Source organism: Glaciihabitans sp. INWT7 (genome assembly GCF_014217685.1).
Taxonomy (GTDB): Bacteria; Actinomycetota; Actinomycetes; order Actinomycetales; family Microbacteriaceae; genus Lacisediminihabitans.
Window position 1 is genome coordinate 2,494,800 of record NZ_CP043653.1, and the last position, 55,527, is coordinate 2,550,326.

At 66.4% G+C, this 55,527-nt stretch carries 57 protein-coding genes and 1 riboswitch (1 of these 58 cut by a window edge); of the genes, 21 read left to right on the forward strand and 36 right to left on the reverse strand.

Going from position 1 to position 55,527, the window contains the following annotated elements; translation table 11 throughout:
* Positions 1-388 precede the first annotated feature (388 nt).
* The 6 genes from gcvP to F1C58_RS12060 form a co-directional block, all read right to left on the reverse strand.
* Positions 389-3,187: an aminomethyl-transferring glycine dehydrogenase gene (gcvP, locus tag F1C58_RS12035; protein ID WP_370543714.1), complete on the reverse strand. Its 2,799-nt coding sequence runs from the start codon at positions 3,185-3,187 to the stop codon at positions 389-391.
* A 92-nt stretch (positions 3,188-3,279) separates the two neighbouring features.
* On the reverse strand, positions 3,280-3,651 hold the full coding sequence (gene gcvH / locus F1C58_RS12040) for a glycine cleavage system protein GcvH (protein WP_185201334.1): 372 nt from the start codon (positions 3,649-3,651) through the stop codon (positions 3,280-3,282).
* 2 nt (positions 3,652-3,653) lie between these two features.
* Positions 3,654-4,790: a glycine cleavage system aminomethyltransferase GcvT gene (gene gcvT / locus F1C58_RS12045; RefSeq protein WP_185201335.1), complete on the reverse strand. Its 1,137-nt coding sequence runs from the start codon at positions 4,788-4,790 to the stop codon at positions 3,654-3,656.
* Between the two features lie 135 nt (positions 4,791-4,925).
* A riboswitch (glycine riboswitch) is annotated at positions 4,926-5,016 on the reverse strand.
* 113 nt (positions 5,017-5,129) lie between these two features.
* The gene (locus tag F1C58_RS12050) at positions 5,130-5,717 is read right to left on the reverse strand and encodes a hypothetical protein (protein WP_185201336.1); all 588 of its coding nucleotides are present in this window, start codon (positions 5,715-5,717) and stop codon (positions 5,130-5,132) included.
* A 165-nt stretch (positions 5,718-5,882) separates the two neighbouring features.
* On the reverse strand, positions 5,883-6,893 hold the full coding sequence (locus tag F1C58_RS12055) for an aldo/keto reductase family protein (RefSeq protein WP_185201337.1): 1,011 nt from the start codon (positions 6,891-6,893) through the stop codon (positions 5,883-5,885).
* Between the two features lie 32 nt (positions 6,894-6,925).
* Positions 6,926-7,546, reverse strand: coding sequence for an LON peptidase substrate-binding domain-containing protein (locus F1C58_RS12060; protein ID WP_185201338.1), 621 nt, complete (start codon positions 7,544-7,546; stop codon positions 6,926-6,928).
* 153 nt (positions 7,547-7,699) lie between these two features.
* Here F1C58_RS12060 and F1C58_RS12065 point away from each other — a divergent pair, with 153 nt between their 5' ends.
* Entirely contained in the window at positions 7,700-8,422 is a 723-nt protein-coding gene (locus F1C58_RS12065) for a J domain-containing protein (RefSeq protein WP_185201339.1), read from the forward strand.
* 147 nt (positions 8,423-8,569) lie between these two features.
* Positions 8,570-10,201, forward strand: a complete 1,632-nt coding sequence (locus F1C58_RS12070) for a SulP family inorganic anion transporter (RefSeq protein ID WP_185201340.1) — start codon at positions 8,570-8,572, stop codon at positions 10,199-10,201.
* Here the strand turns inward: F1C58_RS12070 and F1C58_RS12075 are convergent.
* Positions 10,191-12,077, reverse strand: coding sequence for an adenylyl cyclase (locus F1C58_RS12075; protein ID WP_255461091.1), 1,887 nt, complete (start codon positions 12,075-12,077; stop codon positions 10,191-10,193). The genes F1C58_RS12070 and F1C58_RS12075 overlap by 11 nt on opposite strands.
* A 131-nt stretch (positions 12,078-12,208) precedes the next feature.
* Here F1C58_RS12075 and F1C58_RS12080 point away from each other — a divergent pair, with 131 nt between their 5' ends.
* From F1C58_RS12080 to F1C58_RS12090, 3 genes are all read left to right on the forward strand, one after another.
* Positions 12,209-12,646: a hypothetical protein gene (locus tag F1C58_RS12080; RefSeq protein ID WP_185201341.1), complete on the forward strand. Its 438-nt coding sequence runs from the start codon at positions 12,209-12,211 to the stop codon at positions 12,644-12,646.
* A 253-nt stretch (positions 12,647-12,899) separates the two neighbouring features.
* On the forward strand, positions 12,900-13,529 hold the full coding sequence (locus F1C58_RS12085; protein WP_185201342.1) for a TMEM175 family protein: 630 nt from the start codon (positions 12,900-12,902) through the stop codon (positions 13,527-13,529).
* 220 nt (positions 13,530-13,749) lie between these two features.
* On the forward strand, positions 13,750-14,649 hold the full coding sequence (locus F1C58_RS12090; RefSeq protein WP_185201343.1) for a hypothetical protein: 900 nt from the start codon (positions 13,750-13,752) through the stop codon (positions 14,647-14,649).
* A gap of 4 nt (positions 14,650-14,653) precedes the next feature.
* Here F1C58_RS12090 and F1C58_RS12095 read toward each other — a convergent pair whose 3' ends face one another.
* Positions 14,654-16,243: an ABC-F family ATP-binding cassette domain-containing protein gene (locus F1C58_RS12095; RefSeq protein ID WP_185201344.1), complete on the reverse strand. Its 1,590-nt coding sequence runs from the start codon at positions 16,241-16,243 to the stop codon at positions 14,654-14,656.
* Between the two features lie 157 nt (positions 16,244-16,400).
* Between F1C58_RS12095 and F1C58_RS12100 the strand changes: the two genes are divergently transcribed.
* The 4 genes from F1C58_RS12100 to F1C58_RS12115 all read left to right on the forward strand — a co-directional run bounded on the left by F1C58_RS12100 (position 16,401) and on the right by F1C58_RS12115 (position 20,572).
* Positions 16,401-16,922 (forward strand): DinB family protein, encoded by a 522-nt coding sequence (locus F1C58_RS12100; RefSeq protein ID WP_185201345.1) that lies wholly within the window; start codon positions 16,401-16,403, stop codon positions 16,920-16,922.
* 133 nt (positions 16,923-17,055) lie between these two features.
* Positions 17,056-18,600, forward strand: a complete 1,545-nt coding sequence (locus F1C58_RS12105) for an aldehyde dehydrogenase family protein (protein ID WP_185201346.1) — start codon at positions 17,056-17,058, stop codon at positions 18,598-18,600.
* Between the two features lie 75 nt (positions 18,601-18,675).
* Positions 18,676-19,998 carry a recombinase family protein gene (locus F1C58_RS12110; RefSeq protein ID WP_185201347.1) on the forward strand — a complete coding sequence of 441 codons (1,323 nt, stop codon included), beginning with the start codon at positions 18,676-18,678 and terminating at the stop codon, positions 19,996-19,998.
* 58 nt (positions 19,999-20,056) lie between these two features.
* Entirely contained in the window at positions 20,057-20,572 is a 516-nt protein-coding gene (locus F1C58_RS12115; RefSeq protein ID WP_219731969.1) for an SHOCT domain-containing protein, read from the forward strand.
* A gap of 2 nt (positions 20,573-20,574) precedes the next feature.
* Here F1C58_RS12115 and F1C58_RS12120 read toward each other — a convergent pair whose 3' ends face one another.
* From F1C58_RS12120 to F1C58_RS12170, 11 genes are all read right to left on the reverse strand, one after another.
* Positions 20,575-21,219, reverse strand: a complete 645-nt coding sequence (locus F1C58_RS12120) for a recombinase family protein (protein WP_185201348.1) — start codon at positions 21,217-21,219, stop codon at positions 20,575-20,577.
* The gene (locus F1C58_RS12125; protein WP_185201349.1) at positions 21,216-21,473 is read right to left on the reverse strand and encodes a hypothetical protein; all 258 of its coding nucleotides are present in this window, start codon (positions 21,471-21,473) and stop codon (positions 21,216-21,218) included. Before F1C58_RS12125 ends, F1C58_RS12120 begins: the two co-directional genes overlap by 4 nt.
* A 280-nt stretch (positions 21,474-21,753) precedes the next feature.
* Complete coding sequence (locus F1C58_RS12130; protein WP_185201350.1) at positions 21,754-22,326, reverse strand: hypothetical protein; 573 nt, start codon at positions 22,324-22,326, stop codon at positions 21,754-21,756.
* On the reverse strand, positions 22,323-22,631 hold the full coding sequence (locus tag F1C58_RS17105; RefSeq protein WP_185201351.1) for a WhiB family transcriptional regulator: 309 nt from the start codon (positions 22,629-22,631) through the stop codon (positions 22,323-22,325). The genes F1C58_RS12130 and F1C58_RS17105 overlap by 4 nt, the downstream gene beginning before the upstream one ends.
* A gap of 207 nt (positions 22,632-22,838) precedes the next feature.
* Entirely contained in the window at positions 22,839-24,734 is a 1,896-nt protein-coding gene (locus F1C58_RS12140) for an AAA family ATPase (protein ID WP_185201352.1), read from the reverse strand.
* Positions 24,731-25,075: a hypothetical protein gene (locus tag F1C58_RS12145; protein ID WP_185201353.1), complete on the reverse strand. Its 345-nt coding sequence runs from the start codon at positions 25,073-25,075 to the stop codon at positions 24,731-24,733. The genes F1C58_RS12140 and F1C58_RS12145 overlap by 4 nt, the downstream gene beginning before the upstream one ends.
* Positions 25,072-25,353: a hypothetical protein gene (locus F1C58_RS12150; protein ID WP_219731970.1), complete on the reverse strand. Its 282-nt coding sequence runs from the start codon at positions 25,351-25,353 to the stop codon at positions 25,072-25,074. The genes F1C58_RS12145 and F1C58_RS12150 overlap by 4 nt, the downstream gene beginning before the upstream one ends.
* A gap of 341 nt (positions 25,354-25,694) precedes the next feature.
* Positions 25,695-26,012, reverse strand: coding sequence for a hypothetical protein (locus tag F1C58_RS12155; protein ID WP_185201355.1), 318 nt, complete (start codon positions 26,010-26,012; stop codon positions 25,695-25,697).
* A 290-nt stretch (positions 26,013-26,302) separates the two neighbouring features.
* Entirely contained in the window at positions 26,303-27,373 is a 1,071-nt protein-coding gene (gene ychF / locus F1C58_RS12160) for a redox-regulated ATPase YchF (protein ID WP_185201356.1), read from the reverse strand.
* Positions 27,374-27,395: 22 nt separating this feature from the next.
* Positions 27,396-28,136 (reverse strand): class I SAM-dependent methyltransferase, encoded by a 741-nt coding sequence (locus tag F1C58_RS12165; RefSeq protein ID WP_185201357.1) that lies wholly within the window; start codon positions 28,134-28,136, stop codon positions 27,396-27,398.
* A gap of 9 nt (positions 28,137-28,145) precedes the next feature.
* Entirely contained in the window at positions 28,146-28,538 is a 393-nt protein-coding gene (locus F1C58_RS12170; protein WP_185201358.1) for an SseB family protein, read from the reverse strand.
* A 118-nt stretch (positions 28,539-28,656) separates the two neighbouring features.
* On the opposite strand from F1C58_RS12170, the gene F1C58_RS12175 reads away from it, so the two are divergent.
* The gene (locus F1C58_RS12175) at positions 28,657-29,259 is read left to right on the forward strand and encodes a 3'-5' exonuclease (RefSeq protein ID WP_185201359.1); all 603 of its coding nucleotides are present in this window, start codon (positions 28,657-28,659) and stop codon (positions 29,257-29,259) included.
* Between the two features lie 47 nt (positions 29,260-29,306).
* Positions 29,307-30,638, forward strand: coding sequence for a DNA recombination protein RmuC (locus F1C58_RS12180; RefSeq protein WP_185201360.1), 1,332 nt, complete (start codon positions 29,307-29,309; stop codon positions 30,636-30,638).
* 7 nt (positions 30,639-30,645) lie between these two features.
* Here the strand turns inward: F1C58_RS12180 and glpX are convergent, their stop codons facing one another.
* Positions 30,646-31,578, reverse strand: a complete 933-nt coding sequence (gene glpX / locus F1C58_RS12185; RefSeq protein ID WP_185204133.1) for a class II fructose-bisphosphatase — start codon at positions 31,576-31,578, stop codon at positions 30,646-30,648.
* Positions 31,579-31,756: 178 nt separating this feature from the next.
* Here glpX and fbaA point away from each other — a divergent pair, with 178 nt between their 5' ends.
* Positions 31,757-32,782, forward strand: a complete 1,026-nt coding sequence (fbaA, locus tag F1C58_RS12190; protein ID WP_185201361.1) for a class II fructose-bisphosphate aldolase — start codon at positions 31,757-31,759, stop codon at positions 32,780-32,782.
* Between the two features lie 15 nt (positions 32,783-32,797).
* On the opposite strand, the gene F1C58_RS12195 is transcribed toward fbaA, so the two are convergent.
* The gene (locus F1C58_RS12195) at positions 32,798-33,400 is read right to left on the reverse strand and encodes a DUF6264 family protein (RefSeq protein WP_185201362.1); all 603 of its coding nucleotides are present in this window, start codon (positions 33,398-33,400) and stop codon (positions 32,798-32,800) included.
* Positions 33,397-34,449, reverse strand: coding sequence for a 4-hydroxy-3-methylbut-2-enyl diphosphate reductase (locus F1C58_RS12200; protein WP_185204134.1), 1,053 nt, complete (start codon positions 34,447-34,449; stop codon positions 33,397-33,399). The genes F1C58_RS12195 and F1C58_RS12200 overlap by 4 nt, the downstream gene beginning before the upstream one ends.
* An 89-nt stretch (positions 34,450-34,538) precedes the next feature.
* On the opposite strand from F1C58_RS12200, the gene xseA reads away from it, so the two are divergent.
* The 5 genes from xseA to F1C58_RS12225 all read left to right on the forward strand — a co-directional run bounded on the left by xseA (position 34,539) and on the right by F1C58_RS12225 (position 38,786).
* On the forward strand, positions 34,539-35,777 hold the full coding sequence (gene xseA, locus F1C58_RS12205) for an exodeoxyribonuclease VII large subunit (protein WP_185201363.1): 1,239 nt from the start codon (positions 34,539-34,541) through the stop codon (positions 35,775-35,777).
* Positions 35,778-35,786: 9 nt separating this feature from the next.
* Positions 35,787-36,047 carry an exodeoxyribonuclease VII small subunit gene (locus F1C58_RS12210; RefSeq protein ID WP_185201364.1) on the forward strand — a complete coding sequence of 87 codons (261 nt, stop codon included), beginning with the start codon at positions 35,787-35,789 and terminating at the stop codon, positions 36,045-36,047.
* A 4-nt stretch (positions 36,048-36,051) separates the two neighbouring features.
* Positions 36,052-36,699, forward strand: coding sequence for a DUF4245 domain-containing protein (locus tag F1C58_RS12215; protein ID WP_185201365.1), 648 nt, complete (start codon positions 36,052-36,054; stop codon positions 36,697-36,699).
* Positions 36,696-37,337 (forward strand): carbonic anhydrase, encoded by a 642-nt coding sequence (locus F1C58_RS12220; RefSeq protein ID WP_219731971.1) that lies wholly within the window; start codon positions 36,696-36,698, stop codon positions 37,335-37,337. Before F1C58_RS12215 ends, F1C58_RS12220 begins: the two co-directional genes overlap by 4 nt.
* An 81-nt stretch (positions 37,338-37,418) precedes the next feature.
* Positions 37,419-38,786: a class II fumarate hydratase gene (locus F1C58_RS12225; RefSeq protein ID WP_370543715.1), complete on the forward strand. Its 1,368-nt coding sequence runs from the start codon at positions 37,419-37,421 to the stop codon at positions 38,784-38,786.
* Between the two features lie 29 nt (positions 38,787-38,815).
* Here F1C58_RS12225 and F1C58_RS12230 read toward each other — a convergent pair whose 3' ends face one another.
* The 4 genes from F1C58_RS12230 to F1C58_RS12245 form a co-directional block, all read right to left on the reverse strand.
* Complete coding sequence (locus F1C58_RS12230) at positions 38,816-39,592, reverse strand: hypothetical protein (protein ID WP_185201367.1); 777 nt, start codon at positions 39,590-39,592, stop codon at positions 38,816-38,818.
* Between the two features lie 63 nt (positions 39,593-39,655).
* Positions 39,656-41,020 carry a PhoH family protein gene (locus F1C58_RS12235; protein ID WP_185201368.1) on the reverse strand — a complete coding sequence of 455 codons (1,365 nt, stop codon included), beginning with the start codon at positions 41,018-41,020 and terminating at the stop codon, positions 39,656-39,658.
* 208 nt (positions 41,021-41,228) lie between these two features.
* Positions 41,229-42,350, reverse strand: a complete 1,122-nt coding sequence (locus F1C58_RS12240) for an aminotransferase class V-fold PLP-dependent enzyme (RefSeq protein WP_185201369.1) — start codon at positions 42,348-42,350, stop codon at positions 41,229-41,231.
* Between the two features lie 9 nt (positions 42,351-42,359).
* Complete coding sequence (locus tag F1C58_RS12245) at positions 42,360-43,145, reverse strand: isoprenyl transferase (protein WP_185201370.1); 786 nt, start codon at positions 43,143-43,145, stop codon at positions 42,360-42,362.
* A 73-nt stretch (positions 43,146-43,218) separates the two neighbouring features.
* Here F1C58_RS12245 and F1C58_RS12250 point away from each other — a divergent pair, with 73 nt between their 5' ends.
* Positions 43,219-43,977, forward strand: coding sequence for a hemolysin III family protein (locus tag F1C58_RS12250; RefSeq protein WP_185201371.1), 759 nt, complete (start codon positions 43,219-43,221; stop codon positions 43,975-43,977).
* A 49-nt stretch (positions 43,978-44,026) separates the two neighbouring features.
* Here F1C58_RS12250 and F1C58_RS12255 read toward each other — a convergent pair whose 3' ends face one another.
* On the reverse strand, positions 44,027-44,278 hold the full coding sequence (locus F1C58_RS12255) for a hypothetical protein (RefSeq protein ID WP_185201372.1): 252 nt from the start codon (positions 44,276-44,278) through the stop codon (positions 44,027-44,029).
* Positions 44,275-45,150 carry a mycothiol conjugate amidase Mca gene (gene mca, locus F1C58_RS12260; protein WP_185201373.1) on the reverse strand — a complete coding sequence of 292 codons (876 nt, stop codon included), beginning with the start codon at positions 45,148-45,150 and terminating at the stop codon, positions 44,275-44,277. Before mca ends, F1C58_RS12255 begins: the two co-directional genes overlap by 4 nt.
* A 96-nt stretch (positions 45,151-45,246) precedes the next feature.
* On the opposite strand from mca, the gene F1C58_RS12265 reads away from it, so the two are divergent.
* The gene (locus tag F1C58_RS12265) at positions 45,247-45,693 is read left to right on the forward strand and encodes a DUF4307 domain-containing protein (RefSeq protein ID WP_185201374.1); all 447 of its coding nucleotides are present in this window, start codon (positions 45,247-45,249) and stop codon (positions 45,691-45,693) included.
* Positions 45,694-45,760: 67 nt separating this feature from the next.
* Positions 45,761-46,252: a transcription elongation factor GreA gene (greA, locus tag F1C58_RS12270; RefSeq protein ID WP_185201375.1), complete on the forward strand. Its 492-nt coding sequence runs from the start codon at positions 45,761-45,763 to the stop codon at positions 46,250-46,252.
* A 54-nt stretch (positions 46,253-46,306) separates the two neighbouring features.
* Here the strand turns inward: greA and ilvA are convergent, their stop codons facing one another.
* Genes ilvA through F1C58_RS12300 form a run of 6 tightly spaced genes read right to left on the reverse strand, consistent with a single transcriptional unit; the run spans position 46,307 to position 52,707 of the window.
* A complete protein-coding gene (gene ilvA / locus F1C58_RS12275) occupies positions 46,307-47,545 on the reverse strand; it encodes a threonine ammonia-lyase (RefSeq protein WP_185201376.1) in 1,239 nt (412 codons plus the stop codon).
* Positions 47,538-48,713, reverse strand: a complete 1,176-nt coding sequence (locus F1C58_RS12280; RefSeq protein ID WP_185201377.1) for an AI-2E family transporter — start codon at positions 48,711-48,713, stop codon at positions 47,538-47,540. The genes ilvA and F1C58_RS12280 overlap by 8 nt, the downstream gene beginning before the upstream one ends.
* A 44-nt stretch (positions 48,714-48,757) precedes the next feature.
* A complete protein-coding gene (locus F1C58_RS12285) occupies positions 48,758-49,831 on the reverse strand; it encodes an ABC transporter ATP-binding protein (protein ID WP_185201378.1) in 1,074 nt (357 codons plus the stop codon).
* The gene (locus tag F1C58_RS12290) at positions 49,828-50,658 is read right to left on the reverse strand and encodes an ABC transporter permease (protein WP_255461092.1); all 831 of its coding nucleotides are present in this window, start codon (positions 50,656-50,658) and stop codon (positions 49,828-49,830) included. The genes F1C58_RS12285 and F1C58_RS12290 overlap by 4 nt, the downstream gene beginning before the upstream one ends.
* On the reverse strand, positions 50,646-51,533 hold the full coding sequence (locus F1C58_RS12295) for an ABC transporter permease subunit (protein WP_255461093.1): 888 nt from the start codon (positions 51,531-51,533) through the stop codon (positions 50,646-50,648). Before F1C58_RS12295 ends, F1C58_RS12290 begins: the two co-directional genes overlap by 13 nt.
* Positions 51,534-51,579: 46 nt before the next feature.
* Positions 51,580-52,707: an ABC transporter substrate-binding protein gene (locus tag F1C58_RS12300; RefSeq protein ID WP_185201379.1), complete on the reverse strand. Its 1,128-nt coding sequence runs from the start codon at positions 52,705-52,707 to the stop codon at positions 51,580-51,582.
* Between the two features lie 207 nt (positions 52,708-52,914).
* Between F1C58_RS12300 and F1C58_RS12305 the strand changes: the two genes are divergently transcribed.
* Entirely contained in the window at positions 52,915-54,129 is a 1,215-nt protein-coding gene (locus tag F1C58_RS12305; RefSeq protein ID WP_185201380.1) for a winged helix-turn-helix domain-containing protein, read from the forward strand.
* Positions 54,130-54,166: 37 nt separating this feature from the next.
* Here the strand turns inward: F1C58_RS12305 and F1C58_RS12310 are convergent, their stop codons facing one another.
* On the reverse strand, positions 54,167-55,063 hold the full coding sequence (locus F1C58_RS12310) for a M48 family metallopeptidase (protein ID WP_185201381.1): 897 nt from the start codon (positions 55,061-55,063) through the stop codon (positions 54,167-54,169).
* A gap of 10 nt (positions 55,064-55,073) precedes the next feature.
* Positions 55,074-55,527, reverse strand: partial view of a LemA family protein gene (locus F1C58_RS12315; protein WP_185201382.1) — the 3' portion only. It continues 113 nt past the right edge of the window; 454 of the gene's 567 nt are visible here — the last part of the coding sequence; its start codon lies off the right edge, out of view; the stop codon is at positions 55,074-55,076.

Sequence of the window (55,527 nt, forward strand, 5' to 3'; positions counted from 1 at the left end):
CCCGTCCCGACGCGAATCCCGGCGGAGGTTCTCGACGAGGTCGCGCGCGAAAAGCGCGACACCCTCGAGCACCTTCAGTCCCCCATCGAGCGGGGGCGTGCTGAGGACGAAGCTCGCGATCGGTCCGGCGCATGGATGACGTGACACTTCTCATCCAAAATCGGTTCAGAACGGCAAGAAGTGGTGGGGTCGATACCCTGACGGGCTACGACGGCCCCGCGAGTTCTTGGTCTGGCCGACCGAGCGCCCGACGAACCGCGACCTGGCGGGTGTAGTCCGTTCGCGCGAAAGTTTCACGTCGAGAAGTTTGCCAGCGCTCGGGCACTCCGGGGAGAGGCCCCGGGTCTCGATGCGCTTGCCGGCTCCCGCTGCTAGGCCTGCAGGCGCCCTACTCGAAAGCCTCCGGTGGCGGGCAGGCGCAGACCAGGTTGCGGTCGCCGTAGGCGTTGTCGATACGACGCACCGGCGGCCAGTACTTGGAGCGGATGAGACTGCGCACCGGATACACGGCCTGTTCGCGACTGTACGGGTGCGTCCACTCCCCCTCGATCACGGACTGCGCCGTGTGCGGGGCGTTGTGGAGGGGGTTGTCGGCGAGCGGCCAGGTGCCGGAGGCCACGGCATCCGCCTCGGCCCGGATGGCGATCATCGCATCGATGAAGCGATCGATCTCGTCGAGGTCCTCACTCTCCGTCGGCTCGACCATGAGGGTTCCCGCGACTGGGAAAGACATCGTGGGGGCGTGGAATCCGAAGTCGATGAGGCGCTTGGCCACATCGTCGACCGTGACGCCGGTCGCCTCGGTGAGGGGACGGAGGTCGAGGATGCACTCGTGCGCCACCAGTCCGTTGTCACCCGCGTAGAGCACCGGGAAGTGATCGCGCAGGCGCACGGCCACGTAGTTGGCGGCGAGGACGGCCGCTCCGGTCGCCTCCCGGAGTCCGTCGGCGCCCATCATGCGCACGTAGGCCCAGCTAATGGGAAGGATGCTCGGTGAGCCGTAGGGGGCCGCGGATACGGGAGCACCCGCGTGCAGCTCGCGCTGCGCCATCGGATGACCGGGGAGGAACGGCGCGAGATGCGCCTTCGCCGCGACCGGGCCAACGCCCGGACCGCCGCCGCCGTGAGGGATGCAGAAGGTCTTGTGAAGGTTGAGGTGGGAGACGTCCCCGCCGAAGTCGCCGTAGCGGGCGAACCCGAGCACGGCGTTGAGGTTCGCACCATCGACGTAGACCTGGCCGCCGGCGTCGTGCACGGCCTTGCAGATCGTGCCGACCTCGTGCTCGTACACACCGTGCGTCGAGGGGTAGGTGATCATGAGGGCTGCGAGTGAGTCGGAGTGCTCGGCGATCTTGGCGCGGAGGTCGTCGACATCCACGTTGCCGAGCTCGTCACAGGCCACCACGACCACGCGCATGCCGGCGAGCACCGCGGAAGCCGCGTTCGTGCCGTGGGCGCTCTGCGGGATGAGGCAGACCGTGCGCTGGCTGTCGCCGCGGGAGCGGTGGTAGCCACGGATGGCGAGGAGCCCGGCGAGCTCGCCCTGGCTTCCCGCGTTCGGCTGAAGCGAGACGGAGTCGTAGCCCGTGACATCCGCAAGCCAGCCCTGCAACTGGTCGATCAGCTGAAGGTAGCCCTCCACATCCGCTTCGGGGGCGAAGGGATGGAGCCCAGCGAATTCTGGCCAGGTGACCGCCTCCATCTCGGTGGCCGCATTGAGCTTCATGGTGCACGATCCGAGGGGGATCATGCCGCGATCGAGCGCGTAGTCGTAGTCGGCGAGGTGCTTGAGGTAGCGCATCATCGAGGTCTCGGACCGGTGGGTGTTGAACACCGGGTGCTCGAGGTAGGCACTTCTGCGTTCGAGGTCGACGGGGATCCACTCGAGATCGTCGGGCACGGTCTCGTCGGCGAGATCCTCGCCGAGGATGCGTGCGATGGCGCGCACGTCGTCGAGAGTGGTCGTCTCGTCTGCGGAGAGTTGAACGTGATCCTCATCGACGAGATGGATGAGGTAACCGGCGGAGTGCGCCCGCTCGACGAGCCGGGAGGCCTTCGTCTTGGTGTGGAGCGTGATCGTGTCGAAGAAGTTCGCCGAGACGACAGTGTGACCGGCCTCCGAGGCGGCCCGGGCGAGCACCCGCGTGAGGCGGGTCACCCGGGTGGCGATCTGCCGCAGGCCCTGCGGGCCGTGATAGACCGCGTACATCGAGGCCATGACAGCGAGGAGCACCTGGGCGGTGCAGATATTGGACGTGGCCTTATCACGCCGGATGTGCTGCTCGCGCACCTGGAGTGAGAGACGGTAGGCCGGATGCCCGGTGGCATCCTGCGAGACTCCGACGAGTCGACCGGGGAGCTGGCGTTCGAGCCCAGCCCGCACTGCCATGTAGCCCGCGTGCGGCCCACCGAAGCCCATCGGAACGCCGAAGCGCTGGCTGGTGCCGACCGCGACATCCGCGCCCAGATCTCCGGGTGAGGCGATGAGGGCGAGGGCGAGCAGGTCGGCGGCGACCACCGCGAGGGCACCCTTCGCCTTCGCTGCGGCGATGACCGAACTCGGGTTCCAGACCCGGCCGGAACGGGCCGGGTACTGCACGAAGATGCCGAAGGCCTCAGGAAGGTCGATCGCGTCACGCGGAAGCTCTGCCAGGTCGAGCACGACCAGATCGATACCGACGGCGCTCGCACGGTTCTCGAGCAGCGCGAGGGTCTGGGGAAGAGAATCCGAATCGACGATGAAGGTGTTGCTCTCGAGCTTCGAGGCGCGACGGGCGAGCATCATGCCCTCCACGACTGCGGTGCCCTCATCGAGCATCGATGCGTTTGCGGTGGTGAGGCCGGTGAGGTCTGTGACCATCGTCTGGAAGTTGATGAGCGCCTCGAGACGCCCCTGGGAGATCTCCGGCTGGTAGGGCGTGTAGGCCGTGTACCAGCTGGGGTTCTCCAGCACATTGCGCTTGATCACGGCCGGGGTGATGGTGTCGTAGTAGCCGAGACCGATCATCGAGCGATTGACCGTGTTCTTGCGGGCGAGCACCCGGAGTTCGGCGAGCGCCTCGCGCTCGGTCGCCGCGGGCGGCAGCACAGAGTCGGCGGCGGCGCGGAACCCGTCGACGTGGATGGATGCCGGCACGGCGGCGAGCACGAGCTCATCCACAGTCTTGTAACCGAGCGCGCCCAGCATCGTGGACTGTGCAGCGGCGTCCGTTCCGATGTGGCGCTCGGCGAAACCGCCGGTGGCCAAGAGGTTCTGCGTGAGCAGGTCGACGCCGGCCACTACTCGCCCACCAGCGCGGTGTACTCGTCGAAGCTCAGGAGAGACGGAAGTTCGGTGAAGCTCACCTTGATGAGCCAGCCTTCACCGAATGGGTCGCTGTTCACGAGTTCGGGATTGGCCACGACGGCGTCGTTCACCTCGGTGACCGTGCCGTCGACCGGGGCGAAGAGCTCGCCGACCGACTTGGTCGACTCGATCTCGCCCACGATCTTGCCGCTCGCGACGGTGGCCCCCACCGTGGGCAGATCGACGAAGACGACATCGCCGAGCTTCTCCGCCGCATAGGCGGTGATGCCAACGATCGCGATGTCGCCCTGCACCTCGAGCCACTCGTGCTCGGCCGTGTAACGAAGGGTGTTCTGTTCAGCCATGACTATTTGGCCTCTCTCTGATAAAAGGGAAGTGCGGTGACGGATGCCGGTACGCGGGTTCCGCGCACATCCAAGAACAGTTCAGTGCCGAGTTCACGCACGGCGGGATCGACGTAGGCCATCGCGATCGGGTATCCGAGAGTGGGGCTGAGCGCACCACTGGTGACCACCCCCACCTCTGCGCCATCGGCATCGAGCACGAGGTAGTCCGCGCGACCGGCACGCTTGCCCTCGGCCCGCAGGCCGACGAGGACGCGAGCCCCCTCGGCCGGTCCGGTCTCGACCGCGGAGCGACCGACGAAGTCGCCCTCCTTCTTGAGGTTGACGACCCGACCGAGGCCGGCCTGCACGGGGAAAATGGTGAGACCGAGTTCGTGGCCGTAGAGCGGCATCCCCGCTTCAAGGCGCAGGGTGTCGCGGCTGGCGAGACCCGCCGGCACCAGTCCGCTGCCGGCGCCGGTCTCCGCGATCGCGCGCCACAGTGCTGTTGCGGCATCCGGGGCGATATAGAGTTCGAAGCCGTCTTCGCCGGTGTATCCCGTGCGGGCGACGAGGATCTCGTGCCCCTCGAACTGGCCGGGGGTCGACCAGTAGTACTTGAGGTCGGCGAGACCGGCGACCACGATGCCCGGTACCTGGCTCAGGATCTCGAACGATTTAGGTCCCTGGATCGCGATGAGCGCGATGTCGTCGCTCTCATCGAACACCTCGCAGTCGAATGGCGCGGTGCGCTCGAGCAGTTCGGCAGCGACCGCTTCGCGATTGGATGCGTTGGCCACGACGATGAACCGGTCCTCGCCGGTGCGGTAGACGACAAGATCGTCGATGATCCCGCCCTCCCGGCCGAGCAGAAGACTGTATTTCGCCTGGCCGATGGCGACGGCCGAGATCTTGCCGGCGAAGGCGTAGTCCAGGGCATCGGCGCTCTCCGGCCCGAGCACCACGATCTCGCCCATGTGGGACAGATCGAAGAGGCCGGCCGCCGTGCGCACCGCGTGGTGTTCGGCGAGATCACTCGAGTAGCGCACCGGCATCTGCCAGCCCGCGAAGTCGGTGAAGCTCGCGCCAGCCTCCACGTGGACACCATTGAGCGGTGAGTATCGTTCTTCGGTCTTCTCGGTCACGTTCTTGTCTGGCACGGAGTTCTCCTGGCGCGCGCGGGCTGCGGATGAAACTCCCCCTCTGTCATGGGCCTGAGAGTTTCACGCCGGAGCGCTTTCACCTTCGGCGGGATGGCGGACTCGAGAGTCCGGTCATCCACTTTCCAGAGTGGCCAGTTCGATGCGGTACGTAGACCTGAGAGATTGGCGGGGAGGCTTGCTCCTTCGGTGCCCGACCGGGGTCGGACTCTCCCGCATCGCGTGTGCGGCCCAGTTTTCGATTGTGGGGCCAGCCTAGCAAGGGAACAGTGCAGCGTCGCCTCGGGGTCGACCGCCCGCCGTGGTCAATCGCTCGGTATCGTCAGTCGCTCGTTATCGTCAATCGCTCAGGCCGAGCCCGTAGATGAGGGAGGCCGCAATGGTGGGGATCGCGACCAGCGCACCGAGCACCAGCGCGACGATCGCGAGCAGGGTGTTGGGCCGACCGCCTCCGCGCCGAAACGTGAATGCACCGAAGGCGATACCGAGCACCCAGGGAATGCCGAAGAAGAAGACTCCCTCAGTCTCGTACATGTAGCGCAGCCGGGCACCCTGCAGGAAGAGCCCCAGCTGTTCAGCCCCGCCGAGGAGCAGGGCGGCCGCTGCCGTCCCAGCGCCGAACACGACGGCGAGGATCGCGGGGGCATCGACCCCCTCGCCGCGCGGAGAAGGAGCGGCAGGTCTCCGGGCGATCACGAACGAGCGAAGAAACAGCACCAGTGCGGTCACCATGAGGGAGAGCGCGATGCCGATCGCGTACACCTGCTCGACCGGGGCGTTCGGCGGGAATCCCGAGAACCCCACGATGTCGACGACCCCGGCTACGAGCAGGCCGAGCGCGACAAGGCGAATGAGGGTGACGCTCTGGCCGGTCGCCTCCCGAACTGTGGGCGCCGGGGCGATCGGCGAGGTGCCCTCGTTCGTCATGCCCTCAGGCTATTGCCCGGCTGCGCTGCCCCGGTGCTCAGGGCGGAGATCCGGGCGACACGCCGCGCAGGGACGCGCACAGGCGGCGTGTCATCCAACGGATCCGCGGTCGGCTACTGCCGTGTCCCTCGCGGGGTACGCCTCGCGGGGCTACGCCTCGCGGGGCTACGCCTCGCGCGACTTCGGGGAGCTCTCGAGCGTCTTGGCCGGGTCGCGTTCGACGATGTCCCCGAGCGCGTCGTCGATGCGGGCGAGGAGTTCCGCCGGGATGGTGACGCCGGCGGCCTTGACGTTCTCGTGTACCTGCTCCGGGCGGGATGCGCCGATGATCGCCGAGGCGACATTCTCGTTCTGGAGCACCCAGGCCACAGCGAGCTGAGCGAGCGAGAGGTCGAGCTCTGCGGCGATCGGGGAGAGTGACTGCACCCGCGTGAGCACATCGTCGTTGAGGAAGCGCTTGATCATGTTTGCTCCGCCCTTCTCGTCGGTCGCCCGACTGCCCTCGGGAAGCGCGGCCCCCGGCGCGTACTTGCCGGTGAGCACGCCCTGCGCGATCGGCGACCAGACGATCTGCGAGATGCCGAGCTCCTTCGAGGTCGGCACGACCTCTGCCTCGATCACCCTCCAGAGTTCTGAGTACTGCGGCTGGTTGGAGATGAGCTGAACACCGAACTGCTTAGCGAGGGCGGCGCCCTCACGCAGCTGATCTGCAGTCCATTCGCTGACGCCGATGTACAGCGCCTTGCCCTGGCGCACGACATCCGCGAACGCCTGGAAGGTCTCTTCCAGCGGCGTCTCGTAGTCGAAGCGGTGGGCCTGGTAGAGGTCGATATAGTCGGTCTGCAGTCGCTGAAGCGATCCGTCGATCGACTCGAGGATGTGCTTGCGGGACAGCCCCACGTCGTTGTGGCCCTTGGGTCCGGTGGGCCCGAACACCTTGGTGAAGATCTCGAGCGACTGGCGGCGCTGGCCCTTGAGCGCCTCGCCGAGCACAGTCTCGGCCATGGTGTTGGCGTAGACGTCTGCGGTATCGAAGGTGGTGATGCCGGCATCGAGCGCCGCGGTCACACAGGCCTTCGCGGTGTCGTTCTCCACCTGCGAGCCGTGGGTGAGCCAATTGCCGTAGGTGATCTCCGAGATCTTGAGGCCTGAGTTTCCGAGGTATCTGAATTCCATGATTTCAACCCTACGCTCGCCTGTTGGGGGGTCTAGCCCTCCTCCGGCCAGGGGGGGATGAACGATTCCCCGGCCGACTCCATCAGTTCGATCAGCGCCTCGAGAAGGCCCTTCATAGTGGTCGAACGCAGCAGAGCGATCTGGTCCAGCTCGCCGACCGGCGCGATCGCGGCCAGTTGCCACGCTGCTGCGGCCGGTTCGTCGGAGATCTCGACATCCGGTGACCAGAGCTGGTCTCCCGACTCGCTCGCCAGCCTCAGCGTTCGACGTACCGCTTCCTCCGCCCGCACGCGGAGGGGCATCAGATCGTCGCTCCACACGAGCTCGGGGATGGCACGCACCCGGGCCGCCGGATGCGGATCCTCCTCGAGCCACTCGAGGATCTCGATGCGGCGCTCCCCCTGCGCGACGAGCACGACGAAATCCTCGGTGGCATCAAGCTGCTGGATCTGCGCGACGGTGCCCACCGTGAAACGCTGCTCCCCTCCCCCGACCTCCTGGCCGCGTTCGATGAGCACGACCCCGAACTCCGAGGGCTCATCGGACAGGATGCGCGACAGCATCACGAGGTAACGCTCTTCGAACACGCGCAACGGCAACGGCATGTGTGGAAAGAGCACGGACCCGAGGGGAAACATCGGAAGGTCGGTCATCTCTACAGGCAACCACGAAGGGTGCCGATCGACTAGGGAGGGCAGCCTGTGAATCCGCCCGGGGGTCGGATTTGTACCCGGTCGACCTCATTCGGGGCACAGCTGGGGCTGTCCCGCGTTCGGGGGGTTTTCTATCCCCTAGGATCAGACTCAATGGACACCCCGACCCATTACGAATTGCTGTGTGTGACCCCCGAAGCCACAGCCGATGAGATTCGTAACGCCTACCGCCGACTCATCCGGCTCTACCATCCCGACGTCTCCGGAGCCGCCGGCGAAGCGATGACGCTGCGCCTCAACGAGGCCAAGCGAGATCTGCTCGATCCGGCCCTGCGGGCGCAGTACGACCGTGCTCATCTGTATGCCGGCGCCGGCGCACGCGCGGGTGCCACCCGCTCCGCCGCGGGCCCGACCGCCTCGAAATCGCGCATCAACGACGACTGGCGCCCCCCGCCGCGCGCCGCCGGTCCGACAGTGCCGGCCTCGACGAACCGGGCACGCTATCGGGCGTGGATGACGGTGTCAGTCGCGTCGATCGCGGCAATCGTCACCATCACGGCCGTCGTCTTCGCCTGGAGCTATTCCGGTCCCCTCGGTCTGACGACCCCCCGCGTGATCCCGCCACTGGTGATCGCGGTGGGCTGGATCGTCGGCGGCTTCAGCCGACCTTCGAGGTTCTTCGTCGCGATGCTGGCCTTCGGCAGCGCGCTCTGGCCGCTCGTCGCACTGGGCGTCACGCCGTTCTCGATGCTGTCCGATTCGATTCCGCCGGTGATCCTCGCCGCACTGACGATGCTCGGGATCGCGGTGCTCGCCCTCCGGATCTCCGCGCCCCTGGTGACACGGCTGTCGCGGTATCGGGCCGCCTCGGCCTGAGAGAGCCGACCGCGCACAACACCTCGTCTCGGTCGGCGGATCGGATGCCCGGGTCGGGACCAAAGACCCCGGTCGCGCCACTGCGGCGGCGTAGCGTCGATAACCGATGCCGGCCCTCGAGACTTCGGTACTCGAGGAGGCACCCGTATGACCGTCGGAAGCTCGATCCGTTCTCTCCTGCCCAGCTGGCGTGACTATCGCGCGGTCAAACGCACCTGGCGCGGTGACATCGTGGCGGGCATCACCGTAGGAATCGTCGCGCTGCCGCTCGCGCTCGCCTTCGGGGTGAGCTCCGGCGCCGGGGCGGAGAGCGGCCTCATCACGGCGATCATCGCCGGCGTCGTGGCCGCGGTGTTCGGCGGCTCGAACATCCAGGTCTCCGGGCCGACCGGTGCAATGGTGGTGGTGCTCGGACCCGTGGTGGTCGCCCATGGCGCGGGAGTGGTCGCCCTGGTGAGCCTCGCGGCCGGAGTCGTGGTGGTCGTGGCCGGCGCGTTGCGACTCGGGAGAGTCGTCTCCTACATCCCCTGGCCGGTGATCGAGGGTTTCACCCTCGGCATCGCCGTCATCATCTTCTTGCAGCAGGTGCCCTCGGCGATCGGCGCCACGGCGGGCAAGAGCAGCAACGCCTTCGTCGCGGCTGTCGAATCCTTCGCCTCCGTGAAGGCGGATACCGTCGCCTGGGCGATCGGTGCCGTCGCCGTCGTGGCAGTGGTCATGATCCTCGCCCCGCGCCTCCATCCGAAGCTGCCAGGGTCGCTCATTGCGATCGTGCTCGTCTCGGTGACCGCCTCGCTTGCCCACCTGCCCCTCGCCCGGATCGGTGCTCTGCCGAGCTCACTGCCGGCGCCGACACTTCCGGCTATCGATCTCGCCACCCTGGGCTCTCTCGTCGGGCCGATCTTCACGGTGGCCGCGCTCGCGGCGATCGAGTCGCTGCTTTCCGCCAGGGTCGGCGCGGCCCTCGCGGACACCGGAACCTACGACCCGGATCGGGAGTTGGTCGGCCAGGGGCTGGCATCCGTGGCATCCGGATTCTTCGGGGGGATGCCCGCAACCGGCGCCATCGCCCGCACCGCGGTCAACGTGCGCTCCGGCGGACGCACTCGACTCGCGGCGATCATCCATTCGTTCGTGCTGCTCAGCATCGTCGCCCTGGCCTCTGGAGTCGTGTCGGGGATTCCCCTCGCCGCACTGGCCGGGGTACTCATGGTCACGGCAACCCGCATGGTGTCGGTGTCGACAGTGCGCAGTGTCGTCGGTTCCACCCGCTCCGACACCGTCGTCTTCGTGCTCACCGCTCTGATCACCGTGTCATTCGACCTGATCGTCGCCGTGGGCATCGGCATTGCCGTCGCCGCATTCTTCGCGCTGCGCACGCTCTCAAAGTCCGGCGGTGTGCACCGCGAGCCGCTGCCGAGCCCGGGGCTGCCCGGTGACGAGCACATCGCTCTGTTCCGCTTCGAGGGTGCGCTCTTCTTCGGTGCGGCCGAGCGCATGCTCGACCAAGTGACGCAGATTACCGGAGTCGACGTCGTGATTCTGCGGCTCTCGCAATTGCAGGTGATGGATGCCACCGGCGCGCGCGTCATCACCGAGATGATCCACGGGCTCGAACGACGTGGCATCACCGTGCTGGTCAAGGGCATCCAGGAGCGACACCTGCAGCTGGCGACCCGAGTAGGGGTGATCAGCTCCCTCCGTCACCAGAAGCATCTGTTCGACGACCTCGACGCGGCGATCGACCACGCCCGCAGTCACGTGCGAGTCAGAAGCTGACCACGAAACTCGGGATGCCGACGGCAGCGGATGTCACGGGGGCGCCGGTGTCGTTGACGACGTGATCAAGGGTGCCCGCCCCGAGTTGCACAGTGAGCAGGTCGTGCAACTGCACGCCCGGGGTCACCGGCACCTCGAATCCCCGCGTTGCATGGATGCTGGGGTCGACGTTGGTGAAGATGTAACTGCCGCCGCCCCAGAGGGTGTGGGTCTTCACCGAGTCGGCGACCTTATAGCCGGCCCAGCCGAGTACTCCGTCATGCTGCCACGCCGCCTGGTTCGGGGCGTCATAGGGCAGTTCGTTCTGGAAGAACACCGTGCTGCCGCGCTCGCCGTTCCAGATGACGTTGTACTTCTGGAAGTGCTCAGAGAAGAGGCCTGTCGCGGTGACATTGCGGCCATTGATGACGACCCCGGTGTCGGAGGTATTGGCCGTCCAGCCGACCCCCTGGCCGTGGTCCGCACGCCAGGCCCAGATGTTGTCGAGGAGCACGTTGTCGCTGTTGACCTGCAGGGCGACGGTGGCCTTCCCCACGTGCGGCCCGCCGATGCGGAAATACACGTCCTGCACAGCGGTCTGGTTGCGCACCCCACCCCAGCGTTGATTGTCCGATTCCGTGTCGTGGTCGTGCCAGTGTCCGTCCCGCTTCGTTCCGATCTGCAGCAGCACCGGCGAATTCACCGCGCCCGCGTCGATCATGATGCCGGCGACATCCACCCCGCCGACGTCCGCCACGGCGAGCGGCACCGCGCCGTTCATGGCGGTGAGCGTGGCGACGCCGAGTCCGAGCACCACGGTGTTCGCGCGCTTCACCGAGATGGTGCGGTCGATGTCGTAGACGCCGGGGGTGAACAGCAGGTTCTTGCCGCGGGCGAGCTGGTCGTTGATCGTGCGCACCGGCACGCCGGGTGAGGCGACGAAGAAATCCGTCAGCGGGATGGCACGGCCCGCCGTCGGCGCGCTCTCCCAGCTGGTTCCGACCGAGTCGGTGCGGCCGTCCGGAACGAACACGCTATAGCGGTTCTTCGCGGTATCGAAGAAGAGATACGGCTTCTCCCGGCTCACGGCCGTGGTCGTGAGGGTGGTGTAGGTGGGGTCGGGGAACGACTGGGCCGGGGCGCCGGTCACTCCGGAGAACACCTGGTTCCAGACGCCGTTCGACCACGACCCGATGGAACTGTTGCGCACCAGGAATTGCTGCTGCGAGCCGTTGACGATCGATCCGGCCCTCGAGTCGGCCATGAACCCTCCGCTGGCGAACTGGGGCCCGGCGGTGCAGTAGTCCATGAACGTGAGGGTGCCGCCGGTCACGTCGACCCGACGCATCGGCGCCGCCTGCGACACTGCCCAGAACTCGCCAGATGACCGACAGTCCGCGCCCCCCGCGACGTTGATCGTGAGGTTGGAGACGGAGCGCCAGAAGTTGTCGGGCGCGCTGCAGTTGTCGGCGGTGAAGCAGCGGTTGTAGACATCCACGTGCCCGTTGATCGTGACATCACCCGGCGAGACCCCGAGGCCGGCAACCTCGGTGTAGTAGCCGACCTGGAAGACCAGCGGATCGGCCACTGTGCCATAGACACCCGGCTTGAACAACAACGCGAAGCGCGCCGTGCCCATCTCGTTGTCGACCTGCTGGGCCGCGATGGCATTGACAGTCGCCTGGATCTGGCTCTGCGGCATGCTCGGGTCGAAGATCTTCACGTTCGGTCCGAAATCGACGACCGCGGATCCGCCCGACGGACGCCCCTGATCGGCGAAGGCCGCGGGCGCGAACGCCGCACCGGAGAGTGCGATGGCCAGAGACACGAAGATCGTCACGACCGTCCGCGCCGTGCGATGGACTGAGCGGTGGAGGGGGGAAGGGACGATGGCCATGGCGGATCTCCTGCTCTCTTCGTTGAGGCGGGCGTTCGGGGGCGCACGATGATGGGAATCGTACGTTTGAAGCTGGCGACGGTCAATACCAGCAGGCTCACAGATCCATGCCGGCCGCCTAGGCTCGGAATGTGCCCTCCTCGTCTTCCGACCGTCATTCCATTCCCCGCACCATCGGGCGCCTGCTGCTCGCGGCTTTCCTTCTCCTCGCCGGTGTCAGCCACCTGACATTCAGCCGAATCGCTTTCCGCGCTCAAGTGCCGGAGTGGTTGCCCGTGGACCCGGACTTCGTGGTGATCGCCTCCGGAGTCGTCGAGATCACCCTCGGGCTCTGCCTCGTGCTGCTCACCCGCCGCCGCGTGATCGTCGGAATCGTCGTGGCAGTGTTCTTCCTCCTCGTGTTCCCCGGGAACATCTCCCAACTGGTCACACACACCGACTCCTTCGGCCTCGACACCGACCTCGCCCGCGGCATCCGCCTGTTGTTCCAACCGTTGCTCGTCGCCTGGGCCCTTTGGAGTACGGGTGCCTGGAAGTGGATTCGACGTCGCCACCAAGCGAGGTCATAGGGAATTAGGCTCCCGACCCGGTTGGTCAGATCGGGCTCGTTCCCTCCTCGCCCTCGACACACGACGTCCGAGAATGGCTCGCGATCTCCGGCCCGTCGACCGCACTTCCAGAACGTCGGGGTGCGTGTTCGACTGAAGAATTTCGCGAAATCGCACTCTGATTGGTGTAGGCAAGGGAGGCGCACCCCTGATCTGCGTCACCCGACGTCCGCGCATCTCTCCTGGTCCTCTGTCCAGCCAGAAAGGCTCCACCTTGGTAACCATCAAACGACGACTTGCCGAGTCCGCCCGCGTCGAAGCCTTCAGCGACGGCGTTTTCGCCGTCGCCATCACTCTGCTTGTGCTCGAGTTGCACGCACCAGAGGGCAAAGGCGAATTCCTGAGCGAACTTCTTGCCCAATGGCAGACCTACGTCGCATACCTTGCAGCGTTTCTGGTCATCGGTGTGGTGTGGATGACACACCATTCCCTGTTCACCCGCATCGGTCGGGTCAATTCGCGGCTCATCGCCCAGAATCTTCTGCAACTGCTGCTGGCCTCCCTCGTACCCTTCGCCGCCGGAGTTGTCTCGGATTCGCAGCGGATGGGAGAGCGGAGCGACCAGGTAGTCGCAGTTGCACTATTCGCCCTGATTTCCATCGCGTTGTCGCTCAGTTGGTATTGGCTCTCTTGGTATGTGGAGAAGACCCCAGAATTGCTCATCGATCCCTCCGAGATACCGGCGCTCGGCCGTTCACGCAGAGCGCAGTTATTCACTATTTTCCCGCCCATTGCTGCGTTCATGCTGGCGTTTCTCAGCCCTCTGCTCGCGCTGGCTATTCTTGGCGTGCTGCCCCTGTTCTACCTCGGATCGATATTGCGCACAGAACGCGGTATCGAATGAGAGTCCCCACATCCAGCAGTGGAAAGATAGCCGTCATGGCGGTGGTATCCCCGGCAAATTTGGCAATTCGAGGGTCCTGAGCGCCGGATTGCGGACTTAAGAAGCTACCGGTTCGGGCCCCCAGCGCCTCAGTCGAATGAGCAACCGATGCACCGCCACTGCCCTCCCCCGACACTCCCCCGACCCTCCCGCGGTGCGAGCGGCGCACTAGCGTTGTGCCATGACCGACCGCCAGCATCTGACCCGCGCACTTTGGACCCTGTTCGAACCGATCCACGCCGTCGCCTACTTCGATCCCGAGGCGCGCGAAGCGTTCGCCGCCGTGGGACTCCCCCGTTACTGGGACGGCTACTTCGCCGGTCGTGCCGCCCCCCTCGGAGCCATCGGTGCGGCACCGGTCACCGCCATCTTCAGCGGATTCGCACCCTCCCTCGTCGAGCGCGCATTGCCCGCGGTCTGGGCGACGGTGACTCCGGATGCCGCCCTCGAAGCCCGCTCGACCGGGGCCGCCGCGAGTCTGCGCGCCCTCCTTCCCGACACCGGGGCGGTGGCCCGCGCCGCCGACGCTCTCTCGGATGTCGCCGCGCACGCCGACACGGTCGGGCGCCCCCTCGCCGCGGCCAACCGCGCGCTGCCGACCGAGCCGGATCCCTACCGCCGGCTTTGGCAGGCGACGGCGACGCTGAGGGAGCATCGGGGTGACGGCCACGTGATCGCACTCGTCGCGGGTGATATCGCCGGGCTGTCGACCATCCTCCTCCGGAGCGGACTCGACCTCGACGCGACAGCGATGCAGCGCTCCCGAGGCTGGTCGGACGACGAGTGGCAGACCGCTCTCGACGATCTGGTGCAGCGGGGCCTGATCGGCGACGATGGGCGCACCACCGCCCAGGGCACGGCCACCCTTGCCACGGCAGAACGCCTGACGAATGCGCTCGCCGTCGGCCCCCTCGCGCACCTCGACGATGCCGGTCTTCTCGAGCTGGCGGCGCTCCTTCGACCGCTGGCGACCGCGGTCGGCACACTGTTCCCCTACCCGAATCCGATCGGGATGCCCGAACCGTGGGATCCCGAATCCGACCCGCTGGCCGCGCGGATCCCTCACGAGCCCCGGGCCTGAGGCGTCAGGCGGCGCGCACCTCGAGCGCACCGGGCTGAGCGCCATCCGCTGCGAACTCGATGCGACGATTCGCGACCTTCTCGCTGAAGAATCGATCATGGCTGACCACCACGATGGCTCCGGGGAAGTGGAGTAGCGCCCGCTCCATCACCTGGGTGCTGGTGAGGTCGAGGTGGTTGGTCGGCTCGTCGAGCAGCAGCACGGATGCCCCGGACAGGAGGCACTGGGCCATGGCGACCCGCGCCCGCTGGCCACCTGAGAGATTGCCGATGCGATTCTTGAGGTCGGCTTGAGAGAACTGGAACATGTCGAGGAACCGGCCCACCGACTTGCAGGTCGCCGTGAGGGCGAGGCTGTCGGGATAGGCGTTGACGGCGTGAGTGACCGTGTCGCTGTCGTCGAGGTCGGCGAGCACTTCGTTGTAGGAGACGACCTTCGCGCCGGCCGCCCAGGTGACGGTTCCGGCATCCGCCTTCTCCTCGCCCGTAAGCACCCTCAGCAGCGTCGTCTTTCCGCTTCCGTTCGCGCCGCTCACCACTATTCGATTTCCCCGTCGGATCTCGAAGGACAGCCCGCCGAACAAGGCCCGATCGCCGAAGGACTTGCCGAGGTCTTCGACCCGGCAGAGCACGTCTTTGACGTGCAGGCCGCCGTAGATCTCGGTGATGATCTGATCGACCGGCCGCGGTGCGCGGGACTTCTTGATCTGCGAGAGCTGCTTATCGAGGCCACGACTGGCCGCCTTCGCGGCATCGCGGCGGTCCGCGATACCTTCAGCCTCGAAGGCGAGCAGCTCCGACTCGTGCTGGAACTGCGCCTCGAGCGTCTTCAGTCGAAACTGCTTCTGGATGATGTACTCGCCGAAATTGCCCGGGTACTCGTGCAGGTGGTAGTTCTCGATCTCGATGATGCGGGTCGCGACGGCGTCGAGGAAGGCGCGATCGTGCGAGACGATGACGGCGGCTCCGTGGAACCCCCGGAACCACGCTTCGAGCCATTCGACGCCGGCCACGTCGAGGAAGTTGGTCGGCTCGTCGAGCAACAGCACATCCGGGTCTTCGAGCAGGATCTTGGCGAGAGCGGCGCGGTTGCGCCAGCCCCCCGAGAGCTCGTCGATCGCGCACACCCGATGGGCCTCGGTGAAGCCGAGAGTGGTGAGCGCGGTGTCGATGCGGCGACGGTAGTCCCAGCCATCCAGCCGGTCCATCTCACCGAACAGGTCGGACTGACGGTGGATGAGCGGGTCGAGGTCGGCGGCAGGATCCGCCGCGATCGCGGCGTCGATGGCGGCGAGTTCCGCCTCGATAGCGGCGATCTCGGTGAAGAGACCCTCGAGCACCGAAACGATCGTGGCGGTGCCGTCGAGCTCGGAGAATTGCGAGAAGTAGCCGATGCGGGTGCCGGGTTCCACCACCACCGTCCCGGCATCCGGAGTCACCTGTTCGAGGATCAGTTTGAGGATGCTCGTCTTGCCGGAGCCGTTGCGTCCGATCATCCCGACGCGGTCTCTGCCGTCGAGCCGGAAGAACGCCTCGCGCAGGATCGGCGTGTTCTCGAAGCGGAGTTCCACGTCGTTCAGTCGAACCAGGCTCATGCTGTCCTCTCGAAGGCACGGTGGAGTCGCCGGCCGCATGGAACTCTAGCCGCTGCGCCCGAGTGTGGCCGCCGCCTGGTCCGTACCCGGCGCTGCTCAGCCGCGCCGGGGGCAGAAAGTCCCTGTTCGGGTTCCCCGGCGCGCATAGCGTCGGAGTATGACCACTTCTGCCGCCCTTCTCATCGACGCCTTCGATCGGATCAGGGACTCCGTGCACCGCGCCGCGAAGGGATTGAGCCCCGAACAGCTCTCCACCCGCGTCGACGACGGAGCCAACTCGATCGGATGGCTGCTCTGGCATCTCAGCCGCGTGCAAGATGACCACATCTCCGAACTCGCCGGCACCGAGCAGGCCTGGACCGCAGATGGATGGTGCGAGAGATTCGGTCTCCCGTTCGAAGTCGGTGCGACCGGCTACGGCCAGACCTCCTCCGATGTCGCGAAGGTGGCGGGAATCGCCTGCGACCGGTTCGTCGGATACCACGGAGACGTGCACGATCGCACGGTGCGATACCTCGGCACCCTCTCAGACCTCGACCTCCAACGAGTCGTGGATCGTCGTTGGACGCCGCCCGTGACCCTCGCCGCGCGGGTCGTCAGCGTGATCAGCGACGACCTCGAGCATGTCGGCCAGGCGGCCTTCGTGCGGGGAGTCGTGGAGCGAAGGACCCCGCGCTGAGAGGCGATCGCCGGGTGCGGTCTGCGCCTTTGCTGGCAATCCACCGGCGCGCTCCAAGGCTGCGCTGACGGCCCCATACGATTAATCAACCCCATTTCGGGCCAGCGACCACAGCCCCTGGAACGGAACAGCAATGACGCTCATCCTCAAGCCCGGTACCGACTGGACGACGGTCTCCGACCTGGCGCGGCGCCGCGCTCCAGAGGCCTTCGACTCGGACCGGATCCGCAACCTGATCGGGGGCGAATGGCGAGCGGTCGGCACGACTGGCGAGCACGTGAGTCCGGTCGACCAGTCAGCGATCCTCGGTCCGCCACGGGTGGACCACGACACCGCCGTCGCCGCCGTTGCGGATGCGGTTCGCCAGCACAGCGAGTGGGCCGCCGTGCCCCTCGACGAGCGCGCTGCGCGGGTGAGGGCCGCCCTCGACGGGCTCCGTGATAACCGCGACGCCATCGCCATGCTGCTGGTCTGGGAAATCGGGAAGCCGTGGAAGATCGCCTGTGCCGATATCGATCGGTGCATCGAAGGGGTGGAGTGGTATCTCGGACAGATCGGGAGGCAGCTCGAGGGTCGGCGCCCCCTGGCCGGTCCGATCTCGAATATCGCGTCGTGGAATTACCCGCTGAGCGTCTTGGTGCACGCCGAGCTCGTGCAGTTGCTCGCCGGCAACGCGGTCATCGCGAAGACTCCCTCACAGGGCGGTTTTCACGCTCTCACCCTCGCCCACGCGATGATGGCGCGCGCCGGCCTTCCCGTCACCTTGCTTTCCGGAGTCGGAGGCGAGCTTGCGGATGCGCTCGTCTCCTCCCCCAGCCTCGGCGCACTGGCCTTCGTGGGTGGACGATCGAACGGGCGTGCGGCAGCCCAGACCCTCGCGAATTTCAACAAGCGACACATTCTGGAGCAGGAGGGCCTGAACGCCTGGGGTATCTGGGACTACTCGAACTGGGATGACCTCGCACCGATCCTCAAAAAGGGCTTCGAGTATGCCAAACAGCGGTGCACGGCCTACCCGCGCTATGTGGTGCAGAGACGGCTGTTCCCGGCATTCCTGGAGATGTACCTGTCGGTGATCGGGAATCTGCGGTTCGGGCATCCGCTCGCGGTCGAGGATCCCGCGGATGAGCTGCCAGAGCTCGAATTCGGTCCCGTGATCCAGAAAGTGAAGGCCACCGACCTCCGCGCCCAGTACGACGAGGCGATCACGATGGGTGGCATCCCCCTATACCACGGCGATTTGTCGAAAGGGAACTTCCTTCCCGGGCAGGACCTCGCCGCCTACGTCGCTCCGGCCTGCGTGCTAGAACCGCCCCGGGCGTGGTCGCTGCACCACTCCGAGCCGTTCGGACCGATCGACAGCATCGTGCTTGTCGACACCGAGGCGGAATTCATCTCCGCGATGAACGTCTCGAACGGCAGCCTGGTCTCCTCGGTGGCAACGGATGATCGAGCCTTCGCCGCGCGTGTGCGCGAGGAAGTGCACTCGTTCAAATTCGGCATCAACCGTCCGCGTTCTCGCGGAGACCGGGAAGAGGTGTTCGGCGGCCGTGGAGCGTCCTGGCGCGGAGCGTTCGTCGGCGGGGACCTGCTGGTCGACTCGGTCACCGACGGTGAGCGGCCGCTCTTCGGCAACTTTCCAGACGGGGCACGCTACCCGGATACGCTCGACGACTGAGCCAGGGTAGGGCTCGAAGGGGATCCGCTAGTTGTTGAAGCGGAACTCCACCGGGTTACGTTAGCGTTAGGCATCATGAAGAAACGTGCTGCCCTCTACCTGCGCCAGTCGAAGTCCGACGATGAAGGTATCGAACGTCAGATCGAGCGTACAACGGCGCTAGCCACTGCGCGGGGCTGGGCCGTGGCAGAGACGTTCATCGACGATGACGTAACGGCGTCTAAGCCCCGTGGCCCGAAGACGGCATGGGGGCGCATGCTGGCAGCGGCGGACGCGCTTGACGTGGTCATCGGTGTGGACCTTGACCGCGTGGTGCGCTCGACCCGTGACCTGAACACCCTCATCGACCACAGGCTCATGCTGGCCACGGTTGATGGCGAGATTGACCTAACTACCGCCGATGGGGAGTTCCGCGCGTCGATGCTGGCGTCCATAGCCCGGTTCGAGGTTCGCCGTAAGGGTGAGCGCCAGACCCGCGCGAATGCTCAGCGCGCCGCGAAGGGTGGGGTACCTAAGGGCGTACGCCTGAAGGGTTACACGACTGCCGGGGAGGTTGTCCACGATGAGGCCGCGACCGTGCGCGCGCTATTCGACGGCTTCTCCACGGGGCTGACGCTCCGCACGCTGTCCCGCCAGCATGGCCTGACCCCAAGCACCGTGCGCACCATCCTGACGAACCCTCGCTACGCTGGGCGGCGCGTCTACAAGGGCGAGGTCGTGGGAGATGGTGACTGGGAGGCGATTGTGCCGGGTGATCAGTTCGACAGCGTCAACCGTGGCCTAGCCGACCCTCGACGCCAGACCAACCGCACTGGCTCCACCGCACGTAAGCACCTGGGCACCAGCCTGTTCCGCTGCGGGGAGTGCTCTGCCGTACTCAGCGTGAAGGCCGGTGAGCATGTGGATGGCCCGACTGTGCGCACAGCAGGCTCAGGCGGTCGGTATTGGTGTCAGGTGTGCAGCCTGGTGCGGACGATGGCCCCCATCGACGACGCCGTGCTCAAGCTGGTCCAGGATCGCCTGAGTAACCCCGATGCGCTGGCCGCGCTGACACCTGATGTGGACACCGACCCACTGCGCGACGAGCATGCCGCACTCAGCGAGCGCAAGGCCACACTCGCCGGCCTGGTGGCTGACGGCACTATGTCTCGTGACGACGTGAGGGATGCAGTCGCGCGGCTAAACGCGCGCCTGTCAGAGATAGACCGAGTGCTGCAAGCTGCCGGGAGCCCCATGGCGCTGCTCACTGAGGAGGAACAGCGGGCGGGCATCGCGGCGCTGAACCTAGACCGCCAGCGAGCGCTCATTGACTACCTGATGACCGTGTCCCTGCTACGAGCACCCCGTGGACGCAAGGGCTTCAACCCTTCCACGGTGCTCATTGCGTGGAAGGGCTAGTCACGCCGTGCGGATTTTAGCCGCTACTGTGGGCATAGTACCTGAGGGAGGCACACGAATGGACCCGATCTACACTTTCACGTCGCACATAGCCGGGAAGAACGCACGCGTCTCCATATACAACGACCGCATCGAGTGGGAGCGTCCACGCGGGATCTCGGGTGGCAAGATTGCAGCAGGGATCATGACCGCTGGCCTTAGTCTCGCCGCTACCGGAGTAAAGAATGGCAAGTCTGGGAGCGAGATGATCCCAGTGAAGTCCATCAGCTCTGTGACGACCAAGCGCGACGGAATGCTCAACACCCTCGTATCCATCATCACGAGCGGAAACACGATCGACTTTCGTGTCTCTCACGCGGAGGCCACTGCGGTGAAGACAGTCGTAACCGACCTGATTCTCGGGAAGTATGACGTCGTCGCACCCGCGGTCCCTGCCGCCGCGCAGCCAGCGCCGCCCACCGTGCAGCCTGAAATCCACGACCAACTGCAGAAGCTCGCCTCGTTGCGCGACTCAGGCATCCTGACCGATGAAGAGTTCACCGCGAAGAAGGCCGAACTGCTCGCCCGACTGTGAGGTCAAACGGCAGTTAGGCGCTTCTGCACGTTCGCAACTGTTCCGACTGTCCATACTGTGCCGGTGGCCGTGGTGAGCTTTTCGACATTGAGTTGCGCAGCCGTGGCCGCGAGCGTGTGCGTGGCCCGCAGGGTCATCAGGCGGTCCCCAGTGGCCTGCGGCAGTGTGGACACTCGCCCCATGTGCCTCCCCTGACGCTTGGCCGCTTGCATGGCAACTGACGTGCGCTCCCCGATGACCTCCCGCTCCCACTCGGCTACCGACATCATCACGTTGGCCACGAGCTTGCCGGTCGGGGTGCTGGTGTCCACACCCAGGTCGATAGCCACGACAGCCCACTTACGCGCTGCGGCCAGCTTGAGGATGCCCGAGAAGTCATGCACGCTGCGGCTCAGGCGGTCGAGCTTGGCCACCACGATGCCGTCAACATCACGACGCTTGGGGATGACGTGCAGCCGGGTCAGCGCGGCTTGTAGCTGGGGGCGGTCCAACGACTTGGCGCTGAGCCCTTCGTCCATGTACCAGACCACGTCCCAGCCGTGCGCATCGGCGTAGCGCTGGATGGTGTCACGCTGGGCTTCCAGCCCGAGCCCGCTATGGGCTTGTTCCTCAGTGCTGACCCGGAGGTAGCCCAGCATCGTGGTCATCGAGCAGCGGCCTTCTTGGCGGGGGCCTTGGCCGGTGCCGCCTTGGCGACCGGTGCGGGGGAACCCTCCCGGCAACCGTCACAGAAGTCGATGCCGTGGGTGTAGTACGCCGCCTTCTCGGTAGCGCTGTAGGCGAGCGTCTTGTGATCCTCACAGAACGTGACCCACTTGCCGCCCTCAGTGTCAGCGCTGACTTCTTCAGGGCGCGCGACGGTGAGCTTTTCCCCGGTAGCGCGGATGGTGCGTGTGTACATGATGTTCTCCTTGGTGGACTTTTACTCGAACATGTGTTCGAACAAGTTGAACTATTACACGGATGGGTCCCCTTCGGTTAGCACTTTGTCAAATCCGTGCTTGCATTGCTTCGCATTCTGCTCAGTGCGCCATCCTCCGCTGGCCGGGTGCCGTGGCGTGCGGCTCCTGCTGAGGCCCTCTGAGCTCTCCGTGAGAGCCCGGGGGGGGGCGGGCTGGCCCCCCACACACGCCAGAGGCCCACTCGCACGCGAGAGAGCCCCTGGGCGGTTCCGGTGCAGATCAGTCCTGCGGTGCCGAGAAGGTCATGCTGTTGAACATGTTGTACCCGGCTCCGGAAGCGTTGGCGTCGAGGTAGTCGAGCGCTTCGGCGCTGCCAGCGGTGTCGGGGAAGGCACCCGTGTAGACCTCGGCGGCATCCACCCAGCCGTTGTTCCTGGCCTTGACGCCCAGCGCGTGGGCGAAGTCCGCGTCGTTGCCAGCGATCGCATCCTGCAGAACCTCCATCACCTCGCGCTTGTCGGTGATCTTGCGGGCACGGTCGGCGGCGTCACGACGGCTCACCACGCTGGCCGCGTCGCTGGGCTGGTCACCCCGGAATTCCTTCTCGACCTTGTCGCGGAGCCCCTTCACGAACGACGCCTGATCGGCCTTCAGCCCGTCGAGCTTGGCCTTGGTCTCGTAGGCGAGGCTGTCCAACTTGCCACGCTTGGCCAGGTCGCTGGTCATGGGGTCGTCCTTGATCGCCTGGCGGGCGATGCGGTGCGCCTCCTTGATGCTGGTGGCGCTCTCCTGGGAATTCTTCAGCGCGGAGTTGAATGCGTTCTGGACGGACAGCGGGGTTGACTTGCTCATGATGGTTCTTCCTTCTGTTGATGGGTGGTCCCGGGAGTAACCGCCCGGTCGGTGGTTGATGTAGTGCGCCTGCGCTTTGGTGAGCGCTCGACGCCAGCCCAGAAGCCCGCGTCGGCCTTGGCCGCAGTGGCGTAGGCGTCACACAGATCAGTGATGGGGCACCTGGCGCAGATTGATGAGCACTCGTCCCGTTGCTCGTCGGTCCGAGAATCCGCGGTGAACAGAGGCAGGCCGCTGCAACCTGGCGTTACGTCCTCCAAGGCAGCGTTCAGGGCATCCCAGGCATCGTCAGCGCTACCGGCCACGGCTCAGCCCTCCTGCGTCAGGCGTGAGATGTCCATACAGCCGTGAGCCCTGTTCGGCGGCGGGCAAAGTAACACCTCGCGCGTAAAGGGCTAGAGAGTTACCTGTGTTACCTCTGTTACTTTCGCTAGGGGCCAAGGCAACACAGGTAACACCGTGGGGGCCTACGCGGGCCGGTGTTACCTTTGCGGCTGCGGTGCGCCGGGGCATCACTTCTCCCCCTTCTTGACGCGCTCAGCACGGAGATCAACACCAGCGAGCGAGTGATACGCGCCTCGTCCTGATTTAGTGATCTGCCCGGACTTCCACGCGCGGTCGAGGTAGACCTTCACGTTCCGAACGTCTTCACCGAGGGCTTCCGCCACTTCGGACGGCGACAACGTGACCCGCTGGCTGTCGATGTAGTGGACTATGGCCTGCCTCAGCTCGCCGTTGCTGCTGACCAACTCGGTCTGCTTGGCCATCACGTCGTGTGCAGTCACCGTGGACCGCTGAAGGTTGATCACACGCGCGGTCTTGATGGGCTTCCGCTTACCCGTGGGGTTCGGGTAGACCACTTCCTCCGTCTCGAACGAGAACGACAGCCGCGCCCCGGTGTAGTTGCCCTTCTCGACGGTGGCGTACCGCATGCCCGTCTCCTCGTCCTTGACCACGAAGATGTGCGACCGGGCGATGTCCCTCCAGGCGTGAGCGCCCGACAGCTTCTCGGCGGCGGTGCCTGCTCCCTTCCTGTGGTGGAGGATGCAAATGATCGAGATGTTGAGCTCGGTGGCCAGGTCACGGACGGGGTCCATAGCGGTGCGCACGTCCTTGGGCTTGTTCGGGTCGCCGCCGACGTACGAGATGACCGGGTCGAGGATCACCACGCGCGCTCCAGAACTGATCACCGCCTGCCGGATAGCGTCGAGGTCTTCCTGGATTTGCAGCCCTGTATCGCGCCCCTCGCTGGTGACTGTTATGACCTTGAAGCGCCCAGACGACAGGTCGGCACCAGCGGCACGCATTCGCGGCTTGAGCACCCGCCCCAGGTCGTCCTCACCTACGGCAGTAAGTACCGTGGTCGGCCCGTCGAGGTCGCCCTCTGCGGTGCCCTCCATGATCTGCTTCGCCCACGTCGCCAGCAGCGTGCTCTTACCAACATCGGCTGTGCCCGACATGATCGAGAGCGTGCCGAGCGGGAACACATCTTCAAGCGCCCAGTAGATGGGTTCTTCATCGATGTCGTTGAGGTCCACCAGGACAAGCTCCCGGCCGTTGCCCTCCCCCGTGCGCTTCGCCTGCCTAGGTGCCTTCGGCTTTCTGTCGGCTCGCACGTCATCCTCCACTCGCGTTATCGCCTTGGCCCACGCCCGGTCGAACGCGATGAGGTACTTCGGGTCGGGGTAGTCGTTGGTGTACCGAGCCCGCGCTGCCTCGTAGGCCTCACGGCGACCGCTGCCCCACGTCAGGCCCGACACCAGCGGGGTGATCCGCCTCAGCAATTCGCCGTTGTCGATTCCGTCCTCGGGGAAGATTGTGGCCTTGCGGCGCGCCTTGGCGGCGCTCGCCTTCTGCTTCGGGTCGGTGGTGGTTCCCTCGCTGCCCAGCCACGCCTCCAGGTCGGCCATGTCGTAGTCCCAGCCGTCCTTCTTGTGGACAAGCGCCCACTCAGGAGCCGGTGCCAGCCGGGGCTTCTTGGTCAGCGTCGGCCCGTTGTAGACGATCAGGCCGATGCCACTGCGAATGTCCACACCGGGCATGCCGTTGAGGTCACGGTCGATGGTGAGTTGTTCGCCCTCCGGTGCCCGGTAGATGTGGTGTGCGCCGTTGCCGCTACGACTCGTGTAGTTGAAGGTGCGCGGCAGGGTGTGGCCCTGCGCCTTCAGGCTCGCGAAGCCGTCCTTGCCGTTCTTGCGATCCAGGTCCACGACCACGAGGCCCGACCGCCCGGCGTGGACGCCGATGCGCTGTCGTGGGTTGCCAGCCCACCACTCACGAATCTGTTTCAGGGACCGCGATGCACCCCTGTCCCAGCCGAACCCCTGGAGGAACTGGCCGCTGGGGGTCATCGGGAAGACATAGAAGCCTGCGCGGGCCAGGCTCAGCGCGGTGTCTAGGTTGCTCATTCGCTGGCCTCCTCGTCGTCAAGCTCGATTACGGCGCGCAGGCGGGGCTCATCGAGCGCGAAATACAGCACTCCCCCGCAGTCGTCGCACTGCGTGTGCGAGCGATACATGGCATCGAGACCCCGGCTGAGGCCGTCCTGGTCGCCCCAGGTGGACACGTCGCTCTGGTCGCCGTGCAGGTGCATGAGTCCATAGGGCTCGGGCGTCACGCCGGGGAACAGAACTACGTGCTGCGCCCAAGGCTCGAGCCACTTCGGGTCAGGCCCGTGATCGCGCACCTGCTCGGCCTCGAACTTCGACAGCCCGTTCGGCCTGCCGGGGTACTGCGGCGCGCCGCTCATGCGACACCCCCGTCGCTATCTTCGTCCTCGATCTTCATGTAGCACCGCGGAGGCTCATCCGGTCCGAAAAGGAACACTCGGTCCCAGCTCTGTGGCCACTTCCACTTGCCCTTGTGGGTGAAGGCGTCGGCCAGCGCCCGGTGCAAACTTTCCCGGTCAGAGAAACCCTGAATAGCGATCTCGCCGTCGTGCGGGATGACAGCGTAGGCATACGCCCCAGGCAGGTCACCGATGAAGACGGCGGGGGTAGTCTGCGCAAGGGCAGCCTGCTGCGCCACGGGCCAGGTCTCCGTGGAGCCGGGGTTCCCGGCGTTCATTTCTGGGCCCCGGCACGCAGGAGAGCACTGATGTGCTTGATCTGGTCGGGAGTCAGTGGCGACGCGACAGCTAGCGCACGATCAATCGTGACCTCGATGCGCGCTGCTGCGTGGTCGCGTCGGGCATCGGCCTCAGCGTCGGGATCACCCGCTGCGCGTGCCCGTGCAATTGCACTCGATGAAGACTGGAGTTTGGACATGGTGAAGATACCCCTTCGGGCTCTTCTCGACATGACCTTGCGAGATTAGTTGGCTCTACAGCGCTAACGAGTGATATTGAGTTACTGCGGTTCGATGATACGTCAGGCAGCGACGCGCATGCGAGGACGCCAGCTCTGCACAGCTTCGGCGACGTTCGGTGTGCTCACACCATGACGGCACCACACGCTGAGCGGGCTGGGGTTTTCCCAGGCGTCAACCTTGCGTTCCTCCAAGATGGAGTCGTACTGGCGAGTCATCGTGATCGCTTCGGGCCTGAACCCGCGCGTCACGACTGGAACCAGCAGCCATCCATCCTCAGTGAGCGAGGCATGCACCAGCGAACACCTGCACTTGCCACGGACAACCACGTCGGGTCCCGCGTCAGTGCCGACGAGCCGCGGCTTGACCTGTTTGCTCATGCAACGTACAGTACACTCCCGCAGGGCTGCCCCGCGCATCAGTTTCGAGCCCTGCGCACATAAATCCCCGGTCAGACCACTAATAATTGGTCTAGCGCCCCGGCGTGTTGCGGCGTGGTGCCGCCCGCGGCCTCCTGCCGCGTTGGGCCTCCCGGGGCGGGTAAGTGGGCCGGGACAGGCTGCTGGGTCCGTGTGCGAGAGCTCAGAGCGTCTCACTGAGACCTGGGTGCCAAGCGCCCCGAGGCCTTGGCCACCTGGGGCTACCGGCAAACCTTGAAAATGCATAATACCTAACTGTGGCGGAACTCCACGACGTCGCCGTCCTGCATCACGTATTCCTTGCCCTCGATGCGGGCCTTGCCTTTGGCGCGCGCCTCGGCGATCGAACCGGTGTCCACCAGGTCCTGGAAGCCGATGACCTCCGCCTTGATGAAGCCCTTCTCGAAGTCGGTGTGGATGACACCGGCCGCCTGCGGGGCCTTGGCACCCTTCGGGATGGTCCAGGCCCGGGCCTCTTTCGGACCGGCCGTGAGGTAGGTCTGCAGACCGAGGGTGTCGAAGCCGACGCGGGCGAGCTGGGTGAGCCCGCTCTCCTCCTGGCCGGTGGAGGCGAGGAGCTCCGCGGCATCCGCCGGCTCGAGGTCGATGAGTTCGGATTCGAGCTTCGCGTCGAGGAAGATCGCCTTGGCTGGAGCAACGAGAGCCGCGAGCTTCGCCAGCGCCGCGGCATCCTGCAGCACGTCTTCGTCCACGTTGAACACGTAGATGAACGGCTTGGTGGTGAGAAGGCCGAGCTCTTGGATGAGCGAGAGATCGATGCTGGACGACGAGAGCGGTTTTCCGGAGTCGAAGAAGGCCTGCGCCTCGATCGCCGCGGCGAGCACTGCCGGCTCGGTGCGCTTGGTCTTGACTTCCTTCTCGTACCGGGGAACCGCCTTTTCGAGCGTCTGCAAATCGGCGAGGATGAGCTCGGTGTTGATGGTCTCCATGTCGGAGGCTGCGTCCACCTTGCCGTCCACGTGCACGACATCAGGGTCGGCGAACCCGCGGATGACCTGCGCGATGGCATCGGCCTCGCGGATGTTGGCAAGGAACTTGTTGCCGAGACCTTCACCGACGGAGGCGCCCTTCACGATGCCGGCGATGTCTACGAAGGAGACGGGAGCCGCGAGGATGCGCTCGCTGCCGAACAGCTCGGCGAGCGCGTCGAGCCGGGGATCCGGCAGCGTCACGACGCCGACGTTGGGCTCGATGGTGGCGAAGGGATAGTTCGCCGCCAGCACCTGATTCTTGGTGAGTGCGTTGAACAGGGTGGACTTGCCGACATTGGGCAGTCCGACGATTGCGATAGTGAGAGCCACGAGGCTCAATGGTACCGGTGCGTCATCCCAGCACCGCGCGGAAGCAGTGCGTGCGGTACGGCAGCTCGAAGCTCTCCCTGCCCGCGAGGGCGGGATCGGATGTCGCGAGGCCGCGCACCGCGGAGAGTACCTCTGCGCGCGCCTCGTCCGTAGCCGTGATGATGTAGCTGCGGGAGGCGACCAGGTTCACGAGCGAGTCGACCCCGATGCTGTTCGCCCACTCGAACTGTGCCTCCTCCAGGGCGCCGAAGGGCTCCCCGACCGAGATGGCTCCCGCGATGAACCGTTCCGCATCGCTCGATCCCATGATGTCGCCGAGACGCTTCACCCAGGGCACCGACTCATCCCGGATGTTCCACACGAGACCCAGCGTGCCGCCCGGTCGCAGCACGCGCGCGATCTCCGCGGTCGCCGCCGGGACATCCACCCAATGCCAGGCCTGCGCGACCGTCACGGCATCCACGCAGTCGTCCGGGAGCGGGATCGCCTCGGCCGTGCCGCCGAGCGCCTGCACCGTCGGGAGCGATTCGACGAGCTTCTGCCGCATCAGCGGATCGGGTTCGACGGCGATCGTGGCGAATCCGCGCAGCACGAGAGAGCGGGTGAACTTGCCCGTTCCCGCCCCGACGTCGAGCACGGTCCGGGCGTGCGCCGGCACGAGCCAGTCGACCGCGGCGTCCGGATAGCCGGGGCGGGCACTGTCGTACGACCCGGCCGCCCGGCCGAAGGAGTTGGCCTGCTCCGGGGTGCGGTTCTCGTCCATCGGTCGAGGCTAGTCGCGACGGCTGCGGAGTTCAGCCAGGAACAGGCCGATCCCCTCCGGCAGCAGCTCGAAGCCGATCGAACGGCTCGGATTGACGACGATGCCCGCGCCGGGCGGGATGGATGCGAGCAGCGAGCGGCCGACGATCGAGACCCCGAACGCGGCAAGTCGCCCGAATTCGGCGATCTGGTCGTCGTGCGTGAACACGGCGAGCATCGAGACTCCGCCGATGTCGAACAGCACCGGCTGCAACTGGTCGAGGTTGTCGACGATCTCGGTCGCGCTCGGCACGATCACCGGGCTCACCGCGAGCGACTCCAGCACCTCGGCAGTGGTCGCGCGACCGGATTGGGCGAGCACGATGGTGCGCTCGAGCTCGGTGGGGTCGCGCACATCGGACATCCGTTCATCCTAGGCAGCGCGGTTCGCCCCCGGCAGCGCAGCGACGCCGACCCCCAGTCGCGCGGATCGCCGCCGTCGCTCCCGGGGCGGGGTCGGAGGAGCGTGAGACGATGCGACCATGCCACTTGACTTCACCGCGATCGACTTCGAGACCGCCAATTCCTCGAACGCCTCGGCCTGCTCGGTGGGACTGGTCAAGGTGCGCGACGGCATGGTCGTCGACAGGGTGGCCTGGTTCATCCGCCCCCCGGCCGGGTTCGACCACTTCAACGAGTGGAACACCCGCATCCACGGCATCATGGCTCCGGATGTCGCGGACGCCAAGCTCTGGAGCGAGCAGTTGGCCGACCTCGTGGCCTTCGCCGACGGCGACTTCCTCGTCGCCCACAACGCCGGCTTCGACATGGGAGTCATCTCCGGAGCGTGCCGGGCGAGCTTCGTCGACATCCCCGACTTCCGCTACCTCTGCAGCCTCCAGGTCGCGCGAAAGACCTACACCCTCGACTCCTACCGCCTGCCGATGGCCGCCATGGCCGCCGGCTTCGAGGACTTCGCCCACCACGACGCCCTCGCCGACTCCGAGGCCTGCGCCGCGATCATCGTGCACGCCGCGAATCGGCATGACGCGTCATCGATAGAGGAGCTCGCCCGGATCACCGGGTGCCGCATCGGTGCGATCGGGGCGCTCGCGGAGGATTCGACCCCCATGTTCCGGGCCTGACACCGCGGCACCCCGCCATTGTCGGGGCCGGCTGACAGACTTGCCGCATGGATCCCATCGCAGCCCTCATCATCGGCCTGATCGTCGGAGTCGTGCTCGGCGCGGTCATCGGGCTGCTGTTCGCGCGCACCCGCACCGCGGATGTTCCGGTCGGCGTCGATCCCGCACTCCTCGCCTCCCAGCACGAACTCGCCCTCGGAGCCGTGCGGGCGGAGGAGGCGACCGCGAGGTCCCAGCTCGGCTCGGAGCTCGCCGCGATCCAAGCCACGGCGATCGCGCTGAAGGAGCAGGTCGCCGCCCAGCAGGAGCAGTATCGCGAACTGGTGGACCGCCAGCGGAGAGAGCAGTCCGCGGAAGCAGACCGGCAGAAGCGGGAGAGCGCGGTGCTCCAGGCCCTGACCCCGGTGCAGGAGTCCCTGCGCAGCATGCAGCTGAAGGTGACAGAGCTCGAGACCCAGCGCAGTCTCCAGCACGGCCAGCTGACGCAGCAGCTCCGCAACGCCACCGAATCGGAGGAGCGCTTGCGCAGTACCGCGGAGTCTCTCGCCTCCGCGCTGCGCAACAACGCCACCCGCGGGGTGTGGGGGGAGACCCAGTTACGCAACGTGGTGCAGGCGGCCGGCCTCATCGAGCGCGTCGACTTCGATGTGCAGTCGAGCATCTCGTCGGATGCCGGATCCGGCCGACCGGACATGGTCATCCACCTGCCCGGGGGCAAGAACATCGCCGTGGATGCGAAGGTACCCTTCACCGCGTACCTCGAGGCGAGCCAGATCGCCGTCACCGCCACGGGCGAGGATGGAGCGCGACGCGAAGCCTTCATCAAGCAACATGTCCGAGCGGTGCGGGCCCACATCGACACCCTGGGCAGTAAGGCCTACTGGGCCGGGCTAGACGCCTCTCCCGAGCTCGTGATCGCCTTCATCCCGAGCGAATCCCTCGTCGCCTCCGCCATGGAGGCCGACCCCGGGATCATGGACTACGCGTTCTCGAAGCGCGTCGCGCTCTCCTCCCCCGTCACCCTCTGGTCTGTGCTCAAGACCGTGGCCTTCAGCTGGCAGCAGGATGTCGTGACGCAGGAGGCGAAGATGCTCTTCGAGACCAGCCGCGAGCTCTATGGGCGCCTCGCGACCCTCGCCGGCCACATCGAGAAACTCGGGCGCTCGATCGAGAGCACCGTGAAGAACTACAACGGTTTCGTCGGTTCGCTCGAACGCCAGGTGCTGCCGTCCGCCCGAAAACTCAATGTCCTCGACGAGTCGAAGGTGTTGGGCACCCACGCCGAGATCGAGGAACTGCCCCGCGACCTGACCGCGTTCGAGCTCGTCACAGAGCTCGAGATCGTGAGTGCTCTGGAGGCGCGCCCGAGCTCTGACTGAAGCGGCGTTACAACCACTTCTCCGCGAGGTGGTCGGCGACGACTCGACGGATCGTGCCCGAGCGGCCGCGCAGCACGATGCTCTCGGTGCGGATGATCGGACCCTTCTTCCGCACGCCGCCGACGAGCTGGCCGTCGGTGACGCCGGTCGCCACGAAGTAGGTGTTGTCGCTGGTGACGAGATCATCGATCTCGAGGATGCGCTCCAAGTCATGCCCGGCGTCGATCGCCCTCTGGCGCTCATCGTCGTTCTGCGGGGCGAGCCTTGCCTGGATGAACCCGCCGAGTCCCTTCAACGCACAGGCGGTGATGATCCCCTCCGGGGTGCCGCCGCGGCCGACGCACATGTCGATGCGGGCGTCGTAGCGTGCGGCGTTGATGCCACCGGCGACATCCCCGTCGAGCAGCAGTCGCGTGCCGGCGCCGGCCTCGCGGATGTCCTCGATGAGCTGCGCGTGACGCGGGCGGTCGAGCACCGCGACCACGAGATCCGCGACGTCCTTGTTCATCGCCTTCGCGAGGGCGCGGATGTTCTCCCCGATCGGTTTGCGGAGGTCGACGACCCCGTGCCCCTCATGGCCGGTGACGATCTTGTCCATGTAGAAGACGGCGGAGGGGTCGTACATGCTGCCGCGATCGGCCACCGCGATCATCGACAGCGCATTCTGCCGGCCGGCGGCCGTGAGGGAGGTGCCATCGATGGGGTCCACCGCGATGTCGCAGGCCTGGCCCTGGCCGGTGCCGACGTGCTCGCCGTTGTAGAGCATCGGGGCGTCATCCTTCTCGCCCTCGCCGATCACCACGAGCCCGTCGAAGTCGACGGTGCCGAGGAATTTGCGCATGGCATCGACCGCGGCGCCGTCGGCGGCATTCTTGTCGCCTCGCCCGATGAACGGCACGGCCCGGATCGCGGCTGCTTCCGTCGCTCTCACCAGCTCCATTCCCAGGTTGCGGTCGGGGTGCAGGAAGATCGATCCGGTGTCAGTGTTCACCCGTCAAGGCTATCGAGCGGCGCTGGCCGTCGTCGGGCGGAGTCGTCGAAAGAACGCGGGTTCTTTAGTTCAATAGACTCAGGGTCACACCAGACCCACACGCACCGCGCGCACGAAGGAGATCTCCATGCCCATCGCGACCCCCGAACAGTACGCCGACATGCTCGACCGGGCGAAGGCCGGCGGCTTCGCCTACCCGGCGATCAATGCCTCGTCGTCGTCGACCATCAACGGCATCCTCCAGGGACTCACCGAGGCCGGCTCCGACGGCATCATCCAGGTCACCACCGGCGGCGCGGACTTCTTCGCCGGCCAGAGCGTGAAGGCCCGCGCATCCGGAGCCCTCGCCTTCGCCGCGTTCGTCACCGAGGTGGCGAAGAACTACCCGATCACGGTCGCGCTGCACACCGATCACTGCCCCACTAACGCGCTCGACGACTTCCTGCTGCCGCTGATCGCCGCCTCCGAGGCCGAGGTCGCCGCCGGTCGCGGTCCGATCTTCCAGTCCCACATGTGGGACGGATCGGCCGTGCCGCTCGACGAGAACCTGCGGGTCGCTCAGCAGATCCTGCCGCGCATGAAGGCGATCAACTCGATCCTCGAGGTGGAGATCGGAGTCGTCGGCGGCGAGGAAGACGGCGTCAGCCACGACATCAACGAGCACCTCTACACGACGCTGGATGACGCCATCGCGACGGTCGAGGCACTCGGCCTCGGCGAGCAGGGCCGCTACATCGCCGCCCTCACCTTCGGCAACGTGCATGGCGTCTACAAGCCCGGCAACGTGAAGCTGCGCCCGGAGCTGCTCGGCGAGATCCAGGCCGGCATCCAGTCGAAGTACGGCACGGGAGCCAAGCCCCTCGACCTCGTCTTCCACGGCGGATCCGGCTCGACCGACGACGAGATCGCCCTCGCCGTGGCGAACGGCGTCATCAAGATGAACATCGACACCGACACCCAGTACGCCTACAGCCGCTCGGTCGCCGACACCGTGCTGAAGAACTACGACGGATTCCTCAAGGTCGACGGCGAGGTCGGCAACAAGAAGGTCTACGACCCGCGCTCCTGGGGAAAGCTCGCGGAGTCCGCCCTCGCCGCCCGGGTGGTCGAAGCGACGAAGCAGCTGGGGTCGGCCGGCCACACCAAGGGCTAGTCGCGCCGGTTCAGGTTACTTTCCCGAGCGATCCATGTAAGCGATGAATGCCGGGTCGGACTGCAGCAGGATCACGACGAACACGAGCGCAACGACTGTCGCGGTGACCCCTCCGGCGATCGGCACCCAGAACGCGACGCGTCTACGACGCAGCATCCAGGTGGTCACGAGCACGGTGAGCACGAACAGCCCGAGCGTGATGACGTTGAGGGTCTCCCCCAGACTCGCGGTGAGCGCGGTCGGCACGTACTGGCCGATGTTCTGGGAGATGAAGAACTGGGTGACGATCGTCGCGAGGGTGTCTTTGGTGAGCAGCTGCGCGATCACGTTGATGGTGGCGTAGCCGAGCAGCACGGCGGTGAGGACGATGTCCCAGCGGCGCGGGCGTCGGCCCGCGGCGGGCACAGGGCCGATGACGCGAGTCGTCGCATCCGGCGGCTGCGGCGCACCGGCGGCGGAGGGCCGACCGTCTACCGGGGGAACGAGGAGTGGAGACACCGCGGGCAGAGATTGGGCGATGATCTTCGCCTGCTCCTGGGGGGTGGCGTATTCGCCGTATTGCGGCCGCGGACGACGCTCGCCGTATTTCGGCGGCTCTGCTCCGGGCTGCTCGGTCATTTCTGTTGCCAATCGAGCTGGCGGATGCGGCCTCCGAGCCCCCGCGCGTCATCCTGGCCGTTCGCGTCTTTGCGCAACTCCTTGGGCAGCGAGAACATGAGGTCCTCCTCCGCGGTGACGACCTGGCTCACCGATCCGTAGCCCGCATCGGCGAGATCGTCGAGCACTTCCTGCACGAGAACTTCCGGAACGGATGCCCCGGACGTCACGCCGACGGTCGCGATACCGTCGAGCCACTCCTGCTGGATCTCGCTCGCGTAGTCCACGCGGTAGGCGGCCTTCGCGCCGTTCTCCAGCGCGACGTCCACCAGTCTCACGGTGTTGGAGCTGTTGGCAGAGCCGACCACGATCACGAGTTCGGCCGATTCGGCGACCTTCTTGATCGCGACCTGGCGGTTCTGGGTGGCGTAGCAGATGTCATCGCTCGGTGGATTGTGCAGCCGGGGGAAGCGCTCTCGCAACAGGCGGACGGTCTCCATCGTCTCGTCGACGCTCAGGGTGGTCTGGCTGAGCCAGACGAGGTTGTCGGGGTCGGCGACCTCGAGGGTCGCGACATCCGCGGGGCTGTTGACCAGTGTGGTGCGCTCCGGGGCATGCCCCATGGTGCCCTCGACCTCTTCGTGCCCGGCATGACCGATCAGCAGGATGTGGAAGTCGTCGCGGGCGAAACGCACGGCCTCGCGATGCACCTTGGTCACCAGGGGGCAGGTGGCGTCGATCGCCTCGAGATTGCGCTCCGCCGCGGCCGCGACGACAGCCGGTGAAACACCGTGCGCGGAGAAGACGATGTGTGCACCCTCCGGCACCTCATCGACCTCGTCGACGAAGATCGCGCCCTGCTTCTCGAGGGTGGAGACCACGTGGATGTTGTGCACGATCTGTTTGCGCACGTAGACCGGTGACCCGTAATGTTCGAGTGCTTTCTCCACGGCGATGACCGCCCTGTCCACTCCTGCACAGTAGCCGCGCGGTGCCGCGAGCAGCACCCGCTTCTCTCCCGTGACAGGGATGTCCCGTAGCCTGTTGCGTACCGCGGGAACGCGCGGCATATTCAGGCTGACGGCCTCGCCGTTGGTAATGGTGCTCACCCTTCAGATTCTACGTGGGGTGCGCTGGCGAGGCACTGGGAGGGCTGCTCGTGACTATCGATCCGGGGCCATCCACCGTCGACACCCCGTGGCCGGTCGCCCTGCTCTCCGCGAAGATCAAGGGCTGGATAGATCGACTCGGGGCCGTCTGGGTCGAGGGCGAGATCACCCAGTGGGGCCTTTCAGGAGGCAACGTCTACGGCAAACTCAAAGACCTCGATGCCGACGCGACCGTCGGGTTCACCGTCTGGTCGTCGGTGAAGGCAAAGCTGCCGACCGACCTGAAGCAGGGCGACCGGGTGGTGACCCTGGTCAAGCCGAACTACTGGGTCAAGGGCGGCTCGCTCACCATGCAGGTGATCGAGATGCGCCATGTCGGCCTCGGCGACCTGCTCGAGCGCCTCGAACGGCTCCGCCAAGCGCTGCATGCCGAGGGGCTCTTCGACCTCGATCGCAAGAAACCGCTTCCCTTCCTCCCCGGCTGCGTCGGGCTCATCACCGGCAAGGACTCGGATGCCGAGAAGGATGTCTTGCGTAACGCGCAGTTGCGCTGGCCGGCCGTCGAGTTCCGCGTGGTGCACACGGCGGTGCAGGGAGACCGTGCCCCCGCCGAAGTCACGGCGGCGCTGCGCACGCTGGATGCGGATCCCGATGTCGACGTGATCATCGTGGCGCGCGGGGGAGGCGACTTCCAGAACCTCCTCGTCTTCAGCGACGAGACCCTCGTGCGCACCGCCGCGGCCTGTGTCACGCCGATCGTCAGCGCGATCGGACATGAGGCCGACCGCCCCCTGCTCGACGACATCGCCGACCTGCGGGCATCCACCCCCACGGACGCGGCAAAGCGAGTAGTGCCGGATGTCGCTGACGAACTGGCTCGCGTGCAGCAGGCCCGCGCCCGCATCGGCAACCGCATGACCTCGCAGGTGCGCACGGAGATCGACCGTCTCGAACAGCTGAGGTCACGACCGGCGCTCGCCGCATCCTCCTGGATCGTCGACTCCCGCGCCGAAGAACTCGGTCGCTACATCGGGCGAAGCGCCGAACTCATCGAACGACAGCTTGAGCGCTCGCACAGCACCGTGCTCGATCTGCGCTCCCAGCTGCGGGCGCTCTCCCCCCAGCGCACCCTCGACCGGGGATATGCCATCGCCCAGCTCCCCGGAGGCGCGGTACTGAGGAGTTCTGCGGATGCCGCTCCCGGCACTCCCCTCCTTCTCACCCTCGCCGACGGCTCGGCTTCCGCGACCGTCACTCCCCCACCGGACGCTCCCGGCGAGGCCGGTTAGAATCGACCCGTGGCATCCACCCCCTCCACCCCCGCTTCCCCTTCACCCGCTTCCGACGGGGTGGCCGAGCTATCTTACGAGCAGGCGCGCGATGAGCTGATCCGGGTGGTGAACGAACTCGAACAGGGTTCATCCACCCTCGAGCAGTCGCTGGCCCTGTGGGAGCGCGGCGAGGCGCTCGCCCGCCGTTGCGAAGAGTGGCTCATCGGCGCGAAGGCGCGACTGGATGCCGCCCGCTCCGCACAGCTGCCTGACGCCACCAAGGGCTGACCCGATGGCCGCAGAACTGAATCGTCCTCCCCGCATCGTGGCGGAACTCGGTCGACCGGAGACCCCGGAAGAGACCGCCGCCCGCAAGGCGGAGAATTCGCGCAAACACCGCGCTAACCAGACCCTGCGCAACCTGGTTCTCGCCCTTCTGGCCTCCCTTGCGGTCGTGTTCGTGCTCGTGCTCGTCGTCGTGCGTCCCGATGGCGCACCGCGCGCGGCGGTCGACTACCGGGCCGACGCCGCGGCATCCGAGCCCCAGGCCGGGCAGGTGCTCGCCGCGCCGGTGCTACCCGCCCGGTGGAGCGCGAACGACGACGGGCTCACGACCGGCTCCGATTCGGTCCTCGCCTGGAAGGTCGGGTTCATCACGCCGTCCGACCAGTACATCGGCCTCGTGCAGGGCATCGACGCCAACCCCACCTGGGTGGCGAACGAACTCGCCAACGTCCGTTCCACGGGGTCCACCTCCCTCGGAGGTCACGACTGGACAGTGTACGACCGCCGCACCGACCAGGATCCGGGAAACTACGCCTATTCGCTCAGCACGGTGATCGGGTCGAGCAGCGTCGTGCTGCACGGCACCGCGCCCACCACGGAATTCACCACCCTCGCCACGGCGGTCGCCGCCCAACTCGACGAAGGAACCCGATGAACAGCGCCGATCAGCCCCGCACCCCCACCCAGGCCTGGGCCGAGATGACGCGCGGCAACAAACGTTTCGTCGAAGGCGAGCCGAGTCATCCGCGTCAGGATGTGGAGCGTCGCGAGCAACTGCTGGGCGCCCAGACCCCGCACGCCGCTCTCTTCGGCTGCAGTGACTCCCGGCTCGCCGCCGAGATCATCTTCGACAAGGGCCTCGGCGACCTGTTCGTGGTGCGAAACGCCGGCCAGATCATCTCCGATTCCGTGGTGGGCTCGCTCGAATACGCTGTGGCCGTGCTCCATGTGCCTCTGATCGTGGTGCTCGGGCACGACGAATGCGGCGCAGTGCGGGCCGCCATCGACTCCCAGGCGCCGGATGCCGCGGCCCTGCCTCCGCACATCCACCAGCTGGTCGAGAAGATCGTTCCCGCCGTCAAGCGGGTGGCCGCCGCCAGCGACGATCCTTCCGCGACCCCCGATTCGACCGAGGTGGGGCGAGAGCACCTGCGCGACACCGTCGCCGAGCTCCTGCAGACCTCCGAGTTGATCAGCGACGCGATCGCCGCCGGTACGCTGGCTATCGTCGGTGCCAACTACCGACTGCTCCAGGGCATGGCCGTACCCGACGTCATCGTCGGCGCCGTCTAGGGCCCGACCGACCACCGCACACCGAAGCAAGGGACGCACAACGCCGTGACTGAATCCGAGTACCGCATCGAGCACGACACGATGGGCGAAGTCCGCGTTCCGGTGGCTGCCCTCTACGGAGCCCAGACCCAGCGCGCCGTCGAGAACTTCCCCATCTCTGGGAGCGGACTGGAGCCGGCACAGATCGTGGCACTCGCACGGATCAAACGCGCCGCCGCGATCGTGAACCTCGAGCTCGGCATCCTCGAGGCGCCGGTCTCCCAGGCCGTGGTGCTCGCCGCCGACGAACTGATCGCCGGCCGTCACCACGACCAATTTCCGGTCGACACGTACCAGACCGGCAGCGGCACCTCGTCGAACATGAACATCAACGAGGTGCTGGCCACCCTCGCCACGAAGTTCGCGGGAGCTCCGGTACACCCCAACGACCATGTGAACGCTTCGCAGTCCTCCAACGACGTCTTCCCCACCTCCGTGCACGTCGCCGTGACTGGCGCTCTCCTCGGCGACCTCGTGCCCGCCCTCGACCACCTCGCCACGGCGTTAGAGGCGAAGGCGCAACTGTGGAAGACCGTGGTCAAGTCCGGTCGTACCCACCTGATGGATGCCACCCCGGTGACGCTGGGCCAGGAGTTCGCCGGCTACGCGGCGCAGGTGCGCTACGGAATCGAGCGGGTGCAATCGACGATCGTGCGCGTGGCGGAGGTGCCCCTCGGCGGCACCGCCGTCGGCACGGGCATCAACACCCCGGCGGGCTTTTCGCAGAAGGTCATCGCGCTGCTGGCGACCGACTCCGGTCTTCCGCTCACCGAAGCGCGCGACCACTTCGAGGCGCAGGGCGCCCGGGATGGTCTGGTCGAGGCGTCCGGGGCACTCCGGGTGATCGCCGTGAGCCTCACCAAGATCTGCAACGACCTGCGCTGGATGGGCTCAGGCCCGAACACCGGACTCGGCGAGCTCAACATCCCCGACCTCCAGCCCGGTTCGTCGATCATGCCGGGCAAGGTGAACCCGGTGATTCCGGAGGCCGTGCTGATGGTGGCCGCCCGGGTCATCGGCAACGATGCGACGATCGCCTGGGCAGGGGCATCGGGATCCTTCGAGCTGAATGTCGCCATCCCGGTGATGGGTACTGCGCTGCTCGAGTCGATCCGTCTGCTCGCCAACTCCAGCGTCGCCCTCGCCGACAAGACCGTCGCCGGCCTCGTCGCCAACGTGGAACACGCCAGGGCCCTCGCGGAGTCCTCTCCATCGATCGTCACCCCGCTCAACCGGGTGATCGGCTACGAGGCCGCGGCGAAGGTCGCGAAGAATGCGGTCGCAAAATCGATCACGGTGCGTGAGTCGGTGATCGACCTCGGCTTCGTCGAACGTGGTGAGGTCTCGTTGGAACTTCTCGACAGCGCCCTCGACGTGCTCTCGATGACCCGCCCGCCCGCGCGGTCCTGAGAGACCTGGGTCTGGCGGCCCCGAGGGAGCTACGGGGTGTCGGCCTTCGAGATCGACGTGCCCTCGAGGTTCAGCACCGCGCGCTTTCCGACGGGGCCCCCGAGATCGATCGGGATGAGCACCGAGGAGGACTTGTCTCCCGTCGCTTTCAGGTCGCAGGGCGTGGCGAGCGCCGTGGCGTCGAGTGACTCGCCCACCGGGCGGCCGTAATACACCGCAAGCGCGACCGACGTGCTCGATTCGACGACGAGCACCTGCTGCGGAGTGCAGCGGCTGTCCGCGCGCACCTGCACCACGATGTCCGCCGAGTCGAGGGCGGTGAGCCCGACGGCAGGGTAGGCACCGATGTATCCGTCGGAGTCACTCGCGTGCGGCCGCGCGTAGGTGTCGAGGCCGAAGAGGGAGGAAGGGCTGCGGTTCTTGCCGTTCACGGCCTGGTAGCGCAGCGCGGGAACCCGGGTGAGCCCGGCGGGAGGCGTGTTCACCGGCACGAACACCCGGTTCACCACGGTCGGATCCGGGGTGCCCCAGAGCACACGAACGGGGTCCGTGATGGTGCGCACACTCACTTGCCTGCTCGGATCGAAGAGCCCGGCCGCCAGTGATGCTCCGCCGATGGCGAGGGCCGCGAGAGCGGCTCCCGCAGCGAGACGATGGATGCCGATGATCACCGGCCCGGGCTCGCCACCGGTCAGTTCACGGTGACTCCAGCCGGTGAGGGCGCGCCATTGCGAGCGCGGGGCCACGAATCCCCAGAGCGTGAGAATCGTGAGCCCGCCGAGCACGACGACGAGAGGCAGGTTCACCCTTAGAGCCTAAGCTGTCTACCCCGCGTCGTCGTGCCGGCCGCTGTGAATCGCGCCCTCCGTTCAGGCCAATTCGTTCGATTCGAGCATCTCGGTGACGAGGGCTGCGATCGCGGATCGCTCCGACCTCGTCAGGGTGATGTGCCCGAACAGGGAGTGTCCCTTGAGCGTCTCGATCACCGAGGCGACACCGTCGTGCCGGCCGACCCGGAGGTTGTCGCGCTGGGCGACATCGTGGGTGAGAACGACACGCGAGTTCTGGCCGATGCGACTGAGGACGGTGAGGAGCACGTTGCGCTCGAGGGACTGCGCCTCGTCCACGATCACGAAGGCATCATGCAGTGAGCGGCCGCGGATGTGGGTGAGCGGCAGCACCTCGAGCATGCCGCGCTCCACGACCTCGTCGAGAACATTCTGGGAGACGACCGAACCGAGCGTGTCGAAGACCGCCTGGGCCCACGGGTTCATCTTCTCCGAGGCATCCCCGGGGAGGAAGCCCAACTCCTGGCCGCCGACCGCATACAGCGGCCGGAATACCATGATCTTCTTGTGCTGCTGCTTCTCGAGCACGGCCTCGAGACCGGCGCAGAGCGCGAGGGCGGATTTGCCGGTGCCGGCCCGACCCCCGAGAGAGACGATCCCGATCTCCGGGTCGAGGAGCATGTCGATGGCCAGCCGCTGTTCGGCGGACCGTCCGTGAAGACCGAAGATGTCGCGATCGCCTCTCACGAGACGCATCTCCCCTCGCGCGGTGACGCGACCGAGCGCCGATCCTCGATCGGAGTGGATCACGAGGCCCGTGTTGATCGGCGTGTCACCGATCTGCCGGGTGGTGAGTTTCTCCGTGTCGTAGAGCTTCGCCATCTGGTCGGACCCCAGGGTGACGTCTTCCATGCCGGTCCAGCCGGAGTCGACGGCAAGTTCCGCGCGGTACTCCTCCGCGGCAAGCCCGATCGACGCTGCCTTCACGCGCAGCGGCAGGTCCTTCGAGACGACCGTGACATCCAGTCCGTCGTTGGAGAGGTTGAGAGCGACAGCGAGGATGCGCGAGTCGTTGTCGTTGAGCTGCAGGCCGGACGGGAGCACCGACATGTTCGAGTGATTGAGCTCGACGCGAAGCGATCCCCCGTCACCGACGGCGATGGGAAAGTCGAGGCGTTCGTGCTGCACGCGAAGCTCGTCGAGATTGCGCAGGGCCTGGCGTGCGAAGTACCCGATCTCCGGGTCGTTGCGCTTTCCTTCGAGCTCGGAGATCACGACGACCGGAAGCACCACCGCGTGTTCTGAGAAGCGGAAGATGGCCTTCGGATCAGAAAGCAACACCGAAGTGTCGAGCACATAGGTGCGCTCGGCCTGCTTGGCGCTGGTGCCTGTCGCTCCGTCACTCTGAGAACGGCGTGCGGGGCTGGTCTTGTCGAAAGCGGCCACGTGAGCTCCATCCCCGGATGCTCATCAGCACCCGGAACTAGTCCTCGTGACGGCCACTACACGTTTCGAGACGAACTTGCGTGGCCGTCTCGATCAGGCGCCATACCTGATAGCTCGTACGCTACGGGCGCCGCCTGCGGCTGAGCCGAGCGACACGCCCGGCGACGTGTTACGCGAAGATTAACGTTTGCCGAACCGCCGAAAGCCGTCAGACGGTGATGGCCGAGGCATAGCTGGTGAAGGCCCCGCGAAGCGCGTCGAAACTGTCTTCGTCGGTCGATACGTGTGGGCTGAGGCGCACCGTGCCGCCCCGCACGGTCACCGAGATCCCGTGGTTGAACAGGGATGCCGTGAGCATGGTGAGCTGGTCTGCTGCCGGTTCGAGAACGACGATCCCCGCCCGCTCGTTCTCGGCGCGGGAGGATGCCACCGGCACCGCGTACTCGTCGGCGAGGTCGATGACGCGGGAGACCTTCTCTGCCAGGCGCGCCCTGATCGCCGGCACTCCCACCGCCCCGATCTCCTCCAGCGCCGCGGCGAAACGGGCCTGGTCGATCGGGCTCGGGTTGCTGACACTGTAGGCACCCGCTCCCCCTGCGGGCGGAAGGACGCCGTCGAGCGGGAGATCCGGCGAATCCGTGGCGCTGAAGCCGCTGAAGACGGGCGTCAGCCTGTCGAGGGCACGCTCGCTCAGCGCGAGGAAGCCGGTGCCCCACCCTGCCCGCGCCCATTTCTGACCGCCGCTGGCGATCACATCCGCCACCTCGTAGGGCGCGTCGACCACGCTGAATCCCTGCATCGCGTCCACGATGAGCAGGCGATCGCCGATCACCTGTCGAATGCCCTCGATGTCCGCGAGATAGCCGGTGCGGAAGTCGACCAGGCTCACCGCGACCGCGACGATGCCCGGGGTGAGCCTGTCCCGGATCACGCCCGGGGTCACCGGACCGCCGGCGGTATCGAGCCAGTGCGGCGCGAGCACCGAGAGCGAGTCGGCCGCGCGCACCGCAGCGAACGGGAGGGACGGGAATTCCGCCGGCGAGAGCAACACTCCCCCGGTGATCCCGAACATCGCGTGCATCAGACCCGAGCTGGTATTGGGTTGGAAGACGACCTGGTCGGAGGAGAAACCGATCAGCTGTCCGACCGCCTCGCGCACGCGCCGGTCCTGGTCCTCGAGGCTCGCCAGGCTGCCGAAGCGCGACCGGCGCAGCAGCTCGACCTGGGCCTGCTCTTCTTCGATCGCTGCACGGCCGAGGGGCCCGACCGAGGCGAAATTGAAGTAGCCGGGCTCTTCGGTGAAACCGGAGACGAAGTCATCGATGGTCATCGGGGATCACTAACTGCCGAAGCGGCGCTGGCGTCGGGCGTAGTCGCGGAGGGCCCGCAAGAAGTCGACCTCGCGCAGGTCGGGCCCGAGCGCCTCCACGAAATAGAACTCGCTGTGGGCGCTCTGCCAGAGCATGAAGTCGCTGAGACGCTGTTCCCCCGAGGTGCGGATGACGAGGTCCGGATCGGGCTGGCCGCCGGTGTACAGGTGGTCGCCGATGAGCTCCGGAGTGAGGATCTCCGCGAGGGCATCGAGGGTGCCGCCGTCTTCCTCATGCTTGGTCACGATGCTGCGCATCGCATCCGCGATCTCCCGGCGACCGCCGTAGCCGACCGCGAGGTTGATGTGCATGCCGGTGTTCGATGCGGTGCGGGCCTCGGCATTCTTCAGTGCCTCGATGAGGTGCTGCGGAAGGCCGTCGGCGGACCCCACGTGCTGCACCCTCCAGTCACGGAAGTGCGAGAGGTCTTCTGCCAGGTCCGCGATGATCTGCAGCAGCTCATCCAGTTCGGCGGTAGTCCGGCCGGTGAGATTGTCGGTGGACAGCAGGTAGAGGGTCGCCGTGGCGATTCCGAGGTCATCACACCACACCAGGAACTCACGGAACTTCGCGGCTCCGGCACGGTGCCCGTGGGCCGCGGTCTCGAGCAACCGTTGGCGCGCCCACCGCCGGTTGCCGTCGAGGATCATCGCGATGTGCTTCGGCCGTTCCTGGGTGGCGAGGAAGCGTCGGATCCGGTTCTGGTAAAGGCCGTAGAGGATGCCTCGTCCGAGGGGAACTTCCCGCTGTGCCACACCAATACGCTAGTGCACGAGCATGCGACTCCTCCCATCTCGCGGGCATCGGGCGTCACTAAACTGTGGCCTCATGGCAACGGAATCGGATCAGGGACCTTTCGACTCTGCGGTGGATGCCGAAGACGACGGGCCCGACCTTCCCAACATCCCTCTCTTGGACGATGCGCTCACAAATCGCGCGGCGCTGCTCGAGCGCAAGCCCACCTGGCGGGGGTGGATCCACACGGCCACTTTCCCGGTCGCGATCGTGCTCGGTGTGGTGCTGATCGTGCGGGCCGACGGCGTGCCGGCCAAGGTGTCGAGCTCCGTCTTCGTGCTGTCGTCGCTGCTGCTGTTCGGGGTCTCCGCGCTCTATCACCGCATCAATTGGAGTGACCGCAAGAAACGGCTGCTCAAGCGCATGGACCACGCCAACATCTTCCTGCTGATCGCCGGGTCGTATACCCCGATCACCGTGCTGGCCCTCCCCCACGACAAGTCGGTGCTCTTGCTCTGGCTGGTCTGGATCGGTGCCGGCCTCGGAATCGGATTCCGCATCTTCTGGATCGGCGCACCGCGCTGGCTCTACGTGCCGCTCTATCTGTTGCTCGGCTACGCCGCGCTCGCCTTCATCGTCGACTTCTTCCAGGCCAACGCCGTGATGATGACCCTCATCCTGCTCGGCGGTGTCTTCTACACGATCGGCGCGGTGATCTACGGCTTCAAGCGTCCGAACCCCGTGCCCGGAGTCTTCGGATTCCATGAGATCTTCCACGCGCTCACACTGCTCGCGTACCTCTGCCACTGGACCGCCATCTTCCTGGTGGCCACGAACCCGCCGGTCTTCTAGAGCGGTTGGGCTGGGTCCAGATGCCGGCCCCTGAAGAAGCTGGCGATCTTCAGGAGCTGGTGGGAGGCTGCTCCGACGCGGCGGCATCCCGCTCGGCCTCGAGCTGCTCGCGGATCTCGCCGCGGTAGCGCACCCGGCGCACGCGGCGCACCATGTCGATGCAGAGGGCCACCACTGCGGCGGCGACGAGAAACGTCGCGGCGAAGCCGACCCAGGTCGGGGTGACCGAATTCTCGTCGAAGTTCGGCTGTGGAGTCGGTGTCGATGCGAGCATCACGATCGCGGTGTACACGCCGTTCATGCGCCGGCCTCCTCGGCGGGGATCCCGGCGAACAGGTCGGTCTCGGGCAGCGGGGATTCCACGAGCGACAGAGCGAGCTGGAAGTCTTCGAACGGCCACGCCTGCCGCTGCAGGTCGTTGGGCCAGAAGAAGAACGCGCTGTCGGGGGCGACCTGGCTGGCGTGGGCACGCAACGCCGTGTCCCGTGCGTCGAAGAAGTCGCCGACGGGCACCTGGGTGGTCGTGAGGACGGGGCGATCCTTCATCCGCTCCCGAAACTCCTGCATCTGGGCGAGCTGCGGCGTCTCCGGGGCATTCACGAGCAGGAACTGGTACATCGCCTCGATGCGCGGCGCGTTGAAGATACGGTCGAAGTAGACCTTGGAGATCTGCCACGGTTCGCCGGCATCCGGGTACCGCGACGCATCCGCCGCGGCCTCGTAGGCATACAGCGAGATGTCGTGCGTGCGGATGTGGTCGGGGTGAGGGTAGCCGCCCGTCTCGTCGTAGGTCACGAGCACCTGCGGCCGGAACTCGCGGATGATCTTCACGAGAGGCTCGGCAGAGATCTCGAGCGGGATGAGCGCGAAGGAGTTTGCGGGAACCGGCTCGTCGTTCTCGGGCAGCCCGGAGTCCTGGTAGCCCAGCCAGCGGTGTTCGAAGCCGATCGCTGCCTGGGCGTTGGCCATCTCGATACGACGCAGGCCGGCCATGTCGCGGTTCGCCATCGCCGTGGACTCGAGGGCTTCGTTCTGGATGTCGCCGCGCTCGCCGCCGGTGCAGCTGACCACGAGCACCTCAGTGCCGATGCTGCGGTAGTGGGCATAGGTCGCGGCGCCCTTGCTCGACTCGTCGTCGGGGTGGGCGTGAACGGCAAGCAGGCGCTGAGTCACCGAACTCCTTGTTTTTTGGGGGAAGGCGCGGGTAGGGAATACGCAGGGATGGGCGGATACCCTTGGACTACAAGAATAGGCGTGCGGGGATGTGACATGACTGCGATAGACGAGGACGCGCTCGAGGTACGCCCGTCTGCGCTGCCCGAATCCGCCGGCCTTGCCGCTCGCTACGGGCGCACGCCAGCGAAGAAGCGCCGGGAGCGCCTCATCTATCTGGTCGCCGGTGCCCTGGCGGCGATCGTCGTGATCGCGTGGGTCGTCTGGGCGGGACTCGACCAGGCCGGCAGCACCCTCGACGCGGAGGACAAGGGTTCGACCATCGTCAACGACCGCACCGTGAGCATCAGCTACCAGGTCTCGATGCCGGTCGGTCAGACCGCGAGTTGCGCCCTCCAGGTGCAGAACGAAGCCCACGGGATCGTCGGCTGGCGCATCGTGAAGGTTCCGGCATCCACGCGGTACACCACCTCCTATACCGACACCGTTTTGAGTTCAGAGCAGGGCGTCACCGGCTTGATCTACCGGTGCTGGCTGACCTAAACTGAGCGTTACTGACCAGAGACCGGCCCCACGGCCGGTCTCATTTGCGTTTTTTAGGGAGCACATCGTGTCTACCGAGACCACTGAGACCTGGCTGACCCAGGAAGCATTCGACCGCCGCAGCGCCGAACTGGAACAGCTGTCGACGACCGGTCGCATCGATATCGCCAAGAAGATCGAGGCCGCGCGAGAAGAGGGCGACCTCAAAGAGAACGGCGGATATCACGCCGCCAAAGAAGAGCAGGGCAAGATGGAAGCCCGCATCCGCGTCCTCACCGAACTGATCCGCCACGCCAAGGTCGGCGCGGCCCCGACGAGCAACGGGATCGTGCAGTCCGGCACGGTAGTGAGCGCGCGAATCCTCGGCGACGAGAGCACCTTCCTCCTCGGCAGTCGCGAGATCGTCGGCGAAGACAGCGACCTCGACGTCTACAGCGAGGGAAGCCCGCTCGGCGCCGCGATCCTCGGCCATTCGGTCGGTGAGACCGTGTCGTACACGGCGCCGAATGGCAAGGAGATCACCGTGCAGATCGACAAGGTCGAGACCTACCAGCCCTAGGTCTCGATACGCGCCGCCGGGTCTCGATACCCGCGGACGTCGCGGGCCGAGGCCTCAGAAGTCGACGCGAGGCTCGTAGCCGGCCTCGATGAGATGACCGAGCACCCGTTGCACGTGCTCCGGCCCCCGGGTCTCTATGCTCAGCTCGATCTCCACGTCGCTGATGAGTGCGTTACGCCCGTGCCGGGTGTGAAGCACCTCCACGACGTTGGCATTCGCCTCCGAGATCAGTTCGGCGATCCGGGCGAGTTGGCCCGGCCGGTCGGGCAGCATCAGTCGCAGCTTGAGATACCGGTCGGATGCCGCGAGCCCGCGGGAGATCACCCGCTCCATCACGAGCGGGTCGATGTTGCCGCCGCTGAGGATCGCGACGGTGACCCCGGCATCCTTCACCTGGCCGGTCATGATCGCGGCCACGGCGACCGCGCCGGCGGGCTCGACCACGAGTTTCGCCCGTTCGAGGAGCACGAGCATGGCGCGCGCGATGTCGTCGTCCGACACGGTGACGATCTCGTCGACGGCATCCTTGATGATCTCGAAGTTGAGGATGCCCGGCTTGTTCACCGCGATGCCGTCCGCGATGGTCGGCAGGATCTTGATGGCCGTGGAGACGCCGTTGAGGATCGACAGCGGGTAGGGCGCGGCGTTCTCGGCCTGCACGCCGATGATGCGCACGGTGCGACCCTGGAGCGCGAACTTCTGCTTGAGGGCGCTGGCGACCCCCGAGATGAGCCCGCCTCCGCCGATGGGCACGATCACCGTCTGGAGGTCGGGAACCTGGTCGAGCATCTCGAGACCGAGCGTGCCCTGGCCCGCCACGACATCCGGGTGGTCGAACGGCGGGATAAAAACGGCTCCGGTGTTCGCCGCGAATTCCGCCGCCGTGCGCAGAGCCTCGTCTACGGCGTGGCCGCGGAGCACGACCTCGGCACCGTAGTTGCGGGTGGCCTGGAGCTTCGGGAGCGCCACCCCGACCGGCATGAAGATGGTCGCGGAGATGCCGAGCTCCCGCGCGGCGAAGGCGACGCCCTGGGCATGGTTGCCCGCCGAGGCGGCGACGACCCCATGGGACTTCTCCTCATCCGAGAGCCGAGAGATGCGGTTGTATGCGCCGCGGATCTTGTAGGAACCGGTGCGCTGCAGATTCTCGCACTTGAGGTACACGGGAGATCCCAGCAGATCGCCGAGGAAGCGTGAGCTCTCCATCGGGGTGATCTCCGCCACCCGGGAGACGACGGTCCGTGCCGATTCGAAGTCCGCGAGATTCGGTCCCGCGAGAGTGAGCTCAGGCATTCTTCACGGCCTGGCCGAGGGTCGGATCCGGGGTCGTCCGCCACTGCCCGCTCGCCACGAAGTTGACCATCACGTTGAGGGTCGCGATCACCGGCACGGCGAACAGGGCGCCGGGGATGCCGGCGAGGAATCCCCCGGCCGCGACGGCGAACACCACGGCGAGGGGATGCACCTTGACCGCTGTGCCCATGATGAATGGCTGCAGCACGTGGCCTTCGATCTGCTGCACGGCGATCACCACAGCGAGCATGAGAAGTGCCGCGAAGGGGTTGAGGTAGACCAGCGCGATGAAGATGGCCAGCACCCCGGAGAACAGCGCACCGATCACCGGGATGAAGGATCCCAGGAACACCGCGATCGTGATCGGGATCACGAGGGGGAAACCCCCGAAGAAGAGGCCGATGATCCAGGCTCCGAGTCCGATACCGACGGCATCGACGAAGGCGACGAAGATCTGCACGCGCACGAAATTGGTGAGGGTGACCCATCCGGCCTTGCCAGAACCGTCCACGGCGGGACGAGCCTTGCGCGGGAACAGGCGCACCACCCAGGCCCAGATGCCCTTCCCGTCGATCAACATGAAGAGTGTCGCGAAGAGAGTGAGGAGCATTCCCGCCAGGACGTGGCCCGCGGTAGTGCCGAAGCTGACCGCACCGGAGACGAGCGCCTGGCTGTCTTTCTGGATCGCGGTCCAGGCCTGCCCGAGGTAGCCGTTGATATCGGAGTTGGTGAGATGCAACGGCGACGCCAGAAGATACTGCTTGAAATCGTCGTAGGCCTGAACGCTCTGCTTCTGCAGGTCGGGGAATCCGCTGCGCACCTGCAGTACGACGAGCACGACGAGGCCGGCCACCACGGCGATCAGACCGATTTCCGCGAGAGCGACGGCCAGCCACTTGGGCCAGCGATGCCGCACCAGGAAGCTGACGAGCGGCACGAGAAGTGCCGCGAGCAGGATCGCGATCATGAAGGGCACGACTATTTCGCGCAGCGTGATCACCAGGTAGATGAACAGGGCGATCACGGCGGCGATCGCGAGCAGGCGCCAGGACCACGATCCGGCGATCCGGATGCCGGCCGGCAGTGTCGCCTCTGCCTGGTCTCGTGCCGTGTTCGCCTCTGCCGACGCGATGAGTGTCGGGGTGCGTTTGCGGGGACCGAACGTCATCGAGTCAGTCTATGCCGGTGTACATGCGGAAATTAGTATGCGTTTCAGCCGTCGGTGCCGCTCACCGAGACGGCGTTGCCGCGCAACCGCACTGCGACGCTCTCTCCCGGCTGCGGATGCTCGGACACGTCGTGTTGCACCGAGACCAGGGTGCCGTCGGAGAGGCTCAGCTGAGTGCGTCGGAGGGAGCCGAGGAAGCTCGATGCGACGACTCTCGCCGCGAAGCTGCCGGGTGTCGTCGGAGCGACGAGCAGCAGGTCCTCAGGCCGCACGAGGGCGAGCACCGGCCCGCTCAGCGCGGGCGACCCGAGTACGTCGAGCGTCTCGCCGTACAAGCTGACCCGTCCGTTCGACAGGGTGGCGGGCATCCGGTTGCTGAGGCCGACGAAAGCCGCGACGAAGGGTGTCGACGGGGTCGTGTAGAGCTCCTCAGGGGTGCCGATCTGCTCGATGTTGCCGTCGCGCATCACGGCGACCCGGTCGGCCACCGCGAGGGCCTCTTCCTGGTCGTGCGTCACGAACAGCGTGGTGATTCCCAGGTCGGTCTGGATGCGACGGATCTCGTCGCGCAACTGCACCCGCACCTTGGCATCGAGGGCAGAGAGCGGTTCGTCGAGCAGAAGCACGCGCGGCCGGGTCACCAGCGCTCGGGCCAGCGCGATGCGCTGCTGCTGTCCGCCGGAGAGCTGGTGAGCGTAGCGGGCCGCGAGGTGGCCGAGGCCGACGAGCTCGAGGCTCTCGGCCGCACGAGCGCGACGGTCGCCGGCCGCGACCTTGCGCATGCGCAGCCCGAACTCCACGTTCTCGACGGCGGTGAGGTGAGGGAAGAGCGAGTAGGACTGGAACACCATCCCTATGTCGCGCTTGTTCACCGGCACATCCACCACATCGACGCCGTCGATGAGGATGCTGCCCCCGTTCACCTGCTCCAGGCCGGAGAGGGCGCGAAGCGCGGTCGTCTTGCCACACCCCGAAGGCCCGAGCAGGGCAACGAACTCGCCCGGTCGTACCGAGAGGTTCACTCCGGTGAGGGCGCGGTGGCCGGCATAGTCCTTGACGACGTCGATGAGCTCGACTGTTGCGCCGCCGGTCGAGGCTGAGGGGGAAGCGGAAGTCATGAGGCCTTCTTCACGGAACGGGTACGGCGGTCGGATGCGAGGCGGCCGATGAGCAGGAGCAGGACGAATGCGAACGCGAGCGCCAGCAATGAAAAGATCACGGCGACGAAGGGGTCGCTCTTGGAGACCTGCACGAGAGCCGTCTGCAGGTTCACACGGTTGAGCAGCGAGGCGATGGTGAACTCCCCGAGCACCACCGCCACGGTGATGAACGAGGCCGCCAGGATGCCGCGGCGAAGGTTGGGCAGGATGACCCGCCACAACACGCTCCCCCAGCCGGCACCGAGCGAACGCGCAGCCTCGGACAGCGTCACGACATCCACGGCACTCAGGTTGGACTGGATCGCCCGGTAGGCGTAGGGCAGCACGGTGACGCCGTAGGCGAAGGCCAGCGTCCAGATCGAGGAACCCGCCAGTCGGGCCACCACCGAATACACGGGAGCGAGACCCACGACCATCACGATGGCGGGCACCGTGATCGGGATGATGCACACGAACTCGAGCACGCGCCGCAGTCGCGGAAACTGCAGCTGCACCAGGATCATCGTGGGCAGCAGGATCACGAGGATGATCACGACGGTCACCACCGCGAGCAGAAGCGAGTTGCCGAGGCCGGTGAAGATCGCGGCGTAGGTGACCGTCGCCGTCGGGGAGAAGACACCGGCCCAGTGGGTGAGGGTGTAGCCGCCCGCAAGATTGCGAAAACTGAATTCGAGCATCGCGATGATGGGGATAGCGAACACGACGCCGACAACGCCGAGAATCACGGTGCGGGCGACCCGCCCGGGCGCCGCCCCCACGGGGCGCACGCCGCTCACTGCTGCCACCGGGTCGTGCGCGACTGCAGGGCGGAGTAGCCCCACATCAGCACCACCATGATCACGATCATCCCGAGTGCGAGCGCACCGGCCATGTTGCTTCGCCCGAGCACGGTCTCGCTGATGAGGGCCGCGCGGATCTGCAGCGGCACGATCTGCGCCCCCTGGCTGATGAGTGCCGCCGCCGTGGCGTACGACGAGAACGCGTTGGCGAAGAGAAGCAGAAGGCTGCCGAGGAACGACGGTGCGAGCACCGGTCCGGCGATACGCACCCAATAGGTGAGGCGAGTTCCGCCGAGCGTGGCGTTCGCCTCGGCCCACTGCGGCTTCAGCCCCTCGAGCGCCGGCATGAAGGTGATGATCATGAGCGGCACCTGAAAGTAGATGTAGGGCAGCAGCAGTCCAGGCACTTGGTACAGCCAGACCCCGTTCGAGAAGATGTCGATCCCGAGTCCGCGTAGAAACACGGTCACGAAGCCCTGGATGCCGATGGTCGCGATGAATGCGAAGGCAAGCATCACCCCGCCGAATTGCGCGAGCACACTCGCGGCGGAGTCGACCATCGACCGGAGCGCGCCCTGCGGATTCATGCCGAGCAGGGCGTAGCAGACGAGTGCGCCCACGACAGCGCCGACCACCGCGGTGACGGCCGAGACCCAGAACGAACTGGCGAAGGTCTTGAGGATGTCCGGGGCGAACAGCGCGGCGACGTTGGCAAGGGTGAAGTGCCCCTGCGCGTCGAACAGCCCGGAGAGCACGGCGAGCACCGTGGGGATCGCGAGGAAGAGCAACACATACAGAGCGAACGGCGTGAGGCCGAGCACGGAAGGCGACACGGAGACGAGCCGCCGCGCGGTGCGCGGCGGACTCGTCTCGACGGTCACAGCGATGGGGTGGTCATCGAGGTGGGACTTTCCGGTTGAGATGGTGCTACTGGGCTACTGCCGCAGCCCACTTCGCGGTGAGCAGTGCGCCCGCGCTGGTGGTCTGGGCATCCGTCGGAGAGACGAACTCGGACGGCATCTTGCCGGCGACGGCCTGGGCGCTCTTGTCTGTCGTGCCGGCCTTGTCCATCGCGGCGATCTGCACCGGGAACGCGCCGGCGGCCAGATAGAGGTTCTGCACGGCGGGGCTGTAGACGAACTCCTCCCAGAGGCGGGCGGCCGCGGGGTGCGGAGCGTCCTTGTTGATCGCCTGGTTGTAGTAGCTGCCGTAGGCGCTGCCCGGGAAGACGACGGTCTTCCAGTTCGGGGTGGTCGCGGCCTGCGCGAGGTTGTTGTAGCTCCAGTCGAAGACGACCGGGGTCTCGCCGGAGGCGATCGTCGCCGGGGTCGGGTCGAGCGTGAGGAAGTTGCCCGCCTTGCTGAGCTTCTGGAAGAAGTCGATGCCCGGCTGGAAGTCGTCGGCGGTGCCACCGTTCTGGATGGCCGCGAGTCCGACCGCAGCGAAGGCCGCACCGGCCTGGGTCGGGTCTCCGTTGATGGCGACCTTGCCCTTATAGGCGCTTCCCAGCAGGTCTGAGAGCTTCTTCGGTGCCGTCTTGATCACCTTGGAGTCGTAGCCGACCGACATCAGTCCGGTGTAGTCGTTGACCCAGAGACCGGTCTTCTCCTTATTGGCCTCGGGAACGTCGGCCCAGGTGGAGACCTTGTACGGGGCGAATTTCGCGGTGCTGGCGAGGGCGACGGCGGGGCCGATGTCGAAGACATCCGGAGCCGTGTCCTGGCCGGCGAGGTCGTCGGCAGCCTTGATCTCCTCGGCGCTCGAGCCGTCGGGGTTCGCGGAGTTGACGGTGATCTTGGGGTACTTCTTCTTGAACGCGGCGATGATCTTGCCGTAGTTCGCCCAGTTGTCGGGCAGGGCGATCACGTTGAGTGCGCCCTCCTTGTTGGCTGCCTTCACCAGGCCGGCCATGTCACCGAATGCGGAGACGCTCGTTGCGGTCTTGGCGTCCGCGGCGCCGGATGCTGCGGGGGTCGGCGTGCTGGAGCACGCGCTGAGTGAGATGGTGATCGCGGCGACTGCTGCGATTCCGACGATGGTGCGCCTGTTGAACACTTTTCCTCCATTGGGCCGCTCGGCCGCCTGCGCTGTGAGCAGACAGTGGGTACCGTCACGACCTCTGTGGAGGCTAGGCAACGACACTGTCCGCCATGGGTCCCGTCGGTGAACGGGAGGCTAACGACGACCCTACGGCACCCAAACGGGGCGGCGAAAGGTCTCCGCGCCTCGATAGTGTCGAGGCGTGCCAGATTGTGCCGAGAAGTGAGCGACCGCGAGATCTCCGCCGCCCAGGCCCGCCGAATCGCGCTCGCCGCGCAGGGATTCGGGCGGCCACGTCCGGCCGATCCGGGCATCCGCCAGCTCAATTCCACGATCGACAGGCTGGGGCTGCTGCAACTCGACTCGGTGAACGTGTTCGAGCGCAGCCACTATCTGCCGATGTTCGCCCGGATCGGCGCCTACGACAAGGCCGATCTCGACCGCCTCACCTTCGGGCGGAAGAGCAGGTTCGTCGAATACTGGGCACACGAGGCCGCGATCATCCCGGTCGAGACCTGGCCGCTCTACCGCTGGCGCATGGAGGCGAACCGGGCGCGGTATTCGACGCCCGGCAGCTGGGTGGCCGAGAACGGTCCGATGCTCGACTGGTTGCGCGCGGAGCTCGTCTCACGTGGCGCGGTGGCCGCGAGCGAGATCGAGCACGATACCGGCAAGGGAGAGGGGGGCTGGTGGGGCTGGTCCGAAGTCAAGACCGGACTCGAGTGGCTCTTCCGTTTCGGCGAGGCGGTCTCGGCCGGGCGCTCCCGGTTCGAGCGTCGCTATGCACTCGCGTCGGAAGCCCTTCCGACTGCTGTGTTCGAGCGGGAAGTGCCTCAGGCTGAGGCCATCCGCGAGCTGCTTCGACTGTCTGCTCGCGCGCACGGCATCGGCACGCTCTCCGATCTCGCCGACTACTACCGCATCAAGAACGAACCGGCACGAGCGGCCGTGAACGACCTGGTGGATGCCGGGGAGCTGGTGCTGGTGACGGTGCGGGGCTGGAACCGGCCGGCCTTCCTGCATCGTGAGGCGCGCATTCCACGGCGCATCGACGCGACGGCCCTGCTGTCTCCCTTCGATCCTGTGGTCTGGGAGCGCGCGCGGGCCGAGCGGATGTTCGGTTTCCACTACCGCATCGAGATCTACACGCCCGCCCACAAGAGAGTGTTCGGCTACTACACGCTGCCGCTGCTGATCGATGACCGACTGGCGGGCAGGGTCGACCTCAAAAACGATCGACAGAACCGCGTGCTGCGCGTGCAATCGGCCTGGACCGAGCCGGATGCCCCGCCCGCGACGGCGGCGAGGCTCGCGATCCTGCTGCGCGAGACCGCCTCCTGGCAGGGGCTCGAGCGCATCGAGGTCGTGGCCAGGGGTGACCTCTCTCCCGCGTTGGCCGCGGAGCTCGGCGTGCAGGCCCTGCCGATGGCCGAATAGCTCACGCCACCCCATCCCGGGTGCTCGAGGGCCGTGTCTAGAACTCGCCACCGATCTTGTGGAGCCGGGCGACCCGGTCCTCGATCGGCGGATGCGTGCTGAACAGCCGGCTCATGAAGCCCGGCTTGGTCGGGTCGGAGATCCACAGGTGCGCCATGGAGGAGTTCTGTTTGCGCATCGGGCGTCCGTATTCACCGAGCTTCTGGAGCGCACTGGCCAGGGCATCCGGATTTCGCGTCGTCATCGCGCTTGTCGCGTCGGCGAGGTACTCGCGCTGGCGTGAGATCGCCGCCTGCACGCCGGCCGCGACGAGAGGCGCGACGATCATCGCGGCGAGGCCGAACACGAGCACGATGGGGTTGCCGCCGCCCCCACCGCCATTGCGGTCGTTGCCGCGCCCGCCACCGAAGAAGGCGAAGCGCAGGAACAGGTCTGCGATGAACCCGACCGCCACGACTAGGCCGAAGACGATCATCGACACCCGGGTGTCGTAGTTCTGTACGTGGCCCATCTCATGGGCCATCACACCCTCGAGCTCCGAGTCGTCCATCAGATCGAGCAGTCCGGTGGTCGCGGCGACATACGCGTGCTCGGGGTCGCGGCCGGTGGCGAACGCGTTCGGCGCCGGATCGTTGATGATGTAGACCTTCGGCATGGGAAGGCCGTCGGTGATCGACAGGTTCTCCACGATGCGGTACAGGCGCGGATTGTCGGACTTCTGGATCTCCTGGCCGCCCGAGATCGAGATCGCCAGCCGAGAGGCCGCGAAGTACTGGATCGCGGCGTACCCCACCGCGATGACGATCACCGTGATCGCGATCGACGGGCTGTTGTAGACATACGCGGCAAGCGCTCCGAGGGCGCCGATGATCAGCAGGAACAGCAGGATGATGAAGACTGTGTTGCGTTTGTTCTTCGCTATAGCGCGATACATGGAGCTCTAGCTAGAACTGGACGCGAGGCGGCTCCGCGATGGCCGCGGAGTCCACCACCTCGAAGAAGTCGCGCTCGGTGAAGCCGAGACCGCGCACGAAGAGCGTGTTGGGGAAGGTCTTGATCTTGGTGTTGAGCTCGCGCACTCCCCCGTTGTAGAAACGCCGAGAGGCCTGGATCTTGTCTTCGGTGTCGACGAGTTCGCCCTGCAGCTGCAGGTAGTTCTGGCTGGCCTGAAGCTGCGGATACGCCTCCGCGACGGCGAAGATGCTCTTCAGGGCGCTCTGCACGTGGTTCTCGGCCGCTGCCGCATCCGCCGGGGTCGACGCACTGATCGACTCGGCACGAGCCTTGGTCACGGCCTCGAACACGCCGGACTCGTGAGCCGCGTAGCCCTTGACGGTCTCGATGAGGTTCGGCAGCAGGTCGGCGCGGCGCTTGAGCTGCACCGAGATGTCGCTCCAG

What these genes read in the sequence shown, in the direction of transcription:
- F1C58_RS12140 (WP_185201352.1), bottom strand. Translation starts at nt 24,734, where the DNA reads ATGAGCAACCTAGACACCGCGCTGAGCCTGGCCCGCGCAGGCTTCTAT.
- F1C58_RS12065 (WP_185201339.1), top strand. Translation starts at nt 7,700, where the DNA reads ATGGACACCCCGACCCATTACGAATTGCTGTGTGTGACCCCCGAAGCC.
- F1C58_RS12310 (WP_185201381.1), bottom strand. Translation starts at nt 55,063, where the DNA reads ATGTATCGCGCTATAGCGAAGAACAAACGCAACACAGTCTTCATCATC.
- F1C58_RS12125 (WP_185201349.1), bottom strand. Translation starts at nt 21,473, where the DNA reads ATGTACACACGCACCATCCGCGCTACCGGGGAAAAGCTCACCGTCGCG.
- F1C58_RS12090 (WP_185201343.1), top strand. Translation starts at nt 13,750, where the DNA reads ATGACCGACCGCCAGCATCTGACCCGCGCACTTTGGACCCTGTTCGAA.
- F1C58_RS12100 (WP_185201345.1), top strand. Translation starts at nt 16,401, where the DNA reads ATGACCACTTCTGCCGCCCTTCTCATCGACGCCTTCGATCGGATCAGG.
- F1C58_RS12130 (WP_185201350.1), bottom strand. Translation starts at nt 22,326, where the DNA reads ATGAGCAAGTCAACCCCGCTGTCCGTCCAGAACGCATTCAACTCCGCG.
- F1C58_RS12170 (WP_185201358.1), bottom strand. Translation starts at nt 28,538, where the DNA reads ATGTCCGATGTGCGCGACCCCACCGAGCTCGAGCGCACCATCGTGCTC.
- gcvH (WP_185201334.1), bottom strand. Translation starts at nt 3,651, where the DNA reads ATGGCTGAACAGAACACCCTTCGTTACACGGCCGAGCACGAGTGGCTC.
- F1C58_RS12060 (WP_185201338.1), bottom strand. Translation starts at nt 7,546, where the DNA reads ATGACCGACCTTCCGATGTTTCCCCTCGGGTCCGTGCTCTTTCCACAC.
- F1C58_RS12165 (WP_185201357.1), bottom strand. Translation starts at nt 28,136, where the DNA reads ATGGACGAGAACCGCACCCCGGAGCAGGCCAACTCCTTCGGCCGGGCG.
- F1C58_RS12155 (WP_185201355.1), bottom strand. Translation starts at nt 26,012, where the DNA reads ATGAGCAAACAGGTCAAGCCGCGGCTCGTCGGCACTGACGCGGGACCC.
- F1C58_RS12180 (WP_185201360.1), top strand. Translation starts at nt 29,307, where the DNA reads ATGGATCCCATCGCAGCCCTCATCATCGGCCTGATCGTCGGAGTCGTG.
- F1C58_RS12115 (WP_219731969.1), top strand. Translation starts at nt 20,057, where the DNA reads ATGGACCCGATCTACACTTTCACGTCGCACATAGCCGGGAAGAACGCA.
- gcvP (WP_370543714.1), bottom strand. Translation starts at nt 3,187, where the DNA reads ATGCTGGGCGCGCTCGGTTACAAGACTGTGGATGAGCTCGTGCTCGCC.
- F1C58_RS12055 (WP_185201337.1), bottom strand. Translation starts at nt 6,893, where the DNA reads ATGGAATTCAGATACCTCGGAAACTCAGGCCTCAAGATCTCGGAGATC.
- F1C58_RS12250 (WP_185201371.1), top strand. Translation starts at nt 43,219, where the DNA reads ATGGCAACGGAATCGGATCAGGGACCTTTCGACTCTGCGGTGGATGCC.
- F1C58_RS12095 (WP_185201344.1), bottom strand. Translation starts at nt 16,243, where the DNA reads ATGAGCCTGGTTCGACTGAACGACGTGGAACTCCGCTTCGAGAACACG.
- F1C58_RS12280 (WP_185201377.1), bottom strand. Translation starts at nt 48,713, where the DNA reads ATGACGTTCGGTCCCCGCAAACGCACCCCGACACTCATCGCGTCGGCA.
- ilvA (WP_185201376.1), bottom strand. Translation starts at nt 47,545, where the DNA reads ATGCCTGAGCTCACTCTCGCGGGACCGAATCTCGCGGACTTCGAATCG.
- F1C58_RS12285 (WP_185201378.1), bottom strand. Translation starts at nt 49,831, where the DNA reads ATGACTTCCGCTTCCCCCTCAGCCTCGACCGGCGGCGCAACAGTCGAG.
- F1C58_RS12175 (WP_185201359.1), top strand. Translation starts at nt 28,657, where the DNA reads ATGCCACTTGACTTCACCGCGATCGACTTCGAGACCGCCAATTCCTCG.
- fbaA (WP_185201361.1), top strand. Translation starts at nt 31,757, where the DNA reads ATGCCCATCGCGACCCCCGAACAGTACGCCGACATGCTCGACCGGGCG.
- F1C58_RS12110 (WP_185201347.1), top strand. Translation starts at nt 18,676, where the DNA reads ATGAAGAAACGTGCTGCCCTCTACCTGCGCCAGTCGAAGTCCGACGAT.
- F1C58_RS12200 (WP_185204134.1), bottom strand. Translation starts at nt 34,449, where the DNA reads ATGCCGCGCGTTCCCGCGGTACGCAACAGGCTACGGGACATCCCTGTC.
- F1C58_RS12105 (WP_185201346.1), top strand. Translation starts at nt 17,056, where the DNA reads ATGACGCTCATCCTCAAGCCCGGTACCGACTGGACGACGGTCTCCGAC.
- F1C58_RS12265 (WP_185201374.1), top strand. Translation starts at nt 45,247, where the DNA reads ATGACTGCGATAGACGAGGACGCGCTCGAGGTACGCCCGTCTGCGCTG.
- F1C58_RS12240 (WP_185201369.1), bottom strand. Translation starts at nt 42,350, where the DNA reads ATGACCATCGATGACTTCGTCTCCGGTTTCACCGAAGAGCCCGGCTAC.
- F1C58_RS12195 (WP_185201362.1), bottom strand. Translation starts at nt 33,400, where the DNA reads ATGACCGAGCAGCCCGGAGCAGAGCCGCCGAAATACGGCGAGCGTCGT.
- F1C58_RS12215 (WP_185201365.1), top strand. Translation starts at nt 36,052, where the DNA reads ATGGCCGCAGAACTGAATCGTCCTCCCCGCATCGTGGCGGAACTCGGT.
- F1C58_RS12120 (WP_185201348.1), bottom strand. Translation starts at nt 21,219, where the DNA reads ATGACCACGATGCTGGGCTACCTCCGGGTCAGCACTGAGGAACAAGCC.
- F1C58_RS12255 (WP_185201372.1), bottom strand. Translation starts at nt 44,278, where the DNA reads ATGAACGGCGTGTACACCGCGATCGTGATGCTCGCATCGACACCGACT.
- F1C58_RS12075 (WP_255461091.1), bottom strand. Translation starts at nt 12,077, where the DNA reads ATGGCCATCGTCCCTTCCCCCCTCCACCGCTCAGTCCATCGCACGGCG.
- F1C58_RS12070 (WP_185201340.1), top strand. Translation starts at nt 8,570, where the DNA reads ATGACCGTCGGAAGCTCGATCCGTTCTCTCCTGCCCAGCTGGCGTGAC.
- F1C58_RS12145 (WP_185201353.1), bottom strand. Translation starts at nt 25,075, where the DNA reads ATGAGCGGCGCGCCGCAGTACCCCGGCAGGCCGAACGGGCTGTCGAAG.
- F1C58_RS12050 (WP_185201336.1), bottom strand. Translation starts at nt 5,717, where the DNA reads ATGACGAACGAGGGCACCTCGCCGATCGCCCCGGCGCCCACAGTTCGG.
- glpX (WP_185204133.1), bottom strand. Translation starts at nt 31,578, where the DNA reads ATGGAGCTGGTGAGAGCGACGGAAGCAGCCGCGATCCGGGCCGTGCCG.
- F1C58_RS12220 (WP_219731971.1), top strand. Translation starts at nt 36,696, where the DNA reads ATGAACAGCGCCGATCAGCCCCGCACCCCCACCCAGGCCTGGGCCGAG.
- F1C58_RS12225 (WP_370543715.1), top strand. Translation starts at nt 37,419, where the DNA reads ATGGGCGAAGTCCGCGTTCCGGTGGCTGCCCTCTACGGAGCCCAGACC.